Source organism: Clostridium sp. AM43-3BH (genome assembly GCF_003479985.1).
In the GTDB taxonomy this organism is placed as follows: Bacteria; Bacillota; Clostridia; order Lachnospirales; family Lachnospiraceae; genus Otoolea; species Otoolea fessa.
Window position 1 is genome coordinate 1 of the sequence record NZ_QUIH01000011.1, and the last position, 57,671, is coordinate 57,671.

At 47.6% G+C, this 57,671-nt stretch carries 60 protein-coding genes, 2 tRNA genes and 2 pseudogenes (1 of these 64 running past the window's edge); 51 read left to right on the top strand and 13 right to left on the bottom strand.

Annotated elements, in window-relative coordinates:
* Positions 1-252: hypothetical protein (locus DW931_RS16120; RefSeq protein WP_118627004.1), on the top strand; the 252-nt coding region annotated here is incomplete at its 5' end.
* On the opposite strand, the gene DW931_RS14705 is transcribed toward DW931_RS16120, so the two are convergent.
* Positions 234-321 (bottom strand) — tRNA-Ser (locus tag DW931_RS14705). The genes DW931_RS16120 and DW931_RS14705 overlap by 19 nt on opposite strands.
* Positions 322-579: 258 nt before the next feature.
* Between DW931_RS14705 and DW931_RS14710 the strand changes: the two genes are divergently transcribed.
* Positions 580-1,512 (top strand): 2-dehydropantoate 2-reductase, encoded by a 933-nt coding sequence (locus DW931_RS14710; protein ID WP_118482407.1) that lies wholly within the window; start codon positions 580-582, stop codon positions 1,510-1,512.
* Complete coding sequence (locus tag DW931_RS14715; RefSeq protein WP_118482406.1) at positions 1,494-2,417, top strand: AEC family transporter; 924 nt, start codon at positions 1,494-1,496, stop codon at positions 2,415-2,417. The genes DW931_RS14710 and DW931_RS14715 overlap by 19 nt, the downstream gene beginning before the upstream one ends.
* A gap of 128 nt (positions 2,418-2,545) precedes the next feature.
* Here the strand turns inward: DW931_RS14715 and DW931_RS14720 are convergent, their stop codons facing one another.
* The 4 genes from DW931_RS14720 to DW931_RS14735 all read right to left on the bottom strand — a co-directional run bounded on the left by DW931_RS14720 (position 2,546) and on the right by DW931_RS14735 (position 7,961).
* On the bottom strand, positions 2,546-3,112 hold the full coding sequence (locus DW931_RS14720) for a Fe-S-containing hydro-lyase (RefSeq protein WP_329750711.1): 567 nt from the start codon (positions 3,110-3,112) through the stop codon (positions 2,546-2,548).
* 150 nt (positions 3,113-3,262) lie between these two features.
* Entirely contained in the window at positions 3,263-4,105 is an 843-nt protein-coding gene (locus tag DW931_RS14725) for a fumarate hydratase (protein ID WP_118482404.1), read from the bottom strand.
* Between the two features lie 351 nt (positions 4,106-4,456).
* A complete protein-coding gene (locus tag DW931_RS14730; protein WP_118493323.1) occupies positions 4,457-6,274 on the bottom strand; it encodes an aminopeptidase P family N-terminal domain-containing protein in 1,818 nt (605 codons plus the stop codon).
* Positions 6,275-6,401: 127 nt separating this feature from the next.
* The gene (locus DW931_RS14735; RefSeq protein ID WP_118482403.1) at positions 6,402-7,961 is read right to left on the bottom strand and encodes an AbgT family transporter; all 1,560 of its coding nucleotides are present in this window, start codon (positions 7,959-7,961) and stop codon (positions 6,402-6,404) included.
* Positions 7,962-8,145: 184 nt separating this feature from the next.
* On the opposite strand from DW931_RS14735, the gene DW931_RS14740 reads away from it, so the two are divergent.
* Complete coding sequence (locus tag DW931_RS14740) at positions 8,146-9,159, top strand: LacI family DNA-binding transcriptional regulator (protein ID WP_118482402.1); 1,014 nt, start codon at positions 8,146-8,148, stop codon at positions 9,157-9,159.
* A 295-nt stretch (positions 9,160-9,454) separates the two neighbouring features.
* Here DW931_RS14740 and gyrA read toward each other — a convergent pair whose 3' ends face one another.
* From gyrA to dnaA, 6 genes are all read right to left on the bottom strand, one after another.
* Complete coding sequence (gene gyrA / locus DW931_RS14745; RefSeq protein WP_117796769.1) at positions 9,455-11,980, bottom strand: DNA gyrase subunit A; 2,526 nt, start codon at positions 11,978-11,980, stop codon at positions 9,455-9,457.
* A gap of 46 nt (positions 11,981-12,026) precedes the next feature.
* Positions 12,027-13,940, bottom strand: a complete 1,914-nt coding sequence (gyrB, locus tag DW931_RS14750; RefSeq protein WP_107000962.1) for a DNA topoisomerase (ATP-hydrolyzing) subunit B — start codon at positions 13,938-13,940, stop codon at positions 12,027-12,029.
* Between the two features lie 22 nt (positions 13,941-13,962).
* Entirely contained in the window at positions 13,963-15,072 is a 1,110-nt protein-coding gene (gene recF, locus DW931_RS14755) for a DNA replication/repair protein RecF (RefSeq protein ID WP_117796771.1), read from the bottom strand.
* Positions 15,073-15,083: 11 nt separating this feature from the next.
* Positions 15,084-15,290 carry an RNA-binding S4 domain-containing protein gene (locus DW931_RS14760; RefSeq protein ID WP_107000960.1) on the bottom strand — a complete coding sequence of 69 codons (207 nt, stop codon included), beginning with the start codon at positions 15,288-15,290 and terminating at the stop codon, positions 15,084-15,086.
* Positions 15,291-15,350: 60 nt separating this feature from the next.
* The gene (gene dnaN, locus DW931_RS14765) at positions 15,351-16,469 is read right to left on the bottom strand and encodes a DNA polymerase III subunit beta (protein WP_022358494.1); all 1,119 of its coding nucleotides are present in this window, start codon (positions 16,467-16,469) and stop codon (positions 15,351-15,353) included.
* 285 nt (positions 16,470-16,754) lie between these two features.
* Entirely contained in the window at positions 16,755-18,125 is a 1,371-nt protein-coding gene (gene dnaA, locus DW931_RS14775; RefSeq protein WP_022358493.1) for a chromosomal replication initiator protein DnaA, read from the bottom strand.
* A gap of 599 nt (positions 18,126-18,724) precedes the next feature.
* Here dnaA and rpmH point away from each other — a divergent pair.
* The 9 genes from rpmH to DW931_RS16430 all read left to right on the top strand — a co-directional run bounded on the left by rpmH (position 18,725) and on the right by DW931_RS16430 (position 26,576).
* Positions 18,725-18,859: a 50S ribosomal protein L34 gene (gene rpmH, locus DW931_RS14780; RefSeq protein WP_087225913.1), complete on the top strand. Its 135-nt coding sequence runs from the start codon at positions 18,725-18,727 to the stop codon at positions 18,857-18,859.
* Between the two features lie 120 nt (positions 18,860-18,979).
* Positions 18,980-19,339 (top strand): ribonuclease P protein component, encoded by a 360-nt coding sequence (gene rnpA, locus DW931_RS14785; protein ID WP_107000958.1) that lies wholly within the window; start codon positions 18,980-18,982, stop codon positions 19,337-19,339.
* A complete protein-coding gene (yidD, locus tag DW931_RS14790; RefSeq protein WP_333489800.1) occupies positions 19,335-19,544 on the top strand; it encodes a membrane protein insertion efficiency factor YidD in 210 nt (69 codons plus the stop codon). The genes rnpA and yidD overlap by 5 nt, the downstream gene beginning before the upstream one ends.
* Before the next feature lie 19 nt (positions 19,545-19,563).
* A complete protein-coding gene (locus tag DW931_RS14795) occupies positions 19,564-20,817 on the top strand; it encodes a YidC/Oxa1 family membrane protein insertase (protein WP_338126582.1) in 1,254 nt (417 codons plus the stop codon).
* Positions 20,818-20,831: 14 nt separating this feature from the next.
* Positions 20,832-21,500, top strand: coding sequence for an RNA-binding cell elongation regulator Jag/EloR (gene jag, locus DW931_RS14800; protein WP_107000956.1), 669 nt, complete (start codon positions 20,832-20,834; stop codon positions 21,498-21,500).
* A gap of 189 nt (positions 21,501-21,689) precedes the next feature.
* Entirely contained in the window at positions 21,690-23,069 is a 1,380-nt protein-coding gene (gene mnmE, locus DW931_RS14805; RefSeq protein WP_117796775.1) for a tRNA uridine-5-carboxymethylaminomethyl(34) synthesis GTPase MnmE, read from the top strand.
* A gap of 348 nt (positions 23,070-23,417) precedes the next feature.
* Positions 23,418-25,325 carry a tRNA uridine-5-carboxymethylaminomethyl(34) synthesis enzyme MnmG gene (gene mnmG / locus DW931_RS14810; RefSeq protein ID WP_118469368.1) on the top strand — a complete coding sequence of 636 codons (1,908 nt, stop codon included), beginning with the start codon at positions 23,418-23,420 and terminating at the stop codon, positions 25,323-25,325.
* Between the two features lie 260 nt (positions 25,326-25,585).
* Complete coding sequence (gene rsmG, locus DW931_RS14815) at positions 25,586-26,353, top strand: 16S rRNA (guanine(527)-N(7))-methyltransferase RsmG (protein WP_118469367.1); 768 nt, start codon at positions 25,586-25,588, stop codon at positions 26,351-26,353.
* 94 nt (positions 26,354-26,447) lie between these two features.
* Entirely contained in the window at positions 26,448-26,576 is a 129-nt protein-coding gene (locus DW931_RS16430; RefSeq protein WP_265104104.1) for a hypothetical protein, read from the top strand.
* 459 nt (positions 26,577-27,035) lie between these two features.
* Here the strand turns inward: DW931_RS16430 and DW931_RS14820 are convergent, their stop codons facing one another.
* The gene (locus DW931_RS14820; RefSeq protein ID WP_022358786.1) at positions 27,036-27,986 is read right to left on the bottom strand and encodes an alpha/beta hydrolase; all 951 of its coding nucleotides are present in this window, start codon (positions 27,984-27,986) and stop codon (positions 27,036-27,038) included.
* Positions 27,987-28,483: 497 nt separating this feature from the next.
* Here DW931_RS14820 and DW931_RS14825 point away from each other — a divergent pair, with 497 nt between their 5' ends.
* The 33 genes and pseudogenes from DW931_RS14825 (at position 28,484) to DW931_RS14985 (ending at position 52,873) form a co-directional block, all read left to right on the top strand.
* Positions 28,484-28,984, top strand: coding sequence for an HD domain-containing protein (locus DW931_RS14825; protein WP_118469376.1), 501 nt, complete (start codon positions 28,484-28,486; stop codon positions 28,982-28,984).
* A gap of 158 nt (positions 28,985-29,142) precedes the next feature.
* Positions 29,143-29,913, top strand: a complete 771-nt coding sequence (locus DW931_RS14830) for an AAA family ATPase (RefSeq protein ID WP_107000951.1) — start codon at positions 29,143-29,145, stop codon at positions 29,911-29,913.
* A gap of 76 nt (positions 29,914-29,989) precedes the next feature.
* Positions 29,990-31,165 carry a ParB/RepB/Spo0J family partition protein gene (locus DW931_RS14835; protein WP_227589454.1) on the top strand — a complete coding sequence of 392 codons (1,176 nt, stop codon included), beginning with the start codon at positions 29,990-29,992 and terminating at the stop codon, positions 31,163-31,165.
* 51 nt (positions 31,166-31,216) lie between these two features.
* Entirely contained in the window at positions 31,217-31,720 is a 504-nt protein-coding gene (locus DW931_RS14840; RefSeq protein WP_107000950.1) for a DUF4446 family protein, read from the top strand.
* A 74-nt stretch (positions 31,721-31,794) separates the two neighbouring features.
* Complete coding sequence (locus tag DW931_RS14845; RefSeq protein WP_118469366.1) at positions 31,795-32,673, top strand: DUF3881 family protein; 879 nt, start codon at positions 31,795-31,797, stop codon at positions 32,671-32,673.
* A gap of 509 nt (positions 32,674-33,182) precedes the next feature.
* Positions 33,183-33,259 (top strand) — tRNA-Arg (locus tag DW931_RS14850).
* A 557-nt stretch (positions 33,260-33,816) separates the two neighbouring features.
* Positions 33,817-34,032: a hypothetical protein gene (locus DW931_RS14860; RefSeq protein ID WP_009146480.1), complete on the top strand. Its 216-nt coding sequence runs from the start codon at positions 33,817-33,819 to the stop codon at positions 34,030-34,032.
* Positions 34,029-34,958 (top strand): DUF6017 domain-containing protein, encoded by a 930-nt coding sequence (locus tag DW931_RS14865; RefSeq protein WP_002304312.1) that lies wholly within the window; start codon positions 34,029-34,031, stop codon positions 34,956-34,958. The genes DW931_RS14860 and DW931_RS14865 overlap by 4 nt, the downstream gene beginning before the upstream one ends.
* Positions 34,959-34,964: 6 nt before the next feature.
* Positions 34,965-35,792: a ParA family protein gene (locus DW931_RS14870; protein WP_002304313.1), complete on the top strand. Its 828-nt coding sequence runs from the start codon at positions 34,965-34,967 to the stop codon at positions 35,790-35,792.
* Positions 35,749-36,675 (top strand): ParB/RepB/Spo0J family partition protein, encoded by a 927-nt coding sequence (locus tag DW931_RS14875; RefSeq protein ID WP_002304314.1) that lies wholly within the window; start codon positions 35,749-35,751, stop codon positions 36,673-36,675. The genes DW931_RS14870 and DW931_RS14875 overlap by 44 nt, the downstream gene beginning before the upstream one ends.
* Positions 36,676-36,683: 8 nt before the next feature.
* On the top strand, positions 36,684-37,211 hold the full coding sequence (locus DW931_RS14880) for a hypothetical protein (protein ID WP_002304315.1): 528 nt from the start codon (positions 36,684-36,686) through the stop codon (positions 37,209-37,211).
* Positions 37,212-37,265: 54 nt separating this feature from the next.
* A complete protein-coding gene (locus DW931_RS14885; protein WP_002588969.1) occupies positions 37,266-37,907 on the top strand; it encodes a DUF3846 domain-containing protein in 642 nt (213 codons plus the stop codon).
* 10 nt (positions 37,908-37,917) lie between these two features.
* Entirely contained in the window at positions 37,918-38,229 is a 312-nt protein-coding gene (locus tag DW931_RS14890) for a DUF5720 family protein (RefSeq protein WP_002304317.1), read from the top strand.
* Between the two features lie 36 nt (positions 38,230-38,265).
* On the top strand, positions 38,266-38,748 hold the full coding sequence (locus tag DW931_RS14895) for a PcfB family protein (RefSeq protein WP_002304320.1): 483 nt from the start codon (positions 38,266-38,268) through the stop codon (positions 38,746-38,748).
* Positions 38,748-41,666, top strand: coding sequence for a DUF4368 domain-containing protein (locus DW931_RS14900; RefSeq protein ID WP_118482401.1), 2,919 nt, complete (start codon positions 38,748-38,750; stop codon positions 41,664-41,666). Before DW931_RS14895 ends, DW931_RS14900 begins: the two co-directional genes overlap by 1 nt.
* A gap of 4 nt (positions 41,667-41,670) precedes the next feature.
* A complete protein-coding gene (locus DW931_RS14905; RefSeq protein WP_009259855.1) occupies positions 41,671-42,048 on the top strand; it encodes a TnpV protein in 378 nt (125 codons plus the stop codon).
* Positions 42,049-42,061: 13 nt separating this feature from the next.
* Positions 42,062-42,346, top strand: coding sequence for a DUF6809 family protein (locus tag DW931_RS14910; RefSeq protein ID WP_005944778.1), 285 nt, complete (start codon positions 42,062-42,064; stop codon positions 42,344-42,346).
* 131 nt (positions 42,347-42,477) lie between these two features.
* Positions 42,478-44,010, top strand: a complete 1,533-nt coding sequence (locus DW931_RS14915; protein WP_015573038.1) for a hypothetical protein — start codon at positions 42,478-42,480, stop codon at positions 44,008-44,010.
* A 266-nt stretch (positions 44,011-44,276) separates the two neighbouring features.
* Positions 44,277-44,444 carry a hypothetical protein gene (locus tag DW931_RS16005; RefSeq protein ID WP_009259853.1) on the top strand — a complete coding sequence of 56 codons (168 nt, stop codon included), beginning with the start codon at positions 44,277-44,279 and terminating at the stop codon, positions 44,442-44,444.
* Between the two features lie 117 nt (positions 44,445-44,561).
* Entirely contained in the window at positions 44,562-44,930 is a 369-nt protein-coding gene (locus DW931_RS14920) for a DUF3847 domain-containing protein (RefSeq protein WP_009259852.1), read from the top strand.
* On the top strand, positions 44,887-46,383 hold the full coding sequence (mobQ, locus tag DW931_RS14925) for a MobQ family relaxase (RefSeq protein ID WP_009259851.1): 1,497 nt from the start codon (positions 44,887-44,889) through the stop codon (positions 46,381-46,383). The genes DW931_RS14920 and mobQ overlap by 44 nt, the downstream gene beginning before the upstream one ends.
* Positions 46,380-48,251 carry an AAA family ATPase gene (locus tag DW931_RS14930; protein ID WP_118482400.1) on the top strand — a complete coding sequence of 624 codons (1,872 nt, stop codon included), beginning with the start codon at positions 46,380-46,382 and terminating at the stop codon, positions 48,249-48,251. The genes mobQ and DW931_RS14930 overlap by 4 nt, the downstream gene beginning before the upstream one ends.
* A gap of 141 nt (positions 48,252-48,392) precedes the next feature.
* A complete protein-coding gene (locus DW931_RS14935) occupies positions 48,393-48,551 on the top strand; it encodes a transposon-encoded TnpW family protein (protein ID WP_003500132.1) in 159 nt (52 codons plus the stop codon).
* A 41-nt stretch (positions 48,552-48,592) separates the two neighbouring features.
* Positions 48,593-49,396, top strand: a pseudogene (locus DW931_RS14940) (TraG/TraD/VirD4 family protein); the annotation flags it as partial.
* Positions 49,397-49,408: 12 nt separating this feature from the next.
* Positions 49,409-49,729 carry a hypothetical protein gene (locus tag DW931_RS14945; RefSeq protein ID WP_002304332.1) on the top strand — a complete coding sequence of 107 codons (321 nt, stop codon included), beginning with the start codon at positions 49,409-49,411 and terminating at the stop codon, positions 49,727-49,729.
* Between the two features lie 5 nt (positions 49,730-49,734).
* The gene (locus DW931_RS14950; protein ID WP_002304334.1) at positions 49,735-50,127 is read left to right on the top strand and encodes a helix-turn-helix transcriptional regulator; all 393 of its coding nucleotides are present in this window, start codon (positions 49,735-49,737) and stop codon (positions 50,125-50,127) included.
* Positions 50,128-50,210: 83 nt separating this feature from the next.
* Positions 50,211-50,339: pseudogene (locus tag DW931_RS14955) on the top strand (Maff2 family protein); the annotation flags it as partial.
* 178 nt (positions 50,340-50,517) lie between these two features.
* Complete coding sequence (locus tag DW931_RS14960; RefSeq protein WP_118482399.1) at positions 50,518-50,877, top strand: PadR family transcriptional regulator; 360 nt, start codon at positions 50,518-50,520, stop codon at positions 50,875-50,877.
* Positions 50,874-51,332 (top strand): DUF1700 domain-containing protein, encoded by a 459-nt coding sequence (locus DW931_RS14965; protein ID WP_117530251.1) that lies wholly within the window; start codon positions 50,874-50,876, stop codon positions 51,330-51,332. Before DW931_RS14960 ends, DW931_RS14965 begins: the two co-directional genes overlap by 4 nt.
* A 3-nt stretch (positions 51,333-51,335) precedes the next feature.
* A complete protein-coding gene (locus tag DW931_RS14970) occupies positions 51,336-51,779 on the top strand; it encodes a hypothetical protein (protein ID WP_117530250.1) in 444 nt (147 codons plus the stop codon).
* A 165-nt stretch (positions 51,780-51,944) separates the two neighbouring features.
* A complete protein-coding gene (locus DW931_RS14975; RefSeq protein WP_117530249.1) occupies positions 51,945-52,367 on the top strand; it encodes a sigma-70 family RNA polymerase sigma factor in 423 nt (140 codons plus the stop codon).
* On the top strand, positions 52,360-52,557 hold the full coding sequence (locus tag DW931_RS14980) for a helix-turn-helix domain-containing protein (protein WP_117530248.1): 198 nt from the start codon (positions 52,360-52,362) through the stop codon (positions 52,555-52,557). Before DW931_RS14975 ends, DW931_RS14980 begins: the two co-directional genes overlap by 8 nt.
* Before the next feature lie 31 nt (positions 52,558-52,588).
* Positions 52,589-52,873 carry a hypothetical protein gene (locus tag DW931_RS14985; protein ID WP_117530247.1) on the top strand — a complete coding sequence of 95 codons (285 nt, stop codon included), beginning with the start codon at positions 52,589-52,591 and terminating at the stop codon, positions 52,871-52,873.
* A 27-nt stretch (positions 52,874-52,900) separates the two neighbouring features.
* On the opposite strand, the gene DW931_RS16125 is transcribed toward DW931_RS14985, so the two are convergent.
* Positions 52,901-53,143, bottom strand: coding sequence for a hypothetical protein (locus DW931_RS16125; RefSeq protein ID WP_242996736.1), 243 nt, complete (start codon positions 53,141-53,143; stop codon positions 52,901-52,903).
* Between the two features lie 460 nt (positions 53,144-53,603).
* Between DW931_RS16125 and mobC the strand changes: the two genes are divergently transcribed.
* The 5 genes from mobC to DW931_RS15015 form a co-directional block, all read left to right on the top strand.
* Complete coding sequence (mobC, locus tag DW931_RS14995) at positions 53,604-54,002, top strand: plasmid mobilization relaxosome protein MobC (RefSeq protein WP_118482398.1); 399 nt, start codon at positions 53,604-53,606, stop codon at positions 54,000-54,002.
* Positions 53,974-55,599, top strand: coding sequence for a relaxase/mobilization nuclease domain-containing protein (locus DW931_RS15000; RefSeq protein ID WP_118482397.1), 1,626 nt, complete (start codon positions 53,974-53,976; stop codon positions 55,597-55,599). The genes mobC and DW931_RS15000 overlap by 29 nt, the downstream gene beginning before the upstream one ends.
* Complete coding sequence (locus DW931_RS15005; RefSeq protein ID WP_118482396.1) at positions 55,589-55,975, top strand: cysteine-rich VLP domain-containing protein; 387 nt, start codon at positions 55,589-55,591, stop codon at positions 55,973-55,975. Before DW931_RS15000 ends, DW931_RS15005 begins: the two co-directional genes overlap by 11 nt.
* Before the next feature lie 136 nt (positions 55,976-56,111).
* A complete protein-coding gene (locus tag DW931_RS15010) occupies positions 56,112-56,843 on the top strand; it encodes a replication initiator protein A (protein ID WP_243015353.1) in 732 nt (243 codons plus the stop codon).
* On the top strand, positions 56,840-57,671 hold the 5' portion of the coding sequence (locus DW931_RS15015; protein ID WP_118482395.1) for an ATP-binding protein. The gene runs 11 nt beyond the window's last position; 832 of the gene's 843 nt are visible here — the first part of the coding sequence; its start codon is at positions 56,840-56,842; its stop codon lies beyond the right edge, outside the window. Before DW931_RS15010 ends, DW931_RS15015 begins: the two co-directional genes overlap by 4 nt.

Below are 57,671 nucleotides of genomic sequence, written 5' to 3' on the forward strand. Positions count from 1 at the left end.
ATTTTCAGGGTTTTACATACTGTTCAGTTTTCAAGGTTCTTTGTTGTCTCAGCGACAGCTCATATATTCTATCATAAGCATTCTTGCTTGTCAACAACTTTTTTATTTTATTTTTTGTTTTTCTTTTTCAAAAGCGCCGTTTCTTCAACAGCTCAGCTAGTTTATCACGAAAACTCATCAGTGTCAAGCACTTTTTTGTTTTTATTTTTTCTAGCTTTTTTTAAAAAAAGAAACGGAGAAAGAGGGATTTGAACCCTCGCGCCGGTTGCCCGACCTACACCCTTAGCAGGGGCGCCTCTTCGGCCTCTTGAGTATTTCTCCGCAGTAATAAAAAAAATATTCAATTGCATCTTAACGCATTTCTTTGTCAGACGCGTATCTCATTGTATCAAAGAAAATTTAAAATGTCAAGCAAATTTATCCAAGTTTTTTCTTTTTTTTTATTTCCTTTAAACCACCATTTTTCAATATATTCTATGATATGATACTATAAGCACTTAGCGAGATGTTTTGGCGGATTGCAGGACTGCATCGCATCGCACGCAGCAATCCAGATTAGGATTCAGAAAGGAGTTTTTTATGAATTTAAAATATATGATTCTGGGAGCCGGCGGTACCGGAGGAATTCTTGGAGCTGCTCTCACAAAAGCCGGAAAAGATGTTACATTCATTGCCCGTAGTTCCAACCTTGATGCTATGCGTAATAACGGTCTCATCATTCGTCATCTCTGGGATCAGACGGAAGAACATCTTGAGGTTCGTGCATTATCCATGGAAGAATCCTGTGCTCTTTCCCTGGCTCCGGAGGTTATCTTTATATGTGTAAAAGAATATTCCCTTGATTCCGTCCTTCCTTTTATCCGACAGACCGCTGGTCCCCGCACAATTATTATTCCCATCTTAAATATATATGGAACCGGTGCCAGGGTGCAGAAAGAATTACCGGATTGTACCGTTCTGGATGGATGCATCTATGTTTCTGCATCCTTAGAACATCCCGGTGTTCTGGTTCAGCACGGTCCTATCTTAAGAGTTGTCTTCGGTCCCAGGGATCCTTCCTATATTTCTCCGATTTTATCAGCCATTCAATCGGATCTTTGCGAAAGCGGTATCGATGGAGTTTTATCCACCCATATCCAAAGGGATGCTTTGGAGAAATTTTCCTATGTCTCCCCTATCGGAGCTGCCGGAGTCTACCTTCATGCCGTGGCCGGAGATTTTCAAAAGGAAGGACCTGCCCGTGAATTATTTAAATCCATGATTCGTGAAATCAGCGCTCTGGCTGCTGCCATGGGATATCCCTTTGAAAAAGACTATGTAAAAATAAATCTGGAGATTCTTTCCAACTTATCTGCCGATGCCACCACTTCCATGCAGCGTGACATAATGGAAGGAAAACCATCGGAACTGGACGGACTTGTCATGGAGCCCCTCCGACTTGCAAAAAAATATTCTGTCTCTATGCCCTGTTATGAGGAGGTAGCAAACGTATTATGTCCATTGGAATTTTAGTTGGTAAAATTGCGGCATTATTTATCATCATGTTTTTAGGCTTTGTTTTGGTAAAGACTGGCATTTGCCGCTCAGATGACAGCCGCATTCTTTCACGCCTGTCTGTCTATATCGTAGTCCCCTGTTCGATTTTATCTGCTTTTCAGGTCAGCTGCAGCCCTTCCATCCTAAATGGGCTTCTTTTGGCGGTGGCTGCTGCTGTATTGATCCATCTCATCCTGATTGTCCTTTTTTACTTTATAGGACCTCTTCTTCATCTTAACGGAGTCGAAAAAGCCTCTATCATCTACTCTAATGCAGGAAATCTTGTTATACCGCTTGTTTCCTCTATTCTAGGACCAGACTGGGTTATTTATTCCAGCGCCTACGTCTCTGTACAGCTTTTTCTTCTCTGGAGTCATGGCAAAATGATGATCTGTGAAGAAAAGAAGCCTGATTTTAAAAAAATCATAACAAATACAAATATGATTGCCATTTTATTCTGTATTTTTCTATTCTTGGCACAGATTTCACTTCCCGGTCCAGTGGACAGCGCTGTCCGCTCCCTGGGAAGCATGATTGGTCCTTTGGCCATGCTGATCTCAGGAATGCTGATTGCCGGAACCACGCCCCAGGAAATTCTGGCTTTTCCCCATATTGGACTTGTCACGATTCTGCGGCTCATCGGTGTACCGCTTTTGACAATTTTACTTCTTAAATTCAGCGGCCTTGCTTCTTTTACTGAGAATGGTTCACAAATTCTGCTTGTCACCCTGTTAGCCACAATCACCCCATCCGCCGCCACAATCACGCAGATGGCCCAGGTATATGGAAAAGATGCCCGCTATGCTGGTGCCATTAACGTAATTACCACTCTATTCTGTATGATAACCATGCCAATCATGGTTTATCTCTATCAATTATAACTTTATTCTTCACGACAAAAGAGAGGTTATTTGCAAAACAGCCAATAACCTCTCTTCATAAAACTCAAAAATGCATCTGCATTCTTGCTGCGGGATGGGAGTCATCCCACATCTGATATCTTATTATCCTATCTCTGATATTCCTTTACCGCGGTCTCGTAAAGATTGTTTCCTTCGGAATCAATTACCACAATCATAGGCATATTTTCTACCGTCAATTTTCGGATCGCCTCTGTTCCCAGATCATCGTATGCAATCACTTCCGATTCCTTAATGCACTTTGAAAGAATTGCTCCGGCTCCGCCCACTGCCGCAAAATAAACGGCACCATTGCGAACGATGGCATCGATGACTGCCTGGCTTCTCTTTCCTTTTCCGATCATGGCTCCCATGCCGAGATCCAGAAGTCTTGGAGTATATTTATCCATACGGCTGGCTGTGGTCGGACCTGCAGAACCAATCGGACGGCCCTCTCTGGCCGGTGACGGTCCCATATAATAAATTACATTATCTTTCAGATCAAGGGGAAGTTCTCTTCCTTCATCCAGCGTCTCTATCATGCGCTTATGAGCTGCATCACGTGCCGTATAGATGGTTCCGCTTATATATACATAATCACCTGCATGCAGGCTTTTTAATGTCTCCCTGTCAATTGGAGCTGTGATTGTTTTATCCATATTTTCCTCCAAATCTATCTTATGTGCTCTCGGTATCCTTTTGTGCAGGAAAGACTCCGAGAGTACATTCTTTATACTATCAAACGATGTTTGGGTCACAAGAGATTTTTCCCCTTTTGATACCGGATTGCTATGTGCTTCGCACTTCCGCAATCCTAAAAATATTCATCAAATCACTCTGTGCGCATGACGGTTTACATGACAGCAGATATTGATGCCTACCGGCAGCCCTGCAATATGGGTCGGATAGGTTTCAATATTGACAGCCAGTGCGGTTGTCCGTCCGCCTAAACCTCCAGGACCGATTCCAAGGTTATTGATCGTTTCAAGCATTTCTTTTTCCAGATCACGCACATACTCAACCGGTGATTCCTCTTCCAGATTTCTGGTCAGCGCGTGCTTCGCCATCTCTGCACACTTTTCAAAGGTTCCGCCGATTCCGACACCTACTACCATCGGAGGACAGGCATTCGGTCCTGCATCCCGCACCGCTGTCAGAATAGCATCCTTGACTCCTTCGATTCCATCTGCCGGTTTCAGCATGAATATACGGCTCATATTTTCACTTCCGAACCCCTTCGGAGCCACCGTGATCTCTACCTGCTCACCCTCTACGATCTCATAATGAATGATAGCCGGTGTATTATCCTTCGTATTCTCACGGTAAATCGGATCCTTAACCACGGATTTACGGAGATATCCGTCTACATATCCCTGGCGCACGCCCTCATTGATAGCATCGGTCAGAGAACCGCCGATCAGATGTACATCCTGTCCCACCTTGATAAACACGACTGCCATTCCGGTATCCTGGCAGATCGGAATCATCTCCTCACCGGCGATACATAAGTTTTCTTCCAGCTGACCTAAAATCTGACGTCCCAATGGAGATTCTTCACTCGCTGCCGCCTCATCAAACACCTTTTTCATATCCGGTGACAGAAAATGGTTGGCCTCAATGCACATTTCTTTGATATTCTGTGTAATGGTTTCAACATTGATTCTTCTCATTTGAAAACTACCCTTCTTCCATGAAATTTTTATCTGCCCCTGCTGACAGAACCGCATCTCTTAATCATTAATGACTCTTATATCATCATAATAGAAATTAAATAATCTTGCAATCATTTCTGAATAGATGTAATAAAAATACCCCCTGAATAGATTTTGATCTCATGCGCAGTGATTCTGATAGGAATATGCCAGCTTTGCTGACCAGAATCACGCGCCAAGTCTCACGGACGTTCGACTTGAATTTATCTCTATCTATTCAGGAGGTATTATATTGTTACAGTTCAGCCATGACATCTTCTTGTTTCCATATTTATTCAAACCAGCGCATGGCTGAACTGTAACATCATATTATCTTGAAATTTCTCTTGTCACGTGTTTTAACCACTCTTTTTCTTCGTCATTCATGTACGGAGAAATGGTTTCGTATACGTCTTTATGGTATGTATTTAAGCGCTCAATATCCGCGTCATCCATGAAACGTGTATCCAGTGCCTCTAAGTCAATCGGCGCCTTGGTCAGGAATTCGAACTTCAGGAACTGTCCGTACTCATTCTTCTCATCCTCGACACATAAGATCAGGTTCTCTGTTCTGGTTCCGAAATCGCCTGCAAAGTACAGACCCGGCTCATCGGAGCAGATCATGCCCGGCTCGATCACAGCGCTGTCCTGACGCTCCGGAACAACCTTCCAGCGCAGTCCGTTCGGTCTCTCATGTACGTTAGAAAGATATCCAACACCATGTCCGGTACCATGTGCAAAATCAAGACCACGTTTCCAGAATGCTTCACGGATGGTGTAGTCTAAGTTGATTCCCCGGCAGCCGTGAAGGAACTTCATGGTTGATACCTTCAGCATAGCGGCTGCTACGATTGTGTAGTACTCTTTTTCCTTCTCGGTCAGAGGTCCTAACGCATAGGTTCTTGTGATATCAGTAGTTCCCTCTAAATACTGTCCTCCGGAATCTACCAGCAGAAGACCTTCCGGTTTTAATTTCTTGCATACCTCATCGCTTGGATGATAATGGCACATTGCTGCATTTTCCTTGTAAGCTGCAATGGTTACGAAACTTGGCTCGATATAATTGCCCTGCTCTGCTCGCAGTTCTTCAATTTTATGAGCCGCTGTCATCTCTGTCATATCGCAGGTTCCGATGGTATGCTTCAGCCAGTACATAAACTTGGTAACAGCTATACCATCTTTTAAATGGGCCTTACGCATATTTTCGATCTCGGTCGCATTCTTAACAGCCTTCATGGTCGCACAAGGATTCATCTCATCTATGATACGGCAGGAAGCATCAAGGCTCTCGCATACAGCAAAGCTTGCTTTCTTGCGTTCCAGAAGAACCTTCTCATTCTTCAGGGCTGCCACATCCTGTAAGAATTCCGCATACTCTTTTACCTGAACCTTTGCCTCAGCTAAAGCCGCACAAACCTCTTTTCCCATCTTAGTATCTTCTTTGATAGCTTCTTTCTGTACGTATAAATAGGCTTCATCCTGTGTAATAAGTGCATAGGACAGAAATACCGGGTTATTTACAATATCGTTTCCACGGAGATTGAATAACCATGCGATTTCATCCAGGGCCGTCATCAGATGAATCTGTGCTTTATTTTTCTTCATGGCATCACGAAGATCAGAAAGTTTCTCTACGGTACTCTTTCCGGCATATTTTACATCCAAGCTCCAGATAGGCTCGCAGGACATAGCCGGACGGGAAGTCCAGATCTCACCTACCAGATCCTTGCTGCAGTTGATTGTTACATTTTTTTCCTGCAGTAAGTTCTGAAGACCATACCCCAGCTCAGAGTTTACAACACGGCCGTCAAATCCAAGGCATCCATCAACCGGAAGCTCCTCCTCTAAAAACTCGTCCAGAGTCGGGAATTCAGGTTCACCCATGCGGTATAATTTGATCTCACTGCCTGAAAGCTGCTCTTCTGCCTGTACAAAGTATCTTCCGTCTGTCCAGAGTCCGGCTTTGTCCATAGTGATAACAGCCGTTCCAGCGGTTCCGTTGAAACCGGTCAGGAAGTGACGGCATTTAAAGAATTCGCCTACATACTCAGATTCATGAAAATCCGCAGTCGGAACCAGGTATGCATCGATTCCCAGTTCTTTCATGCGATCTCTTAATTGTCCAATTTTTATATTTGTCTGGTTCATTATTTCCTCCTTCATACGATTTTTTTGAAAAAATATGTACTCCTGGAATGTCTATGCATTCCGCATAAAACATTCCCAGAGTACATCTTATTCTAGTTATTTAAATTATCGTAACAATTCAGCCCCATTAGCCAAGAAACATTCCAACACCCGGTCCTAACGGAAGGTTAAGTACGATCCATAATACTAACAGGATACTCCATCCAATCAGGAAGCAGATACTGTACGGAAGCATGGTGGAAACCAGAGTTCCGATACCAGCCTCTTTATCATATTTCTTCATGAATACGATAATCATTGCGAAATAGGACATCATCGGAGTGATAACGTTTGTACAGGAGTCACCGATACGGTAAGCAACCTGAGCGAACTCCGGTGTGTAACCTAACAGCATGAACATCGGTACGAATACCGGCGCGATCAGAGCCCATTTTGCAGATGCAGAACCCATGAACAGGTTGATGAATGCTGCAAAAAGAACGAATAAGATCATGGTCGGGATAGTTCCAATACCAGAGTTTCTAAAGAACTCAGCTCCCTTTAATGCAAGGATCGTTCCTAATTTGGTATAACCAAAGAAGTTAATAAACTGTGCTGCCACAAAGGTCAGAGCGATGTAGGAGCTCATGGTTCCCATGGCACGTCCCATAGCGTTGCAGACATCCTTCTCTCCGTGGTATACACCAGTCATATGACCATATACAACAGACGGTACGAAGAAAAGTACAGTGATAATCGGGATGATGCCCTCCATAAACGGAGAGTTTCCTAACAGTGTTCCATCCTCAGCTCTCATAACAGAGTTAGCCGGGAGACAGAAAGCTACCATAACCAGTAAGGTTAAACCAGCTACTTTCAGAGCTTTTCTTTCCTGGTCGTTTAATTTATATTCAGAGCTTGTTTCATTCTCTTCCCCATTGCCGTGATACTCACCAAAACGCGGTGCAACGACTTTCTCAGTGATGATAGTACCTAAAATTGTGATCAGGAAGGTAGACACCATCATGAAGTACCAGTTTCCGGTCGGCTCAACTACATAAGTCGGGTCTACCATCTTTACAGCCTCGTTGGTAATACCGCAAAGAAGCGGATCCAGAGTACCGATTAATAAGTTTGCAGAGAAACCACCGGATACACCTGCAAATGCTGCAGCCATACCAACTACCGGATGACGATTGTATGCCATGAACATCAGTGCTGCGATCGGAATCAGAACGATGTATCCAACTGCATCGGCCAGGTTGGACATAACGCCTAAGAATACGATCATCGGAGTAATTAACTTAGCCGGAGTAACCTCTACAGCAGACTTTAATGCGCCTCCGATTAAACCACTGTCCTCCAGAAGTCCGATACCAAACATAGCTACCAGGACAACTCCCAAAGGAGCGAATCCTGTAAAGTTAGTGATTGCATGTGTCAGCATATACACAAGCCCCTCACCATTCAAAAGGCTGACAGCCTGAACCGTCTGAGTCTCTACGACTCCCTTAGAACGGTTAACCAGTTCACCTGTTGCCGAAACTCCAGCCATCTCACAGACAGCAGAAAGAACGATAACAAAGAGAACTAAAATTGCAAAAATAGAAATCGGATGCGGAAGTTTATTTCCGACTTTCTCAATTCCGTTCAGCCAGCGGTTTAATAACGAAGGCTTATCTTTTGCTTGTTCGTTTGCTTTTCCCATTTTTTCCTCCATTCCTAACTTATACGTATAAGTAAATTTTGTATTGTTAGAATATCACAAAAGGATCGGCATTTCAATTGTTTTTTTAGTAATATTAAATTATTGTGTATTTTAGTGAATTTCTATAGACATTTTTAGAGAAATTTAATAAACTGTAAAAGTGTTATAAGGAGTCTACAAAATTATGAAAAAAAATGTTACTGCAAAAGACATCGCAAAACTCTGCGGAGTCTCTCAGGCGACTGTATCTTATGTGATCAATAATCGCCAGAATCAGAAGATCAGTGAGGAAACCAGACGCAAGGTTTTAGATGCCGTTGAAGCACTTCACTACTATCCCAATGCTTCCGCCAAAAGCATGCGGACCAAAAACTGTACATCCATCGGAATTGTATGTGCAAAGGATTACAGCCGCCAGGCTTTCTTAAATGCTTTTACCGGAATCAGCCAGTACCTGTCCCAGATCGACTATACCATCACGATTTTCAATGAAATGGATGATATAGATTCTTCTCCGGATTATGTCAAAAGCTATTATTCCAACGTGATCGATGGACTCATTTTTATTTCCAACGATGATCACGCTGCTTTTACAAAACCGGCCGATGAAAATCATATTCCTTATGTGGTTATCTGTATGGACGGGGTTTTCTCAAAAAAAACGCCGTTCCCCCATGCATTTGAATATGCCCTGCAGGAATGTGCCTCCTTCTGTCTGGAAAAGGGAATCCGCGAAGTGCGGTATTTTTCCATCAGCAATGACGGTCTTTTAGTCAATAATAAATATCCGCTTTTTGAATCCCTGCTTCGCCGGACGGCACCGAACTGCCATCTGGAGCACGTGATCTGTCCTATCAAGGATCGTGATCTGATTCATTTGCAGCAATTTTTAGCTAAATACATGGAAAACCGCAGTTTTGATCTTGCCATTTCTCAAAACTACGACATTGGACTGCTGCTGCAGCGTGAAATATTAAAAACAGGCTTTTCCATCCCTCAGAGAATTCGCCATATCTTCCTGAACGAGGTGAATTTCTATGAAATGGACTATCCTTCTATCAGCGGCATTGATATTCCCTACGATCAAATGGGCGAGTATGCTGCCAAACTTCTTCTTGCTATGATCGAAAACCGTGAATCTGAATTTACCTACCAGGAATTCAAGTGCCGACTCATTCAGAGAGAAACGACGCTGTGACGCTGTTAAAATACTGCGCCTTATAAAGATCAAAAAGAGAACACCCGCTAATTCCAGTTTATGAATTGCCGGATGTTCTCTTTTTTATGATTTTCTTTTCAAAGATCAAGGATATCTGATCTTTTTTACTTTTTATTCGTTACAGTTCAGCCATGACATCTTCTTGTTTCCATATTCATGAAAACAAGAAGCATGGTGGGTCCACCATATGCTGATTTGGATGAAAAAGTGCTTATGCAAGCAAGCTTGCAACACACTTTCTCATTCAAACCAGCGCATGGCTGAACTGTAACTTTTATTCTTCCGTATTCTCAGATTCGGTTTCTTCTCCGTCCTGTTCCTCCAGAAATTCGTCTTCTTCATCCTCATCCTTGTCGCTCTCCCGCACCTTGGCGATGCTTGCAACTGCTATGCCGGATTCAGCATCAATACTCATCAGCTTCACACCGGAGGTATTGCGTCCGATAATCGAGATGTCGCTGACTGCCATCTTGATGATAATGCCTTCATTGGTAATCAGCATGATCTTGCGCTCATTATCTACCAGCTTTGCACCCACCAAATCACCGGTTTTGTCGATGATCTTATAGCAGCGCACGCCCTTGCCGCCACGGTTCTGGGCTGTAAATTCATCAATCGGAGTGCGTTTTCCATAACCATTTTCCGATACTACCAGCAGGCATTCTCCCTGGCTGGCCATCTGCATACCGATGACTTCATCGCCTTCATCAAACTTCATGCCGATAACCCCCATGGAAACACGGCCTGTCACGCGGACATCGGTCTCATGGAATCGGATACACATACCTTTCTTTGTGATCAGGAAAATATCTTCGGTATTATCGGTAGCCTTAACTTCGATCAATTCATCGTCATCACGAAGTACAATCGCCTGAAGACCGTTCTTGCGGACATTGCTGTATTCCTTCATCGGAGTCTTCTTAACCATACCATTGCGGGTTGCCATGAAGAGATATTTCTCATCATCGATCTCCTTCATAGGAACGATGGATGTGATCTTCTCGCCTGGCATCAGCGGAAGCAGATTCACGATGGCAGTACCTCTGGCAGTGCGTCCTGCCTCCGGAATCTCGTATCCCTTCAGACGGTATACGCGTCCCTTGTTGGTAAAGAACATCACATAATGATGGGTTGTGGTCATCAGCAGATCTTCGATATAATCTTCCTCAATAGTCTGCATGCCCTTGATTCCCTTGCCTCCGCGGTTCTGGCTCTTGAAATTATCGCTGGACATTCTCTTAATATAGCCAAAATTGGTCATGGTCACAACGATATCGTCATCCGGGATCAAATCCTCCGCAGACATATCGTATTCATCATATCCGATGGCGGTACGGCGGTCATCTCCGTATTTATCAGCGATGAGGGAGATCTCCTCCTTGATAACACACAGAAGTTTCTTCTCATCTGCCAGAATCGCTTTCAACTCTGCAATCTTTGCCTCCAGCTCTTTGTATTCATTTTCCAGTTTCTCACGTTCCAGACCGGTCAGAGCACGCAGACGCATATCTACGATGGCCTGTGCCTGTGCATCCGAAAGATCAAAACGCTCCATTAACTGAGCTTTCGCCGCCTGAACATTGGCAGAACCGCGGATGATCTTAATAACCTCATCGATATGATCCAGTGCCTTTAAAAGACCTTCCAAAATATGGGCTCTCTCTTCTGCCTTGTTCAGATCATATTTGGTTCTTCTGGTTACCACATCCTCCTGGTGCTTTAAGTAATATTCCAGGATCTGCTGCAGATTTAAGATACGCGGCTCATTATTAACCAGCGCCAGCATAATCACACCAAAGGTGTCCTGCAGCTGTGTATGCTTCAGCAGACGGTTCATGATGACATTGGCATTCACATCACGGCGCAGTTCAATGCAGATCCGAAGTCCCTCACGGTTGGATTCATCACGCAGATCCGTGATTCCATCAAGCTTTTTATCCTTTACAAGCTCTGCGATCTTTTCGATCAAACGAGCCTTATTCACTGCATAAGGAAGCTCTGTCACGATGATACGGCTCTTGCCATTTGCCATGGCCTCGATATTGTATACAGCCCGTACACGGATCTTGCCGCGTCCGGTTCTGTACGCTTCTTCGATGCCTGCTTTTCCAAGGATGGTTGCTCCTGTCGGGAAATCAGGTCCCTTTACGATCTCCATCAGTTCTTCGATGGTAGTCGGGCGGTCTTCCTCCACCCGGTTGTCTATGATCTTGACAACGGCAGCAATCACCTCACGCAGGTTGTGAGGCGGAATATTCGTTGCCATACCAACGGCGATACCGGTGCCGCCATTTACCAGAATATTGGGAAAACGAGCCGGAAGAACCGTCGGTTCTTTCTCAGTCTCATCAAAGTTTGGCATAAAATCAACGGTATTCTTGCCGATATCTGCCAGCATCTCCATGGAAATACGGCTCAGTCTCGCCTCGGTATATCGCATCGCTGCGGCACCATCACCGTCCATGGAACCGAAGTTTCCATGTCCATCTACAAGCGGGTAACGGGTCGCCCATTTCTGAGCCATATTTACCAACGCACCATAGATTGAACTGTCACCATGCGGGTGGTATTTACCCATTGTATCACCGACGATACGGGCTGACTTACGGTGGGGCTTATCCGGCCCGTTATTCAGCTCGACCATGGAATACAGAACACGTCTCTGTACCGGCTTTAAGCCATCCCGAACATCCGGAAGTGCACGGGCAGCAATAACGCTCATCGCATAATCGATGTAAGACGTTTCCATTGTCTTTTTCAGATCAATGTCATGAATTTTGTCAAATATATTTGGTTCCATCTATACTCCTTTCGTCCTCAAAAGGATTTAAGTGACTTAAATTTAATTAAATATCCAGGTTCTTTACGTACTTCGCATTTGCCTCGATAAACTCACGGCGCGGCTCAACCTGATCCCCCATCAGGGTAGCAAATGTCAGATCAACCTCCGAAGCAGTCTCACTGTCGATCTGGACACGGAGAAGAATTCGGCGCTCCGGATCCATAGTCGTCTCCCAAAGCTGTTCCGCGTCCATCTCACCCAGACCTTTATAACGCTGGATCTTATTGTTGTTGTCACGGCCAATCTCAGTCAGAATCGAATTCAGCTCATCATCGCTGTATGCATACCAGACACGCTTATTCTTCTCGATCTTATAAAGCGGCGGCTGTGCCAGATATACATGTCCTTCCCGGATCAAATCCGGCATAAAACGATACAGGAACGTCAGAAGCAGGGTACTGATATGTGCACCATCCACATCGGCATCGGTCATGATAATGATCTTGTTGTAACGAAGTTTTGAAATATCAAAATCTTCATGAATACCGGTACCAAATGCCGTGATCATCGCACGGATCTCCGCATTGCCGTAAATTCGATCCAGTCTTGCTTTTTCTACGTTTAAGATCTTGCCTCGAAGAGGCAGAATAGCCTGATTGGATTTATTTCTAGCCTCTTTCGCAGAACCACCCGCGGAATCTCCCTCTACGATGTAGATCTCGCAGTTTTCCGGATTCTTGTCGGAACAATCGGCTAATTTTCCTGGAAGCGCCATGCCGTCAAGCGCTGATTTACGTCTCGTCATCTCGCGGGCCTTGCGGGCTGCGTCGCGGGCTCTCTTGGCAAGAATTGATTTCTCACAGATGATCTTGGCAACCGTTGGATTCTGCTCCAGGAAATATGTCAGCTGCTCGCTCACGATCGCATCGACCGCCGCGCGGGCCTCGCTGTTGCCGAGTTTCTGCTTCGTCTGTCCCTCAAACTGCGGCTCCTCGATCTTAACGCTGATGATCGCTGTAAGGCCCTCGCGGATATCCTCACCGCTGAGTGCCGGCTCATTTTCCTTCAGAAGCTTATTTTTCTTCGCATAGTCATTAAAAGTCTTCGTCAGAGCACTCTTAAAGCCGGCCAGATGGGTACCGCCCTCCGGTGTGTTAATATTATTGACGAAGGTGTAGATATTTTCCGTGTAGGAATCGTTATGCTGCATCGCCACCTCGACAAATACCTTGTCCTTGATGCCCTCGCAGTAGATAACCGGTTCATAGAGCTTCTCATTGCTCCGGTTCAAGTAGGTGACAAATTCCTTGATACCGCCCTCATAGTGAAAGGTCTTCTCATGCTTCACTTCTCTGTCATCCCGCAGGGTGATCTTTAAGTTTTTCGTCAGGAATGCCGTCTCACGCAGGCGTACTTTTAACGTATCATAGTCGTAGACCGTTTCCTCGAAAATCTCCTTATCCGGCAGGAATACGACCCGTGTGCCGTGCTTATCCGGAGCACACTCACCGACTACTTTCAGCGGATACATCGTTTTGCCGCGCTCATAGCGCTGTTTATATACCTTTCCATCGCGGCAGATCTCAACCTCCAGCCACTCGGAAAGAGCATTTACAACCGATGCGCCTACGCCGTGCAGACCGCCGGATACCTTGTATCCGCCGCCGCCGAACTTGCCGCCCGCATGCAGGATCGTAAATACGACCTCAACCGCCGGAAGTCCGGCTTTTTTCTGAGTATCAACCGGGATACCACGACCGTCATCCTGTACCGTGATGGAATTGTCCGCATTGATCTGCACCTCGATGTGACTGCAGAATCCGGCTAACGCCTCATCCACGGAGTTGTCAACTATCTCATACACCAGGTGATGGAGGCCTCTTACAGATGTGCTGCCTATATACATACCAGGACGCTTTCTGACCGCCTCCAATCCCTCCAATATCTGTATTTGATCTGCACTGTATTCTGAACCCATAGTTCCTCCTTCACTTGCTGTTTTATGTCTGACTAGTTGTCTTGTTTGGACGTTCACAGGTGACCGTCCCGCTCACGACCCGAAAGGTCTTATCTATCTGGAAGCTGTGGCTGATAAAATCATCCAAGCCCGTACAGGTAATGATCGTCTGTATGTGGCGGATGCTGGCGAGCAGATGATCCTGCCGTTTTCCATCTAACTCCGACAAAACATCGTCGAGAAGCAGGATCGGATACTCCTTTTTGATCTTTTTAACCAGCTCAATCTCCGCCAGTTTGAGCGATAATGCCGCCGTTCTCTGCTGTCCCTGTGAACCGAAGCGCCGGATGTCAATTCCGTTGACATAGAAACTTAAGTCATCCCGGTGTGGTCCGACCAGCGTTGTCTTCTGCTTCCGGTCCGCCTCGCGGCTCTTTTTGACTGCCGCTTCCAACTGATCTGCCTCCGTGTTCGGCTCATACTGGATGACGAGTTCTTCCTTTCCACCCGACAATTTCTGATGGATCGGACGGATCAATTCGTTTAATTCACCGATAAATTCCCGCCGGTACTGGCTCACCTCCCGCCCGTAGGAAGCAAGCTGCATATCCCATATATCCAGCATCTCCTCGTACTCGGGATGGAAAAACAGCTCCTTTAAGAGCTTATTTCTCTGTATCACCACCCGGTTGTACTGCACCAGCGAATGGACGTAGAGCCGGTTTAACTGGCATAATTCCAGATCAATAAAACGGCGCCGATCCGCCGGCCCGTTCTTAATGAGATTCAGATCTTCCGGCGAAAAAAACACCACGTTAACAATGCCGAAAAGCTCGCTCGCCCGCCGGATCGGGATCCCGTTGACCGCCACGCCCTTCGTCTTATTTTTCTTTAGATGCATGTCAATCCGGTACGGCACATCGTCCTTGCGAAGCTGCATCTTGATGTGGGACTCGTCCTCTCCGAATTCGATGATCTCCCTGTCCTTGCTGCCGCGGTGGGACTTGGTCGTCGCACACACGTAGACCGCTTCAAGAATATTGGTTTTACCCTGCGCGTTGTCCCCGTAGAGAACATTCGTCCCCGGATCAAAATCCATATGTAATTCCCCGTAATTGCGGTAATTTTTGAGTTCGATCGATTCGATAAACATGAAACCATCCTTTATTTGGTGATTGTTACGGTCTCTCCGTCATACTCGACTTTGTCCCCGTCGTAAAGCTTCTTGCCGCGCTGCATCTCCACCGCGCCATTGACCTTCACAAGCCCGTCCTGAATCGCAAATTTAGCATCCACGCCAGACTCTACCAGACCAGCTGCCTTAAGCGCCTGACCCAGTTTTATAAATTCATCTCTCAGTTTTATCTCCATCTTATTTCAGATCCTTTCTGTCACTGTCTGCCTGCACCTGCCATGTCTAAAAATGGCAGGTTAGATCGCTGCCGCATTGAAATTGACCGGCAGGATCAGATAGATGTAAGTCTCCTCCTCGTCCCGGATAAAGCACGGGGATTTCGGATTCATCATGTACAGAGTCACTTCCTCATCATCGATGATTCGCAGCGCATCACCCAAAAACTTCGGGTTGAAGCCGATCATCAGGTCTTTTCCAAACTTGGTAATCGCCAGACGGGCATCCATCGTACCGAAGGCGGAATGCATCTTTAACTCCATTTCTTCATCGGTAAAGTTTAAGATCAAAGGTTTCTTATCATTTTCACGGACGAGAATGCTCGCACGGTCGATCGCATCCATGAAATCACGGCGGTTCAAGGTAACTTTCGTCTCATAATCGGAGGAAAGCATCTGATTGATCCGGAAATACTCGCCCTCAATCAGGCGGGATAACACGATCGTGTCGTCAAATTCAAACATGATGTGGTTGGTGCTGAAGAAAATCTGTACCTCAGAGTCGTTGTCACCGTTTAAGATCTTGCTGATCTCACCTAAAGTCTTGCCAGGAACGATGACTTTTATATCACTGTACTGTTCTTTTAATGCAACTTTGCGGATCGACATGCGGTGTCCGTCGAGGGAAACGAGCTTAAGTTCATTGCCGGTGACCTCCATCAGCTCACCGGTCATCATCTTGTTGCTGTCGTTCGGCGAGATCGAGAAGATCGTCTGGCGGATGATCTCTTTTAAGGTAAACTGGGAAAGTGTGATGAATTTATCCCGCTCAATGTGGGGAATATAGGAAAATTCATCGCCGTCCTTGCCCTGAATCTGGAAAATAGCCTTGTCACAGGTGATCGTCGTGTTGTATTTTTCATCCGATTCGATCGTGATCGTAGAATTTTCGCCGGAGAGCTTGCGGATAATATCGGAAAAAAGCTTGGCATCAAGAGCGATTTTTCCACGTTCCAGGATCGTTCCTTCGACCTTCGTCTCAATTCCCAGCTCCATATCGTTGCCGGTCAGTTTGATCTCATCCGAAACAGCATCGATCAGGATGCATTCGAGAATCGGCATGGTGGTTTTGGAAGGAACGGCCTTCAGAACAATGTTGATGCCGTTCATTAAATGATCTTTTTCAAATGAAAGCTTCATGTTTGTTGATAACTCCTTTGCTAAAAATAACGTGGAACGGAAAGAAAAGATATATATATATTCCGTCGCAATCGTAGTAGGGGCTGTGAATATGTGGAATTCTCCGGACAGCCCCGAAAATACAGGGGTTCAGACTCCTTTTGAATGGTTAAAAAGGCTGTGTAAAACTGTCCGGAACCGGCTGGATAACTTTTGAATTATCCACAGCCCTGAAATGGAGCAAAATGTGGGAAAAGTTATCCACAGGTTTTCAACCACTTTTCCACGCGAAATTGTGGAAGAAACCTACTGTGGGCTGATCTTTTTCATTAAGATTTCCACTGTATTGCGAAGCGATTCGTTTTTCTCCATATCGGCAGCGATCTTGTCGTGACCGTGGATGATCGTCGTGTGATCCCGACCGCCTAAATATTTGCCGATATTCTGCAGGGAAGTTCCGAGCATCGAACGGCAGATATACATCACGATCTGGCGCGGGAATACGATCTCCTTGTTGCGCTTCTGGGAGGAGATGTCAAGCGGAGTGATACCGAAATGATCGGCAACGACCTGGATGATCAGCTCCGGGGTCACTTCTTTCTCCGCGTTCGGGGAAATGAGATCCTTGAGCGCTTCCTCCGCCAGCTCCGTCGTGATCTCCTTGTTATTTAACTTGGAAAGGGCGACGATCTTGGTGAGGGCGCCCTCGAGCTCACGGATGTTGGACTTGACGTTGGTGGCGATGTACTTGATCACTTCATTATCTATATTGTAGCCCTCGAGTTCCTCTTTTTTGCGGAGGATCGCCATACGGGTTTCATAATCCGGCGACTGGATATCGACGGTCAAGCCCCATTCGAAACGGGAACGAAGCCGTTCTTCCAGCGTCTCGATCTCTTTCGGCGGCTTATCTGAGGAGATAATGATCTGTTTTTTCGCTTCATAGAGTGCGTTGAAGGTATGGAAAAATTCTTCCTGTGTCGATTCCTTACCGATAATAAACTGGATATCATCGATGAGGAGGACGTCGTTGTTTCTGTATTTTTCACGGAACTCCGTGGTGGAAATATTGTTTTTGTTCCGGATCGCATCGATCAGTTCGTTCGTAAACTTCTCACTTGTAACGTAGAGAACCTTCGCTTTTGGATTGTTTTTTAAGATAAAATGTCCGATCGAGTGCATAAGATGCGTTTTTCCCAGACCTACACCCCCGTAAATGAAGAGAGGGTTGTAGATTTCACCCGGAGATTCTGCCACGGCGAGGGAAGCGGCGTGCGCTAAGTTATTGTTCGCGCCGACGACGAAGGTGTCGAATGTGTAGCGCGGATTTAAGTTCGCATCCTGGATGAGCTGGCGGCTGACCTCGGACGGGCGGTTGATCAGATGGCTTTTGTCCGTCTCTTTTTGCGGCTCATCGACCTGTTCGATGGTGACAAAATCGACCTCACACTCGATTCCGGTTAGTTCTTCGATGGTAATCTGGATCAAAAGTCCGTATTTTTTTTTGATATAGCCGAGAAACTGCACATCCGGAACCAGGATCTGAAGGGTGCCGTCTTTCATGGAATAAGGCTGCGTCGGAAGCAGCCATGTTTTGAAAGAAACGTCCGTCAGTTCGTGTTCTTCTTTAATATGGAGGAGAATTTCATCCCATTTTTCCTTAATTTTCTCTATCATACTGTGTCTCCTAAACGTAAAAAGCAGCCAAAACTGCAAAATAACCCAATCTAAGTTCTATTCTACATGATTTGTCCACATTTTTCAATAAAAACCCGCAATGTGAATAAGTGAAATTCAGTTATCCACGTGGAAAAAACGCCGAAAAATAAGGCTTTTTGGTGAATGGGTGTGAACAATCAGAAGCTTATCCAGATCGTATTCCACGGCTTTTCCACAAGTTATCCCCAAAATGTGGATAAGTGGAGGATAAGCTGTGAATAGGTGGTGGGAATGCTGATAAAATAAGGATTTTTTTATCCACAAAATGGAAATGCTCCAACGTGTATACTGTATACAATAAAGCGCTGCGACAGCAATCGACGATCGATCTGTGAGGACGCAGGATCGAAATGGTGGAAAAACCGCAGAAAATCTTTGATCTATGGGGATTAAAAAGATCAAAATAGTGGTTGACGAATGCGGAATTCTTCTATATAATGGAGAAGATGTTTAATTACAATAGTCTAACTATGTTGAGATGAATGCGGATTTCGGCGCGAACCGGAGGAAGCGTGGATTTCTCTTACTATATTATGGATGAGGAGGTGTATGCAGACATGAAGATGACATTTCAGCCGAAGAAAAGACAGAGAGCAAAAGTTCATGGATTCCGTGCGAGAATGAGCAGCGCAGGTGGAAGAAAAGTTCTGGCTGCCAGAAGAGCAAAAGGTAGAGCAAAATTATCTGCTTAATGAACGAGGCCGCAATCGAGTTATAGATTGTGGCCTTTCTTAATATTCATAGAAAAAGTTCTAAGAATATTAAGAAAAGCTCTGCGATGTACACTCGGTGCAGGGGAATTGGTGATTTTAATGAAGCGTTTTAATTCAATTAAGAAGAACAGCGAATTTCAAAAGGTTTACAAGACAGGGAAATCCTATGCCAATAAGCTTCTGGTTATGTACGTGAAGCGGGTGGATGACGGGAAGGAGCCTAGGATCGGTATCTCCGTCAGCAAAAAGGTTGGAAACAGCGTGGTCCGCCATCACGTGACAAGGTTGGTACGGGAGAGCTATCGGTTAAATAAGGACAGAGTCAGACTCGGATTAGACATCGTAGTCGTTGCCAGACCGGCAGCGAAAGAAGCAGACTTCAAAAAAATTGAGAGTGCATACCTGCACTTATGCGGACTGCATAACATTCTGGAGAATCGAAGTGAGAATATTGATTAAGAAGATCTTGATAAAGATGATTCGGGGATATCAGCTCTATATTTCCCCTATGACAGGACCTCACTGCAAGTACACGCCGACGTGCTCGGAGTACGCCATCCAGGCACTTAAAAAGTACGGCGCTGTAAAAGGTATGATTTTGGCATGTAAGCGGATTCTTCGCTGTAATCCATTTGCAGAAGGCGGTTATGATCCAGTTCCGTAAAGGATGAGGAGGTAGTTCATTGGACGTTAGCGTTTTAGTTGCGACAAAAGCAGGTTCGATCATGGGACCGATCGCCAGCGTGTTTGGTTATATCATGGACTTTTTATTCCGGATTACCAGCAGCATGGGGATCATGAATATCGGTCTGTGTATCATCCTGTTTACCATTATCACAAAGTTACTGTTATTTCCTCTGACGATCAAACAGCAGGAATCGTCAAAACTTATGTCGCTTATGAACCCTGAAATCAAGGCGGTTCAGAATAAGTATAAGGGAAAAACCGATCAGGCATCGATGGCTAAACAACAGGTCGAGATGCAGGCAGTCTATGAGAAATATGGCTCGAATCCGATGGCAGGATGTCTGCCGATGGCGATTCAGCTTCCGATTATCTTCGCTTTGTACCGGGTTATCTACAACATTCCGGCATACGTACCGTCAGTACGCGTCTTTTTTGACAACGTAGCGAACCCGCTGATGGAGCAGCCGGATTACATCAACAAGATTTCCGAGCTGGCAAGCGGCGTCGGCATGGCGGTGGACAAGGTAGACTACACCGTGGCAAACAAAGTCGTAGATATGTTATATAAGTTGACACCGGCTGGATGGGATACGCTGGAAGGTCTATTTCCGCAGATTTCTTCCACCATCGCGGAGAATGCGGACAAGATTGAGAGCATGAATTATTTCTTCGGCATCAATCTGGCAACTCCTCCGTTTACCGGTTTTAACCACATCACGATCGCATGGATCATCCCGATCCTCGCAGGTCTGACCCAGTGGCTCTCCACCAAGCTGATTTCCAATTTACAGCAGGTGGATCAGGACGCACCGGGCGCGAGCATGATGAACAGCATGATGATCACGATGCCGCTGATGTCCGTATTCTTCTGTTTCTCCCTGCCGTCCGCGATCGGTATCTACTGGGTCGTTCAGGGTGCATTCCAGCTCGTTCAGCAGCTGATCGTAAATGCACATATGAACAAGATCGATGTCGATGATCTGATCCGCCGCAACGTGGAGAAGATGAACAAGAAGAGAGCGAGAAAAGGTCTGCCGCCGGCCAATGTCAGCGAGAAGGCAAGCGTGAATTTAAAGGCGCTGCAGGCACGCGAGGATGCGGAAAGCAAGGCGAAAGAGGACAAGATCTCCCGCAATAAAAAGCAGATGGAGGCGTCTGAAGCATTTTACAATTCCGATCCGAAGCCGGGCAGTCTGGCTTCCAAGGCAAAGATGGTGCAGAAGTACAACGATAAGCACGCGAAAAAATAGAAGGAGGGCGCAGGATGGATATGATTACGGTTACCGCTAAGACAGTCGATGAGGCAGTAACAAAGGCACTGATTGAACTGGAAACCACCAGTGATAAATTAGAGTACGAAGTGGTCGAAAAAGGAAGCGCCGGATTTCTGGGGATCGGCGCGAAACCGGCGATCATCCGTGCTAAGAAAAAAGAGACGCTCGAGGATCGTGCGATCGACTTTTTAAGCCAGGTATTTGATGCGATGAACTTAGATGTGAAGATCGCAGCGGCTTTCAATGAGGAAGAGTGCGAGATGAACATCGATCTCTCCGGCGAGGATATGGGTATTTTGATCGGTAAGAGAGGTCAGACCCTGGATTCTCTCCAGTATCTGGTCAGCCTGGTTGTCAACAAGAAGAGCGAGAATTACGTCCGCGTGAAGCTCGATACCGAGAATTACCGCGAGAGACGGAAAGAGACGCTTGAGACACTGGCAAAGAACATTGCTTACAAGGTAAAGAGAACGAAACGTTCTGTATCTTTGGAGCCGATGAACCCGTATGAGAGACGGATCATTCATGCAGCGCTGCAGAATGACAAGTATGTCACCACCCGCAGCGAGGGCGAGGATCCGTTCCGGCATGTGATTATTTCGCTGAAGCGTGAGGGCAGACGCGAGAGAAGTGACGGGTATGGGAGATATGAGAAGTAAATAAGTGTGACGAAGAAGGTCTGGAGGTATCTAGACCTTCTTTTTTGTGGGGGATCGAGCGCGAGAGGTTTATCGTTAAAACATGAAAAAAGAAATAAATATTAGACTAGATTTGTAAATAAAGATGGGAAAATGCTTCCATATGGTATAGAATAAGAAGATAAAAAGCAAGGAAGGATTTATATATATATGGTATATACAGATACAATCGCCGCGATCGCGACGGCGCTTTCGAGTTCGGGGATTGGGATTATCCGGATTAGCGGTTCGGACGCTGTTGCGGTGGCGGAGCGGATGTTTGAACCGGCGGTGGCGGGGAAGAGGCTTTCAGAGCAGAAAACGTATACGATTCATTATGGATATATTCGGGATGGAGAGGAACGGATCGATGAAGTGCTGCTTCTTTTGATGCGCGGTCCGCACAGTTATACGGCGGAGGATACGGTAGAGATTGACTGTCACGGAGGCGTGCTGGTGATGAAGCGGATTCTGGAGCTGGCGGTAAAATGTGGGGCACGGCTGGCGGAACCAGGCGAATTTACGAAGCGGGCGTTTTTAAATGGCAGAATTGATCTTTCGCAGGCGGAAGCCGTGATCGATGTGATCCAGTCGAAAAATGAGTATGCGCTGCAGTCTTCGGTCAGCCAGTTGAGCGGTTCAATGTCGCGGAAAGTGCGGGAACTCCGCGAAAAACTAATCTATGAGATTGCCTTTATTGAGTCCGCACTTGATGATCCGGAGCATATTTCTCTGGACGGATACCCGGAGCGCCTTCGGGAGACGCTGCAGCCGATTGAGATGGAGCTGGAGGCGTCGATCGGGACGTTTGACAACGGGCGTATCATGACGGAGGGGATCAAAACCGTGATCTTAGGTAAGCCGAATGCAGGAAAATCGTCCCTGATGAATGTACTGCTGGGAGAGGAGCGCGCGATTGTGACAGAGATCGCCGGTACGACACGCGATACGCTGGAGGAAAATATCCGTCTGCGCGGGCTTAGTTTAAATTTGATCGATACGGCGGGCATCCGGGAAACGGAGGATATCGTTGAAAAGATTGGCGTGGAACGGGCGAGAAAAATTGCGGATGAGGCAGATTTGATCTTGTATGTGGTCGATGGATCAAGGAAGCTGGATGAAAATGACCGTCAGATCCTCGATTTGATCCGGGGACGGAAGGTGATCGTCCTCTTAAATAAGACAGATCTGGAACCGGTTCTCACAGAAGAAGCGCTTCGCGAAGCGTGCGGGCAGGAAGTGATCCCGGTATCGGCGAAGGAACAGCAGGGAATTGATCGATTGGAGGAAAAAATTCAGACGATGTTCTTGCAGGGAAACCTGAATTTCAACGATCAGGTCATGCTGACAAACGTCCGTCACAAGACGGCGATGGAGCAGGCGCTGAAAAGCCTGCGTCTGGTCGAGACAAGCATCGACAATGCGATGCCGGAGGATTTTTTCTCGATTGATCTGATGGATGCCTATGAACATCTTGGAACGATCCTTGGGGAATCACTGGAAGAGGATCTGGTGAATGAGATTTTCAGCCATTTTTGTATGGGGAAATAGATCAATTTTTTTGCAAGGTTTCTTTCCTTGTGGTATGATAGGGTGGATCTGAAAACAAGAAAGAATATAAGGCGTTTGATCGAATTGAAATGTGCAGCTACAGTAAAATCGGCTGCGAATCATACGGCGCATGAGCCGCAGTGTTTATCTCAGTCGAGAAGACTCCCGTGGTGAGTAATAGCAAATTTGTCTCAGTGGAAGCCTTGTCTCCGACTGAGATAAACGCTCCGCGAGGATGCGCAGTGATTCTGTAAAGAATATGTCAGCTTACGCTGACCAGAATCACGCGCCAAGTCTCACGGACGTTCGACTTGAATAGAACGCAGAGATAGAGAGGAAAGAGGAAACATGCCCTGTTTAACAGAAAATTATGATGTAGCGGTCGTCGGGGCGGGACACGCCGGCTGTGAGGCGGCGCTGGCAAGCGCGAGACTGGGACTCGAGACGATCGTGTTTACCGTCAGCGTGGACAGCATCGCCCTGATGCCGTGCAACCCGAATGTCGGCGGAAGCTCGAAGGGCCACTTGGTGCGCGAGCTGGATGCGCTCGGCGGCGAGATGGGAAAAAATATAGATAAAACCTTTATACAGTCCAAGATGCTCAACCAGTCCAAGGGACCGGCGGTGCATTCGCTCCGCGCGCAGGCGGACAAGCAGGAATACACCCGCCAGATGCGCCGTACCATGGAAAATACCGATCACCTGACGATCCGTCAGGGAGAGGTGGCAGAGCTGATCGTGGAAGAAGGTCAGATCAAAGGACTGAAAACGTACTCCGGCGCGACGTATTACTGCAAGGCGGTGGTGCTGGCAACGGGAACGTACCTGAAAGCGAGATGTATCTATGGTGATGTGAGCAATCCGACCGGACCGAATGGTCTGCAGGCGGCAAACCATCTGACAGATTCCCTGAAAAAGCTGGGAATCGAGATGTTCCGTTTCAAGACGGGCACACCGGCGCGTGTTGATAAGCGCAGCATCGATTTTTCTAAGATGGAAGAGCAGTTCGGCGATGAGAGGGTTGTGCCATTTTCTTTTTCCACCGATCCGGAGTCGGTGCAGAAGGAGCAGGTGTCCTGCTGGTTGACCTATACCAATGAGAAAACACATGAGATCATCCGCAACAACCTGGATCGATCGCCCCTCTTTTCGGGCGCGATCGAGGGAACAGGTCCGCGTTACTGTCCATCGATCGAGGATAAGGTGGTAAAATTTCCAGATAAGAACCGTCATCAGGTTTTTGTCGAGCCGGAGGGAATTTATACGAATGAAATGTATCTGGGCGGTATGTCCAGTTCCCTGCCGGAGGATGTGCAGTACGCGATGTATCGTACCGTGCCGGGACTTGAAAATGTAAAAATTGTTCGAAATGCATATGCAATTGAGTACGATTGTATCAATGCACGCCAGTTGAAGGCATCGCTGGAATTTAAGGCGATCCGGGGATTGTTCAGCGGCGGTCAGTTTAACGGAAGCTCCGGTTATGAGGAAGCGGCGGTACAGGGCTTTATGGCGGGTGTCAATGCGGCGCGCGAAGTGCTGGGAAAAGAACCGATCATCCTCGACCGTTCCCAGGCATATATCGGTGTCTTAATCGACGATCTGGTTACCAAAGAAAACCATGAACCGTACCGGATGATGACGTCGCGTGCGGAATACCGCCTGCTTTTGCGTCAGGACAACGCGGATCTGCGTCTTTCCCCGATCGGGCATGAGATTGGACTGGTCAGTGATGCGATGTATGAGCGTGTTCTCTGGAAAGAAAACATAATCGAGGAAGAGGCAAAGCGTCTGGAGAAGATCAACATTGGCGCTGGAAAAGAAGTGCAGGAATTTTTAGAGCGCCACGGAAGCACCCCGCTCAAGACCGCGGCAACGCTGGCAGAGCTGGTACGCCGTCCGGAGTTAAGCTATGAAGCACTGGCAGAGCTGGATCCGAACCGTCCGGAACTTCCGGAAGATGTGATCGAGCAGATCAACATCAACATCAAGTATGACGGCTATATCCGCCGCCAGCTGCAGCAGGTTGCACAGTTCAAGAAGATGGAGAGCCGGAAGCTGGATGAAAACTTCGACTATTCCACGGTCGGAAGCCTGCGCCGTGAGGCAGTACAGAAGTTAAATCTCTATAAACCGGCAAATATCGGTCAGGCATCCCGAATCGCGGGCGTGTCACCGGCGGATATTTCGGTGCTGCTGGTACACTTAGAGCAGAGCCGCCATGCGGGGCATGGGGAAGAGAAGAAAGAACTGTAAATATAGAAACGAGCGGATTCAGAGTTACTGTACACGGGCAGGCACTTTTGGAACCGAAAGTGTCGTAAGAAAACCTGGTGGCAGGAGGAATTTGCCGTATTTAAATGCGAAGCCACGGCAAATTCCGTTACTGGGCACGTATGCGTGAACAGTAACGAGTCAGAGACTGCATGGAAACAGGTAAACGCATTGCAGCAACTCAAAATGTAAGATAGATAAGAACCTGAGAAAAAATAGAACATATCATAAAGGATATATTTATGGCAGAAGAAAATAAAGTAGAAAGCGGTGTGGTTCTGCCTCCGGCAGACTTTACCGAGCAGTTTCAGAAAGAAGCGCAGGAGATGGGTGTCACGTTAAATGAACACCAGATCAAGCAGTTCTACGATTACTATGAACTGTTGATTCATTGGAATACGATGGTGAATCTGACAGCGATCACGGAACAGAAGGAAGTTGTGACCAAACATTTTTCGGATAGTCTGGCACTTGTGAAAGCGGTGCCGGATCTGGCAGAGAAAGAGTATACGTTGATCGATGTTGGAACGGGAGCTGGATTTCCGGGTATCCCGTTAAAGATTGCATTTCCAAATTTAAAGGTCACGCTTCTCGATTCTTTAAATAAGCGGATCAACTTTCTGAACGAGGTAATTCAGGCATTGGAACTGGAAAAAATTCAGGCGGTTCACGGACGGGCGGAGGATGCAGCACATGATAATGTTTCACGTGAAACATTTGATTTCTGCGTTTCACGCGCGGTGGCAAATCTGTCCACGCTGTCGGAATACTGCCTGCCGTTTGTCAAGGTGGGTGGCTGGTTTGTGCCGTACAAATCGGGCAAACTGGAGGAAGAGATGAAGACGGGAAAAGGTGCGATCCGCAAGCTGGGCGGCGAGCTGGAGGATGTGATTTCCTTCCACCTTGCCAATGAGGATGAGCGTAACCTGGTCCGGATTCATAAGACAGAGAGGACGGGAAAGAAGTATCCGAGAAAAGCGGGAACGCCGTCGCGGGAGCCGCTGAAATAAAGCAATCAAAAGGTAGATAGAGAAAGACTGTATATGGAACACGTAGGGTATGCAGTCTTTCTTTTTCATATAGGCGGGGTTTAAACAAAAATATATGACTGAATATTTGTCCTGGAAGATTGTGTTCCAGAAGCCGTATCAGGCATATGACAGAGGAAATCTGGAGAAGCGGGTAGAGGCGATGGCAGAGCTGGAAATAATAGGGAAAATTTATAAAATTTGAGTTTTCGTTACAGAATATAGTTTTTTGTGCGAAAGCCGAGGAGATCGAGTGGGAATAATGTAGAATAAAGAGGAGCATTCCGGGGGTTTTGTTTGTATATAGATAGTGCGGCGGGACCTGGATGAAACATTAGGACCGTTCCTATCAAGAAGCAACAAACAAGGCGCACGGAAGGATGACGCTGTGAATATGAAAGATACTGGAAAAATGGTATCTGCATCATGGTATGAGTATGAAAAAGGAATTTCATGGAGATGTGGGAAAGAGAGAGTAACTGTTCGCGGGTAGGCACTTTCGGAACCGAAAGTGCCGTAAGAAAACGCGGTGGCAGCAGGAATTTGCCGTATTTAAATGCGAAGCCACGGCAAATCCCGTTATTGGGCACGTATGCGTGAACAGTAATAAGCTTCGTCCTATGACGAAAAAACGCTCCGCGGTATGCATACTCATTATCCTTTTTTAAGAAAAAAACATATGGATCGCATCCATCACGGCATCCGGCTGTTCTAACTGCGGCAGATGTTTGGTCTTCGGAATGATAGAGGACTCGATTGCGGAATTATAAATCTTGTAATCCTGAATCGTCGCCTCGATCATCGGTTCCTCGGAACCGCCGATGATGAAGATGCTGTTGTCGATCTTCCTGAGAGCATTGGAAATATTGCACTTGGTATAGCGGCATTCAATACTGGAGAAGATCGCTTTCGGACATTCACCGAGATGTGCGGCTTCGTGGCTGCGGTCGATCTGAACCGGTTTTACGGTATACGGATTGTAAAAATATTTGGTGCGGAATGCCTCTTCGATCATAGAGCGGCTGCACGCAATGTGGTAAATGAGCGTTCCAGCCAGCGGGAGATCCAGAAGAAGCTTATAAAGCTTGGCATTTTTACCCGGAAGCTGACAACAGTCGGTAAGGCTGCTCGGGTTGATGAGCATGATCTGATCAAACAGTTCTGGAGAGTTGCTGCACGCCATGATAGACAGTGCCGCTGAATCACCGGTGGAGAGAATGTTGGTCCGATGTCCGATCTCAGATTTGATAAAATCACAGATCAGCTGGACAAACAGGTAATTTGTGTAGGTCAGGTTCGGCTTCTCGGAACGTCCGCAGCCGAGAAGGTCGAGCGTGTAGACGGTGTAGGAGCGGCTGAGCTGTTCGCGGATGGATTCCCACTCATAGCCGCTCGATGCAAAGTGCAGATCGTGAATTAACAGAAGCGGTTTGCCGGAACCGCATTTTGTATAGTAGATATTTCCCAGCCGCCATTTGTAGCAGAGAGAATTCTCTTCCCGGGTCAGACCGCGGGAGGTGGCAGAAAATTGAATATATTTATTTAAAAGTGCCAGTGAAACTGCGCCGCCGGCGGACAGCATCAGGCAGGTCATGATCTTGTTTTTTGTGTTCATATAGAAAGCTCCTTTTGAATCGAAAAATTAAACTCGAAAATATCTCATCAAGTAATTCTATTATACCATAAATACTAAATTCAGCTATCGCCTTTGTCTTGGCTTCATTAAGTATTTAGGTATGACTCGCACTAGGATCGAAAACACCTCGCTAAGTGCTCATATTATATCATATTTTCCTGTATTCCAGTTCAGCTATTTCCAGCGTTTTTTCACAGAATATCTGTTCACAGATGTGTGCCCAAGTAACGGGATTTTGCCGATGCTTCGCATTTCAAATCGGAAAAATCTGCAACCAGAACTGTAGCGTTCGGGATTTTCAGTTTGGAAAATTTCTACCTGTGAACAGTTATGAACATGCCATTTTATGTAAACAAAATTTCATTGAAAATCGATATTAAAATCATTATAATGTTCACGTATCAAAAAATCAATCGATGGGGAAAGAAATGCGCGATATGATAAAGAAGGAAAATAAGTTATGCTTTCAGCATCGTATGGAACGGAAGACAGAGAAATCTTTTCAGTTGTCGGCGGGCAGGCAGCGGCTGCTGGCGGAAACGATACGCGAACTGAAGCAGGAAGGGCGCTTAGACGAGGAGAAGCTGGCGATGCAGCATGGTACGACATCCATTTACCGCCACAGCCTCAATGTTGCCTACACAAGCCTTTGGATGATGGAACGGTGGCAGATTCGCTTGGAACCAAAATCACTTGTGAGAGGGGCACTGCTGCACGATTATTTTTTGTATGACTGGCATCAGAAGGATCCCTCGCACCGCCTGCACGGCTTCCGTCACCCGAAAACAGCGCTTGGAAATGCACAGAGAGATTACCATTTAAATTGGAAGGAAAAAAATATCATCGCACGTCATATGTTTCCGCTGATACCGGTGCCGCCTCAGTGCCGCGAGGCATGGATTGTGTGTCTGGCAGATAAATGGTGTGCTCTGGGGGAGACGGTGGAGCCGATGTTTCACGTGAAACATTTTAAATGAAATTTTTCTAAAAAAGTAGGAAATGAGTTTTAAGTGTGTTATACTATTAGGCAAGACAAGAATGGGAAAAAGCTGGAAATCGCTGTGCGGATGCCTGCGGGAAGGCTTTTTCCTGTCTTTCATGTGAGATAAAACCGAGGAAATGGAAGGAATACGGTATGGGACGAACGATTGCGATTGCAAATCAGAAGGGCGGCGTAGGTAAAACGACAACGGCGATCAACCTGTCGGCATGCCTGGCAGAGGCGGGACAGAGGGTTCTGACGATCGATTTTGATCCGCAGGGAAATGCAACCACTGGTTTGGGATTGGAAAAAGAACAGATTGAAGATACAGTCTATGAGCTGCTTTTGGGCGATTGCACACTGGAGGACTGTCTGATGCGCGATGTTCAGGAAAATCTGGATGTTCTTCCTTCGGATTCGAATCTGGCAGGAGCTGAGATTGAACTTCTGGATGTGGAAAATAAAGAGTCGGTGTTAAACGGTTATCTGGAGACAATCCGCGATCAGTATGATTTTATTATCATCGACTGCCCGCCGTCGCTGAGTCTTTTGACGATCAATGCGCTGGTAGCGGCAGATACGGTGCTGGTGCCAATCCAGTGCGAATATTATGCGCTGGAAGGACTGAGCCAGGTACTCCGGACGATCGGTTTGGTCCGGAAAAAGATGAATCCGTCGCTGGAGCTGGAGGGCGTGGTATTTACCATGTATGATGCGAGAACGAATCTCTCCCTGCAGGTCGTAGAGAATGTAAAACAGAACTTAAATGAGCGGATTTACAAGACGATCATACCGAGAAATGTGCGACTGGCGGAGGCGCCGAGCCACGGAATGCCGATCAACCTGTACGACAGCCGTTCGACTGGTGCAGAGAGCTACCGTCTGCTGGCAGCAGAGGTGATCAGCCGGGGAGAAGAGCTGTAGGCAGGAAAATAACGGTGAAGTGAAATTCAGAAAGGATGCCTGCCGGGGCGTCGGGAGGTTCGTGAGGAGGAAGGAAATGTCAAAGAGAACGGGGCTTGGCAGAGGACTGGGAGCTTTTTTTGGAAATGATTACGAGAATGCAGAAGCGGGAAAAAGCAGCGCAAAGCCATCGGATGAAGCCGGAAAAAAGACTTCCGTTCGTGAGACGGAACAGGAGATAGAGAAAAAGAGCCTGGAAGAGCTGGATATGGTGCTTCCGGGATCTAAAAAACAGAAAAAATCGGCGTCTGCCGGAAAGACAGCTGCGAAAACAGTGGGAAAAGGAAGCCGCGTGGGAGTTGCAAAGGCATCCGGAAAGACGACGGCAGAAGGAAAAACCCGCACAGCCGGGGAGACGGCGGCAAAATCGAAGACACAGACGGCAAAAGCGGAGCCGGTCGTAAGGATCGTCGAGGTGGAAAAAGAGAAATTTCTAAATATTTCGGAGATTGAGCCAAATGTCAGCCAGCCGCGTAAGATGTTTGATGAAGAACAGCTCGGAGAGCTGGCAGAATCCATCCGCCGTTACGGCGTGCTGCAGCCGCTTCTGGTTCAGAAAAAGGGCGATCGTTATGAGCTGATTGCCGGAGAGCGCCGGTGGAGAGCTGCCAAACTGGCAGGATTTCGGGAAGTTCCGGTGATCGTGCGCGAGTATACGAGACAGCAGACGATGGAGATCGCCCTGATCGAGAATGTACAGCGTGCAGATTTAAATCCGATTGAGGAGGCGAAAGCCTACCAGATGCTGATTCAGGAGTTTGGGCTGCGTCAGGAGGACGTGGCAGAGCGCGTAGCGAAGAACCGTGCGACGATCACGAACAGCATGCGTCTTTTGAAACTGGATGAGAGAGTGCAGGAGATGCTGATTCAGGACCGGCTTACCGGAGGTCATGCGAGAGCGCTTCTTTCGCTGGAAGATGGTGAAAAACAGTACCAGTTGGCGCTTAAAACAGTAGAAAATCATTTGAGCGTCCGCGAGGTCGAGCGTCTGGTGAAAGAGCTTTTGAAGCCGAAAAAGGCGAAAAAGAAAGCAGAGCCGGAACGCGATATGGAGGTCTTTTTCAAGGATGTGGAAGAGAAGCTGAAAGGAGTTATGGGAACGAAGGTTTCGATCAACCGCAAGGATAAGAATAAAGGCAGAATCGAGATCGAATACTATTCATCAGCGGAACTGGAACGTCTGATTGAGCTTTTGGAGTCATTAAGACAGTAATCACACAAAATTCGTCCCAGGGGACGGATGATGGGAAATGAGGAATGAAAGATGGAGAGCAGTATTTTTAGCGGGATTGGCATCGATCCGGGGGTTATCGTGATCGTTCTGGCGATCCTGACACTCATATCATTTATTGCGTCCGTCATCTGTTTTTCGCAGTATAGGAAGTTGTATCGCAGATATGATATGTTTATGCGGGGAAAAGATGCGGAGACGCTCGAAGACACGATCATGGAACTGGTGGATGAGACCGAGTATCTGCGGGCAAAGGACGGAGATACAAAACGCCTGGTGGATTCGGTTGTCTCCAAGGCGCAGGCTGGATACCAGAAAACCGGTATTGTCAAGTACAATGCGTTTAAGGGCATGGGCGGCAATCTGAGTTTTGTCATTGCCATGCTGGATGATAACAACACGGGATTTGTGCTGAATTCTGTTCACAGCCGTGAAGGCTGTTACCTGTATCTGAAGGATGTCGTAGAGGGCAAGACCGAGGTGCTTTTAGGAAGTGAAGAGAAGGAAGCACTGGAGCGTGCGCTTGGGTATAAGTAAAGAAAATAAAGGATAGAAATGAGGCGGCTGTATGTGTTGGCAGCAGCTGCGGATTGTAGTTAGAAGGAGTCAATATGCATCGTTTTTTGCGAGCTGCCGGATTTAGTATGTATCAGAAGAAGAAGGACATCCGTGCCCTGCTTCGCTGTCTGGCGAGAGAGGCGGGAACCTCCAGCTGTCTTCAGCTTGACAGGGGGACCGAATTATATGAGATCAAGACAGAAGTTGCGCCGGGGATCGGCGTGGCGATGTATGGGGAGCTGAATGAGCAGGATGAGATGGAGATAGAGTATTATTATCCCTATATCCTGAACGAGGAGGTAACCTCGCGGGCAGAATGTTCCATTCAGCGTCATACGGAGAAGGAAACCTATGCGGGGCTTCTGGATGAGTATAAGGTAGGGCTTTCGCTGATCTTTTATCTCTTGAATCCGATCGAATACAGGGAGTGTTACCGGAAAGAGCGCGAGCGCTTACAGGTGAATTCGGTTAGCCTGGCAGGATTTGCCAATCGGGGCAAGGTGCTTCTTCCGATCAAAAAGACGGCGCTGCAGATTGAAAAAGCCAAAGTGGCGGCGAAAAACCGGGATGAACTTTTGGAAGCGGCAAAAAATGGCGACGAGGATGCGATGGAGTCCTTAACAATCGAGGATCTGGATCTCTATTCGATGGCATCGCGCCGGGCGACGAGAGAGGATATTTATTCGATCGTCGATACAACTTTTATGCCAAGCGGGATCGAGTGCGATCAGTATTCGATTTTAGGCGAGATCAAAGAGGTTATATGTAAGAAAAACCGGTTTACCGGCGAGGAAATCTATGATCTCAAGGTGGAATGCAACGATCTGTATTTCCGCGTGGGTATCAATAAGATGGACCTGCTTGGAGAACCGCTTCCGGGACGTCGGTTTAAAGGAAAAATATGGATGATGGGAACGGCTCATTTTGCGTAAAGGTCTATAAAAAATCATCGGTTCCAAAAGTGCCTACCCGTGAACAGCTACACAGAAATTGCATACGGAGCATGTGAGAAGAGAAAATAGTTGCGGAACACATGAAAATGAATTATAATAAAATGCAGTATGAAAATACGATATATGTTTCACGTGAAACATATAAATCTCTGTAGCTCAGTAGGATAGAGTGTTCGCCTCCTAAGGTAGAACCATGGCGGAACCCTTTTGAAGAAAAAGGGTAGCGTTTGAGGATCACTTAAGGAAGCGAAATCTGAAAAATCAGAAGAGATAAGAAAGAGATAATTCATCACGAAAGTGATTGAGTTCATAAAGTTGGTCGCCGTGACCGAAAAGGCTGAAAAAGCCCGAAAATACGGCATTTGTTCCCATAGTTAAATGGATATAACAAGCGCCTCCTAAGGTTGCGTTACAACGGCCACCTCAAAAAAAACTAAATAAGGGATTGCAGTTCGACTTTGATCGGGCTATAATCATATATCAGACACGTCCATATAGCTCAGCTGGATAGAGCACACGCCTCCTAAGCGTGGGGTCGGAGGTTCAAATCCTCTTATGGACGCCAGTGAACAACGCCGAAAGCCTTTGTTTTCAAGGGTTTTCGGCTTTTCTTATATAAAAAGCTACGAAAAAGCTCTTTCACTGTATGAGATAAAATTCTACTCCAAAATTTGATTTTTGACAACCCCTCCAGAATCGAACGGTTGTTATAAGACAAAATCGCCAGCTAATTTTTAGCAGAAAACGGGCTGTTCTTGCTAATGAAAATGCCCTTCCTGCTAATCAGCCCCAAAATCGTGCCAAAAATCCAGCTAATCAAAAAAGGCGGATGTTTTGAATACCATGCAGTTATAGCAGATAAAATTAAATATCGTTATGTACATAGAGCGTCTATTTGCCCCGCATTGGGGATGGATAGGCGCTCTTTTTTTATGCCCAAACCCATGGGCAAATACAAGAGATTGGAGGTGTTTTATTTGAGCAAGCCTGTTTATACCGCAGACAAGCCGAGCGACTGTCATTACTGCTACTTCTGGACGAATGGCAGAAAGGGCTGCCGTCTGGGTAGAAATAATTGCTACTACTTAATCTCTTTGCCGCCGAAACCCAAGTCGGAATGTGATGGCTGTCCCTATGGGCGAGATCACCCGTGCATTGGTTGGTGTACGAAGAAGGTTATGCGTGAAGTGGGGCTTCGTTGATATGGATGTGTATGAACAGGAATACCGCTTCTACTATTTTGCCCGATGTCCTTACGAAAAGACGGATACGACTTTCCGCAGCATTCCGCTGACAACAGAAAGTTTTCCGCAGAAAGAAGGTGGTGAAGCCGTGTGAGTTTTGATTATTTTTACGGTCAGCAATCCGATCTATTCACATTCTATCGAGTTCCGAAGGTGTTGTTCACGAACGAGAGGTTCTGGAATATTTCTGCCGATGCCAAGATGCTGTATGGCATTTTGCTTGACCGCATGAGCCTGTCTGCCAAGAATGGTTGGATAGATAAAAACGGTAGAGTGTATATCATTTTTACAATCGACGAAGCGAAGATGGCTCTGAACTGTGCTGAACAAAAGGCTATCAAGCTGCTCAGTGAACTTGAGAAGAAAGCAGGATTGATTGAACGTAAGCGCCAGGGTTTGGGAAAGCCCAACCTGATCTATGTGAAGAACTTTATCTCTGCTGTGGATTCACAACTCTTGAATTGTGAAAATCACAATTCTGGAACAATGGAAATCACAACTCAAGAACTTCCGAAATCACAATGTAATAATACTGATATTAAAAATACTGAATTTAGTGATACTGATTCTATCTTTCCTTCCGGAAATGGTGGAATGATGGACGAGAATGACCGGTATCAAGAATACTTTGATTATTTCTCGGATCAGCTCAGTATGGATTTGTTGAAGAAGGATTACCCTTACGATTCCGAAATGCTGGATAACATTCTGGAGTTGATCGTTGAAACAGTTTGCACGAAGCGACCGTTGATTCGCATTGGTGCAGAGGAGCGTCCGGCAGAAATTGTCCGCAGTCGGTTTATGAAACTGAATGCCGAACACATTCGATATGTTATGGACTGCTTCAAGGAGAACACCACAAAGATTAGAAATATCCGTCAGTATATGCTGACTACGATATACAATGCGCCGACGACAATAGACACCTACTACGATGCTCTTGTTCGGCACGATATGTCACACGGATATTTGGAAGGAGGATTTAAGAAATTGAAAATGAAGCGAGAGGAAGGAGAGTGACGATAAATGTCGAAAAAAGCAACCATCATTGCGGTGGTCAATCAGAAAGGAGGCACTGGAAAGACCACCACCACCGAGAATCTGGGCGTTGGCTTGGCTCTTGAAGGAAAAAAGGTGCTTCTGGTAGACACCGATCCCCAGGCTTCCCTGACGGTCAGTTTGGGCAATCCCTGCCCGGATGATCTGTCTCCGACACTTTCCGATCTGATGGGAAAGATTATGATGGAAAACCCTATTACTCCCGATGAAGGGATTCTTCATCATCCGGAGGGCGTTGATTTGGTGCCGTCCAACATCGAACTCTCAGGTATGGAGGTAGCACTGGTCAATGCCATGAGCCGGGAAACCATTCTCCGGCAATACCTGGATACAGTCAAACAGAATTATGATTACATTCTTCTTGACTGTATGCCGTCTTTGGGTATGCTGACCGTCAATGCGTTGGCAGCTGCCGACAATGTGCTGATACCGGTTCAGGCAGCATACCTTCCTGCAAAGGGTCTGGAACAGCTGCTTGGAACCATCAACAAGGTCAAGAGGCAAATCAACCCGAAACTGAGGATTGAAGGGATTCTTCTGACGATGGTGGACAGCCGCACCAACTACTCCAAAGACATCAGCAATCTGATTCGGGAGAGCTACGGCGGAAAGCTGAAGGTTTACAAGACCGACATTCCCCGCTCTGTCCGTGCAGAGGAAATCAGCGCAGAGGGAACCAGTATCTTCAAGCATGATCCCAAAGGCAAAGTTGCCGAAGCCTATAAAATTCTGACGAAGGAGGTGTTAAACAATGCAGAAAAAAGGCGCAAACATCAGCTTGAAGGGGTACGATGATATTTTCTCCACCGATCAATCCAGAGCTGAAGCCCAGCAGGAGCGTGTGCAGGAAATTCCGCTTTCTGAGCTACACCCCTTTGAGGGACACCCCTTCCGTGTGGTTGATGATGAAGAAATGATGAAAACGGCAGAGAGCGTCCGAGATTTCGGAGTTCTCACTCCTGCGATTGTCCGTCCTGACCCCGACGGTGGTTATGAAATCGTTTCTGGTCACAGGCGGCACCGGGCATCGGAGCTTGCGGGTAAGGAAACCATGCCTGCGATTGTTCGTGACCTGGACGATGATGCAGCCATTATTTTGATGGTTGATGCGAATTTGCAGAGGGAGAGTATCCTGCCGAGTGAAAGAGCATTTGCTTATAAGATGAAGCTGGATGCGATTAAACATCAAGGTCAACGCACCGATTTAACTTCATCCCAAGTTGGGATGAAGTTGCAGGCAATGGATATAGTCGGTCAGGAGGCAGGAGAAAGCAGAAATCAGGTACACCGTTATATCCGTCTGACCGAACTGATTCCGGAACTGCTGGATATGGTAGATACGGGTCAGATCAAATTCAATCCTGCGGTGGAGCTTTCCTATCTGGCAAGTGAAGAACAGAAGGATTTTCTTTCTGCAATGGATTATGCTCAAGCAGCTCCTTCCCTTTCGCAAGCACAGCGAATTAAAAAGCTCGCACAGGAGGGCGAGTGTACGCTGGATGCGATGTGCGAGATTATGAATGAAATCAAGAAGGGAGAGCTGGACAGAGTAACCTTCAAAACGGATTCGTTGCGAAAATACTTCCCGAAGTCCTATACCAACAAGCAGATGGAGGATAAAATCATTCAGCTTTTGGAGCAATGGCAGAAAAAAAGAGAAAAATCAATGGAAAGGTAAGGTAAAAAATGTTTACACCCAAAAACATTCAGGGCGCTTTGGAAGAACTCTACGACCTTTGCGATCCTGATTATATGGTAGATATGCTCGTAAACTACAGTGAGGAGTTCGATGATATTTCTCCTGCGCTTCTGGCAAAGTCGTTTCAGAAAAATGCCGAGATGATTAGCGAGTATCGAGTATTGTCCTCTGCTGGTGAGGGTATCGACTATCAGGGAAAGGTACTTCTGAACAGCAGAGCCGTGCGGCTTCTGTCCTATGTAGAAGATATGAGCGGCGATGAAAAAGTTCGCACGATTCAGAGCAAGGAGCTGTGGTTAGCAGAAGATATGACATTCTATGTGGTGTCCTGTATGTCTACGATCACGATGGACAAGGAAGAAGCCATTTGTCTTAACGAACACCGCAGCGTGGTTACTACGGTGGAATGCGAGGACGATATTTTCTTCGACATGGGTTCCCTGATTTGCGAACTGGACGATATTTGCTTGTTCGAGCTTTTAGCCGATGTGGATGCGACTATTTATGAACTGTAACAGGTTCATGGATGGTCGCTTTTCTTATTTCCAAAGAAACGGAGGTATCGAAACTTGAAAGAATACGATGTGAAGATCACCGAAACCTTGGAGAAAACGGTTACGGTGCAAGCAGAATCTCACGATGCGGCAGAGGAACAGGTTAGAGCCGCTTATTACAATTCGGAGTACATTCTGGACTCCGAAAACTTTACCGGTGTTGCGTTCGGCACGACCGAGGAACGGGAGGTTCAGAAAGAACAGGCAGATACCATGAATGTGTTGCTGGTAAAGCCGTTCATGTATCCGCAGGCTGTGCAGATCGGCTGTGAGCTGGAGGATTTGCAGAAAGCCGTAGGTGGCGATATTGAGGCAACTTATCCGTTCAATGAGCCGGTTGCACTGGTGATGCACGACGAAGGTAAACTCGTAGGCAAAGAACTGAACCGTGCGCTGCGTGATGATGACGGCGATATTTATGACATTATCGCCGGTGATTTTCTGGTTGTGGGATTGGGCGAGGATGATTTTTGTTCTCTGTCCCCGGAACTGATGAAGCAGTTTGAGGAACACTTTCATCAGCCTGAGACTTTTGTACGCATGGGGCGCAGCATTATGGCGCTTCCCCTGCCGGATGACATGGTGAAGAAAGAAGATGCACCTGTCAAAGCTGATTCGGTTCCCCACAAAAGTAACCCTGACCGAGATGTTCTGTAAGGAGGTTCTTATGCAAAGAAATTCGACGATTGGAGAGCTGATGGAGCGAAAGCGGATTCAGGATGGTGCCAAGGAGTACCAGGGACATACCTATATGGACTTGGCACGATTTGATGACGCCACCAAGCACATGATTATTTTCGATGTGCTGACCGATGAATCGCCTGTCGGTTGGAAAGGCGAAAGAAATCGCCTGTATTTGAGCGATGTGGGTTATCAGAAGGCTCTGGATAACCAGAAAGCTGGCAATATCAAGATTATCAGCCATGCCGCAGTTGCCAAGGGCAATCTGTATTACGACCACAGAGATATGGCACGATAATCTGTTCACTCTACTGCTTGCAGGAGGTGATGAATCATGCAGGAAGAAGTTGAAAACAGAACAGTAAACCTGGCGATCAGCACAACCAAGCTGACGGGGCGCACTATCATTGCCGGTATCCGCAAGTATTTGCAGCACCGGGAAAAAGTGAAGATGAAAAAGGCACGAGACCCTGCCGTTCATGGAAAGCAATCCGTGAAACAGCTTTTGGGACAGAATCAGGGTGCTACGAATGTTGAGATCGACAAAGAGAGTATCCGTGATTTTGAAAAGCTCGCCAAGAAGTATGGCGTGGACTTTGCCGTAAGAAAAGATAAGTCCGTTGATCCTCCCCGGTTTCTTGTTTTTGTCCGTTCTAAAGATGCAGATGCTTTGGATGCAATCTGCAAGGAACATCAGGCAAGGGCATTAACCAAGAATGAAAAGCCGAGCGTTCTGGCGCAGCTGAAGAAGTTCAAGGAAATTGTCGCAGCGATTCCGAAGAAGGTTCGAGAGAAGAAACAGGAGCGTGATCTGTGATGGATAAGAGAAAAATGAAAAAGCTCCTGATTCTGAATTTACCGTATTTTCTGGTAGGGTTGTTCGCTACGAATTTAGGAGAAGCATGGAGATTGGCTGAGGGGGCAGATTCATCTGCGAAAATCCTCAGCTTTTTTCATGCCCTTCCGATAGCCCTGAACAATCCGTTTCCCAGCTTTCACCCGTTGGATTTGCTGATTGGTATTCTCTGCGGCGCAGGACTTCGGCTGGCTGTCTATCTAAAAGGCAAAAACGCAAAGAAGTACCGACACAATGTTGAGTACGGTTCTGCTCGTTGGGGAACGGCAAAAGATATTGAGCCGTTTATTGCACCAAAGTTCGAGGACAATGTGATCCTGACGAAAACGGAGCGGCTGATGATGAGCAATCGCCCGAAGAATCCTGCCAATGCCCGAAATAAGAATGTTCTGATTATCGGCGGTTCGGGTTCCGGTAAAACTCGCTTTTGGTTGAAGCCAAACCTTCTCCAGATGCACAGTTCCTATGTGGTCACTGACCCGAAAGGCAGCATCGTGATTGAGTGCGGCAACGCCCTTTTGAAGCATGGCTACACCATCAAGATTTTCAACACCATCAACTTTCAGAAGTCGATGCACTATAACCCATTTGCCTATATCCATTCAGAAAAAGACATTCTGAAACTGGTGACAACGCTGATTGCCAACACAAAGGGTGATGGAAAAGCCGGTGATGAGTTCTGGACGAAGGCGGAAACGCTGCTCTACTGTGCCTTGATCGGATATATCCACTATGAAGCTCCGGTTGAGGAACAGAATTTCTCCACCCTGATTGAGTTCCTGAACGCAATGGAGGTGCGGGAAGATGATGAGGAGTTCCAGAACCCGGTGGATCTGATGTTTGAAGCCCTGGAAAAGAAAAAGCCGAATCACTTTGCAGTCCGTCAGTATAAAAAATACAAGCTGGCTGCCGGTGTTGTATGCTCTAAAAGACTTCTTAATCAAGCGGTTGGGAAGTCTCTTAGAACACACAACCTAAAACCGAAGAAAGGAGCGCAAGTTATGAGAAAAAATGAGAAAATCACAGCTCTGTACGAACGACTGAGCCGTGATGACTTTGGCAAAGATGATGACCAACAGCGTGAGAGCAATTCCATATCCAATCAAAAGGCAATGTTGGAGGAGTTCGCCGCACGGCAGGGCTTTACAAACATTGTCCATTTCACGGACGATGGCATTAGTGGTACTTGCTTTGACCGTCCCGGATTTTTAGCAATGATGAAAGAAGTGGAAGCCGGGAATGTGGAGTATTTGTGCATCAAGGACATGAGCCGCATGGGTCGTGACTATCTGAAAGTCGGTCAGATTATGGAAATCCTGCGTCAGCGTGGCGTTCGCCTTATCGCCATCAATGACGGCGTGGACAGTGCCAGAGGGGACGATGATTTTACCCCTTTCCGCAACATTATGAACGAATACTACGCCAGAGACACCAGCCGTAAAATCCGTTCCACTTTCCAGTCCAAAGGCAAGTCCGGCAAGCACCTCACAGGCACGGTCATTTACGGCTATCTTTGGAACGAAGCCAGAGACCAATGGTTGGTTGACCCCGAAGCCGCCGAGGTGGTCAAGCGCATCTTTGCCATGACGATTGACGGCTACGGTCCGTATCAGATCGCCAGCAAGCTGAAAGAAGAAAAAGTCCTCATTCCGTCCGCTTACCTTGCCCGGCACGGCGAGGGCGTGAACAAAAATAAGACCTTCAAAGATGTGTACGGCTGGGGTTCTTCCACCATCTGCAACATTCTTGAAAAGCGTGAATATCTGGGACACACCATCAACTTCAAGACCCGAAAGCACTTCAAGGACAAGAAAAGCCATTATGTCCCGGAGGACGAATGGACAATTTTCGAGAATACCCATGAAGCTATCATTGACCAGCAGACCTTTGACCTTGTGCAGAAAATCCGTGGGAATGTCAGACGCTACCCGGACGGCTGGGGCGAAGCAGCTCCCCTCACGGGCTTGCTCTATTGCGCCGATTGCGGTGGCAAGATGTATGTCCACCGCACCAACAACGGCAAGCGTATTTCTCAATATACCTGTTCCCAATACAGCAAAGTCCCAGTTGGAAAGCTCTGCACGACACAGCACCGTATCAATGAAGATGTGGTACTGTCCCTTGTCTCTGAAATGCTGAAAGCCATTGCCGAGTATGCGAAGCATGACCGAGCCGAGTTTGTCCGTGTGGTGCAGGAAGCGCAGTCCAGCCAGCAGACGGCAGAGGTCAAGAAACAGCGGACACGCCTTGCCACCGCAAAGCAGAGAGTTTCCGAGCTGGAAGTCCTGCTCTGCAAAATCTATGAGGACAACATTTTAGGAAAGCTGTCCGACAGCAGATACGCCACTCTGGACGCTCAATACGAAAAGGAACAGTCCGAGCTTACCGTTGAAATCTCCGATCTGGAAAAGGCTATCAAGAGCTACGAGAAGCACGAAAAGGACGCTGACCGTTTTATCGCTCTGATTGACAAGTATGAGAACTTCGACAAGCTGACGATTGCCATGCTCAATGAGTTTATTGAGAAAATCCTTGTGCATGAGCGTGACCGCAAGGGCAGTATTCAGACCACACAGGAGGTCGAGATTTACTTCAATTTCGTGGGTCGTTTCGTTCCCCCTGCGTTTGGCGAAGTGGAGCTTACCCCGGAGGAATTAGAGGAAATCCGCAAGCGTGAGGAACGCAAGGACAGGCTCCACCAGAACTACTTGAAGCGGAAAGCCAATGGTAAACAGAAAGAGTATGAGGAGCGCACGAAAGCCAAGAAAAAAGCGGAGATTGAAGCCAGAAAACAGGCAATCCGCACCGAGGATATTGCCAGAGGGGTATTTATCCCGGTGAGCAGTTTGCCGCAGCTGGGACCGAGAAAGGGAGCGTGATTTTATGAAAGAGTTGAAACCGAGAATCCATGAGAACGGTATGGACTATGTGTTGGTGGGCGACTACTATGTGCCGGACTTGAAGCTGCCGGAGGAACGCCGACCTATTGGGCATTGGGGACGCTTGCGCCAGTCCTATCTGAAATTGCACCGTCCCATGCTTTACAACGAGCTAATTTTGTCCGGCAGGCTCCACACCGTCGTTGCCGATCTGAACGAGCAGGCGGCAGACAGGCTGGACTTGATTATCCGGCAGATGATGAAAGCCGAGGGCGTGACCGAAGCCATGAAAGCGGAAAATCAGATGTTATGGGTGCAGTCAATGAACTCCATCCGCTGCCGGGCAGAGGAAATCATCAAGACGGAACTAATCTACTGTTGAGAGAGGTAAAGCTATGATTTTGGAAGCCATGTATAATGGGGAGTTTTATCCCTGCGAGACAGTTGTACCTACATCACCGGAATACCGAAAGGCAGTCATAGCCTGTGAAAAGCTCATGGAGCAGTTGTCCCAGCGGCTCAGCAAAGAGGACTATGAGCTGGTGCAGGAACTCCGGGCGCAGACAGCAATCGCCCAATGTGAAGAAAGTGAAAGTCACTTCAAGTATGGCTTTTCCGCTGGGCTGATGTTCAGCAGGAAGCCCATGAACAAGTGCAGCAGAAGAAAGAAAAATAGATGAAGAAAGCCGCCTGAGCAGAAAGAAACTGTTCGGGCGGTTTCAGCATTCGCCAGTAGATTTATTCACACTCTTGTGATAAAATTTACTACAATAAAGAGCGTGATAGCACTAATTTTATGGGGGGATGCTTAATGAATAGAATTTTGAAAAAATTTTTACAGCGGGGTGTCGATTTAAGTCCTGTGGGAGTTGAACTCCGTGAGGATAATACAAATTATTTTTGTACCCCAAAAGGGGCATCGGTTTTTGGATGGGCAGGGATAGATGGTATCCACTTCTGTTTCATTCGTGGATTTGGAGAGATGGTTTTCTCTGTCAGCCCCATGAATACTTCTCCTGATTATGTTCATCCAGTAGCTGAAAATTTTACCGACTTTCTGCGGCTTATACTGGCTTGTGGTGATGTGGCGGCAGTGGAACAAGCGTGGATGTGGAACGAAGCACAGTTTGAAGCCTTTCTCAATGAAAACCCTACAACCCAGGAACAACAGCAAACTTTATCGGAAATTTCAGAGAAGATGAATTTGTTGCCTATGGAACAACCGTGGACATATATCAAAAACCTGCAATCTTCCTTTGATTACAGTCAGATTAAATACACAGAAGATTATTACGATAATGATATGACTTCAGAGGCAGAATTGGTTGCCCCTGAATGGAAGGTCTACTTTGATGGAGATTTCTGGGGACATCGAGGTAAAGACCGTGCCGGAAAAGAGATCAAGCTGGATAAACAATTCGATTGGGCTGGATATCATTGGGTAATTCCGGCAGCTTATTCATGTAGCAAAGGACTTGTCGTTGATTTTTGTATGCGAGTTGATTCAGAAAGCATCCGTGACTTCATGAAAAAATGGAATCTGGACTGGGAAAATGACTCATGTGAAAATTTTACCCGTGAGCAACAGATGCAGATGGAATGGGAAAACCCACTTTGTTTTAACTTCAAACCTTGCTTGAAGTTAAACGAGAAAATATTACAGACAACCCATGGCTGCGCTGTGAGCTTTAATCCTTGTCTGCCAGATGGCGTTATCAATGAGTTGGAAGCAAAATGGGCAATCGACCATTATGGGCTGGATAGTACTTATGGCTGGGTCATATGCAGAGACGTATTTCCTTGGGGAACCAAGCATCACCCTGAAATCAATAAACTTTTTCTTACAATGGAGCAGCAACCAGGACAAGTTCCAGGCTCACATTTCAAAGTTCACGCACCCGGAGATTCATTTATGTTTTCCCATCCTGTTAGCGGAATAACCCATACACTGACCGTGCAGGAAATAGAACAGCAGACAGTTCCTCAAAATAGTTTTGGTTCTGATCGCTGGATTTATCCGACACATTATATTGCCATGAGTTATACACTTACCCCTGAACCGATGGAGAACATTTCGGTTTTTGACTGTGATGAAGGCGATAGACCGATAGAAGTTACACCAGACGATCATTCGTTCCGTCCAGTTGGCAGTAGTTCCTGTTTTGTTGTTGGTGTTATTGGTGGTGCAGATGGTCCGACAGCAGTTATATATGGAACAAATTCACAAGAAAAACTTCATGCTGCTTGTTCTGCTCTGCACTTTGAACCGGTTGGTGATGATGTCGAGTGGCGTATCGTGTTCAATGTTACGCAGTTTGACAAAGAAACATTCCCAATTATCTAAAAATACCCTTAGAACTCTAAGGGCGCACTTCTATACTCTCTATCGAGAGTAGTGCGTCCTGCGGAGCTTCATTCTCTGTCAGCAGAAGAAAACTGCTTGCCTGCGAATGTTGCGTCACTTCGTTCCGTCAAGGTGGCTACACCCCCTTGCACCGCTAAAGCGGCTATCCCCTGTGGACTTGCCGTCCGCAAACGGTTTTGACAAACCGTTCGCCGCCAGCAAGTTTGAAAATAGTAAACGATAATTTAACAAAGGAGCGTGAGCGTATGAAAAAGATTATGTTTGGAAACAGTTTAATGCTATTGGGTATTGCTATAATGATACTTGCAGGATTAAAGGTGATATATGTAGGAACACTGTGGGTGTCGTTTCTTTTAATTATCGTGGGTTTTGTTATGGCTACGATTGGTTTTTTCGGTAAGGATAGCAAATAAATTATCTAACTGAATACAACAACCGAATACCGAAAAATAGACCGTTGACTGGTCGCAATGTGCGAAAAGTTGGCGGTCTTTTTTTATACCCATTTTCAAAAAAGGAGGTCAACCAAAATGGCAAAACAGAAAAGCCTTGAACAGCTTCGAGCTGAAAAAGAGCAAGTGGAAAAGCGGCTTGCACAGGAACAGCACAAACTGGAGCGTTTGGAGAACAGAAAGAAATATCTGGAGAAAGGCGAAAGGCAGAAACGTACCCACCGCCTTTGCAATCTGGGCGGCACGATTGAGAGCCTTGCTCCGGAGGTCAAAAATCTCACACGCACCGAAATGACCGAGCTGATGGAACACATCTTCGGTCTGCCGGAGGTACAGCGAGCCGTCCGGCACATGGAGATTACACACATCAACCAAGCAAACAGAGGAAAGGAGCTGAAAGCCAATGGCACTATTCCACTTCACAGTAACCCAAACGAAACGCAGTAAAGGTCAGTCTGCGATTGCTTCTGCCGCCTATCGTTCCGGCGAAAAGCTGTACAGCGAGTATTACGGCGAATACAGCGACTACACCAGAAAGCGTGGTGTTATCTGCTCTGACATTCTCCTGCCGCCCCATGCACCGAAAGAATACGCAGACCGTCAGACCCTATGGAACGCAGTTGAAAAAGCCGAGCGTGGTAAGAACGCCCAGCTTGCATACAGTTTTGAAATTTCCTTGCAGAATGAATTTTCTCTTGAAGAAAACATCGCTCTGGCAAGGGAATTTTTGTTTCGGGAGTTTGTCAGCCGGGGCATGACCGTTGATGTGTCCTTTCACGAAAAGGAGTGTGAGGACGGCGGCACACCCAATCCCCATTTTCACTTTCTCTGCCCTATTCGACCAATGGAGCAGGACGGCACATGGGGCATAAAACAACGGCGAGAATATGTGCTGGACGAGGAGGGCAACCGTATTCGAGACGCAAACGGTAAGTATGTGTTCAATGCCGTTCCCACTACCGACTGGGGCAGTCCCGAAACGCTGGAACATTGGCGTGAAGCATGGGCGGAGATGTGCAACGCCAAGTTTGCGGAGAAAGGTCTGGATGTTCGTATCGACCACCGCAGCTATGAACGGCAGGGCGTGGATTTACTTCCCACCATTCACGAGGGAGCAACCGTCCGAGCAATGGAGAAGAAAGGTATCCGCACCGAAAAGGGCGAGTTCAACCGCTGGATCAAGGCGACCAATGCCGTTATCAAGGACATCAGAAAGAAAATCTCTCTCCTGTTCGACTGGATAACGGAGATAAAAGCTGAGCTTGCCAAGCCGCAGACACCCGACCTTGTTTCTCTGCTGAACGATTATTACACCCAGCGAAAAGCCGGGGCATATTCGCAAAAAGGCAAAATCAGCAATCTGAAAGAGATGAACGAGACCTACAATTATCTCCGGGCAAACGGCATTTACACCCTTGAAGATTTGGAAAGCAGATTGCAGAGCCACCGCACCACCGTTGACGGCTTAAAGACAACGATGGACAGCCAGAACGCCCGAATGAAAGCAATCCGCAGTCTTAATGATTACTCTGCCACCTACAAGAGCTTAAAGCCTGTCTATGACGGCTTGCAGAAAATCAAGTTTGAGAAATCGAGAGCCAAGTACAAGACGGAACACGCTGATAAGCTGAAAATGTTCTACACCGCCAGACGAAAGCTGACCGAGGAGTTCCCGGACGGCAAGGTGGATATGGGAAAGCTATCCAAAGAGTATGACACGCTGGAACAGGAGCATGAGACCACCTATGCCGAGTTTAAGACCGTCAGAGAGGATTTACAGCGGCTTTGGAAAGTAAAGTCAAACATTGATACTGCCGTCCGATTTAATCAGCGTACAGCGGAACAAAAGCTCCAAAATCAACCCCAAATACGACACAAAAAGGAGGATATGACACGATGAATTACACGCAGGCACAGATTGACCGGGCAAATGCCGTCAGTCTGGAAGATTTTCTCCACACACAGGGAGAAACACTTATCAAAAGCGGGCGGGAGTACCGCTGGAAAGAGCATGACAGTTTGACCGTCCGGGGAAACAAATGGTTTCGCCACAGTCAGAGCAAAGGCGGCTATCCCATTGATTTCGTCATGGAGTTTTACGGAAAGTCTTTTCCCGAAGCTGTCCAACTGCTGACAGGTGAAAGCGGCGAGGGACAGACCGAAGCCACCACAGCACCGCCCGCAGAGTTCCACTTGCCCCTACACAACCGCACAGTCGACAGAGCAATTCAATATCTTTGTGAAAGCCGAGGTCTCAACAAATCGCTTGTTGAGACTTTTCTTCTTTCCGGGGATATTTACGAGGACAGCAAACGGCACAATGTTGTGTTTGTCGGCAGAGACCGAAGCGGCACACCGAGATATGCTCATGTGCGAGGAACGCAGGAAAGTTTCAGGCAGGACATTGCCGGCTCTGATAAATCTTATCCGTTCCGCTATGAGGGAAACGGCAGTCAGCTCTTTGTCTTTGAAGCACCCATAGACCTTTTATCCTTTATCTGCCTTTATCCGCAGGACTGGCAGACGAGAAGCTACCTTGCCCTGGGCGGTGTGTCTGGCAAGGCTCTTGACCGTTTTCTCTCTGAACGCAAGGACATCTTGAAAGTGTTCCTCTGCCTTGACAGCGACACCGCAGGAAATGAAGCCTGTACCCGACTGGCACAGACTATTCCCGGCGAGAACGCTGTCATTCGTCTTGTCCCGGCAAGAAAAGACTGGAACGATGTTCTCCGTCAGCAAGGGGATATTCCCAACCGCAAATTCATAGCCGAGACAATCACGCTGCGAGAGCTGCCAACCGCCCAGCCTGTCCCTATGCTCCGCATGGCTGATGTGGAGCTGACGAGCGTGGATTGGCTATGGTTTCCGTATATCCCATTCGGAAAGCTGACCATCATACAGGGCAACCCCGGCGAGGGCAAAACCTACTTTGCCATGCGTCTTGCGGCGGCTTGCACCAATCGAAAGCCTTTGCCCGGTATGGAGACCCTTGAGCCGTTCAACATCATCTATCAGACCGCCGAGGACGGTCTGGGTGATACCGTCAAGCCGAGACTGATAGAAGCGGACGCAGACCTTGAACGAGTGCTTGTCATTGATGACAAGGACATACCGCTGACCCTTGCCGATGAACGCATAGCAAGAGCAATCCGGGAGAACAATGCCAAGCTGGTTATCATAGACCCGGTACAGGCGTTTTTAGGAGCAGATGTGGATATGAACAGAGCAAATGAAGTCCGTCCCATCTTCCGCAGTCTGGGAGATATTGCACAGGCTACCGGGTGTGCTATCGTTCTGATAGGACACCTCAACAAAGCCGTAGGAACGCAAAGCACCTACCGGGGATTGGGCTCTATCGACATTACGGCGGCAGTCCGCAGTCTGCTGTTTATCGGCAAACTGAAAGACAATCCTACAACGAGGGTGCTTATCCATGAGAAAAGCTCTCTTGCACCACCCGGACAGTCCCTTGCTTTTTCTCTGGGAGACGAGAAAGGGTTTGAATGGATAGGTGCTTATGACATTACCGCCGATGAACTGCTTGCCGGAACGGACACAGCCAAGACGGAAAGCAAGACCGCACAGGCAGAAATGCTGATACTGGAACTGCTGGCAAACGGAAAGAAAATGCCAAGTGCAGAGCTGGAAAAAGCGGTCAATGACCGAGGGATTTCCTCACGCACCATGCGAACGGCGAAAAGCCGTATCGGAGACAGGCTCATAACCGAGAAAGACGGCACAGCATGGGTTTGCTATCTCCGAAACTGACACAGGAACAAGGCAAGCGTGGCAAAGACGGCAAGGTGTTTATAGATACCTTAATGTTGCCGCCTTGCCTTGTTCCCTCATACTGACACCGCCCGATGATGAACAGTCACCGGGCATTTTTCATTTACAGGAGGATTTTGAATGAACAATACCGCAACCAACACCGCCACTTGCCCGACTGTCAGAAAGCAGATCGGCAAGACAACCTATATCGTGCGTGTGCATTTCAGCCAGACCGCCAAGGAGACGATGGAGGACAAAATCAAGCGTCTGCTGCGTGAGGAAGTCCGCAGAATGTGACTTCTTTGTGAATTTGATGAAAAAGTCCTTGACTTTTCGTCTCTGGCAAGACCGCTAAGTCGATTTTGATTTCCTGCGGCGCTCGTCTGGCTCCTTTTGATATTCAGGAGGTCAGAGATGTGACTGCCTATGACGAGTTGCAGTTGGATACTCTCGGAGATAAGAAAACGGCGCTCTTTCTGATTATGTCAGATACGGATGCGACGTTTAATTTTTTGATCTCCATGATTTACACACAGCTGTTCAACTTGTTGTGCGAGAAAGCAGATGATGTGTACGGCGGCAGACTGCCGGTTCATGTGCGCTGCTTGATTGATGAGATGGCAAACATCGGTCAGATTCCCAATCTGGAAAAACTGGTAGCGACAATCCGAAGCCGTGAAATATCGGCTTGCCTTGTTCTCCAGGCACAATCACAGCTGAAAGCCATTTATAAAGACAATGCCGATACCATCATCGGCAACATGGATTCCCGAATTTTCCTGGGTGGTTCTGAGCCAACCACGCTCAAAGAACTGAATCAGGCATTGGGAAAAGAAACTATCGACACCTACAACACCTCCAACACCAGAGGTAACAGCCCGTCTTACGGCTTGAATTATCAGAAGTTAGGCAAAGACCTTGCGAGCGTAGATGAGCTTGCGGTTCTGGATGGCAGCAAGTGTATTTTGCAGTTGCGTGGTGTCAGACCGTTTCTTTCTGACAAGTACGATCTGACGCAGCACCCCAATTATAAGTACACATCAGACTTTGATAAGAGAAATGAGTTCAACATTGAGCAGTTTCTGAGTCGAAGGTTGAAGCTCAAGGCAGGTGATGAGTTTGTGGTAGTCGATGCGGATTAAGGAGGTTTCTGTTTGGAAAATCTGAAAACGGTATCTGCCCTGGTTAAGAACATCTTGGAACACGACCACAAGGCAAGAAATACCGACAATCATTTGTACCTGATGGTACTGGAACACTATTCCGGTCTGCGTGGCATCGACATTCATGCCATGACGGTTCCTGTGTTTTTGAAGGAACTGGATAGACGCAGCTTTCCGGGGTTTGAAACTGTCCGCAGAAGCAGACAGAAAGTGCAGGCAACCTACCCTGACCTTGCTCCCAGTGAAGCCGTAGGCAAGCGCAGAGCAAAAAATGAGGTTGTATATCGAGAATTTGCAGAAAGCGAGGTGTAAAAAAAATGACTTGGTGGATCACGGATACCTCTATTGGGCAGCGATTGAAGTTCGTTAGACGATTTCGCCGCCTTACCCAGAAAGAGCTTGGACTCCTGATGGGGTATTCCGAGAAAACAGCGGATGTCCGTATTGCTCAGTATGAGAAAAACGCTCGAACCCCTAATGCAGAAACCACAGCGAAACTCGCAGAGGTTCTGAAGGTTTCACCTGTCGTTTTTTCACCGACAATCTGTGCTTCTCGTGAAGATTTGTTGCAGTCAATGTATTGGCTGTTTCTTATGAAAGGTGGTGGTGATATATATGATTGTGAAACTGAATATGCAAGAAGCAGAATGGAACAGAAACTTGGCGTGATAACCGTCGAGGAGTTCCTTGAAAAGATTCTCGTAAACTAAGCCTTCCGTCCGGTTTTGATGCCGGTAGTACGGAGGGCTTTTTCTATTCTCAAAACAATTTCAAATTTTAGGAGGAAAATATTATGGCATTTTTCAATAGCGCAGTAACCGTTCTTCAGACTCTCGTTATCGCTCTGGGCGCAGGTCTTGGCATCTGGGGTGCAATCAATCTGCTTGAGGGCTACGGCAACGATAACCCCGGCGCAAATGCTCATGTGCCATAAAGTAACATACAAGAATTGATAGACAGCAACCCACTATTCCGTTATTATCTTACGCACACACTTTGTAACTTTTTCGTTAAGCCTATTGACTCTGATACTTCGGAAGAGATATAATATAGTTGCTACTTAGCTAACCTAAATAGCGAAACTAAAGAGAGGCGACGATATGAATAACAAATATGTCCAGCAATTCAAAAAAGGCTCTCTGGAAATGATACTCTTATGCCTAATCGGACGCAAGGAAACTTATGGATATGAAATTATAACCGAATTGAACAATAGTGCGTCTGTTTTGGGATATGCGAAAGAGGGAACCATTTATCCCATTTTGTATCGTTTACAGGAAGCAGAACTAATCAAATGCCGGTTGGCTCCGGCTGCGGCAAATGGCGGCTCAAAAAAGTATTATTCTTTAACGGATAAAGGCAGGAATGTACTTGATGAACTAATCTTATTTTGGTCAAGCTATGAAAACTGCGTAAATGACTTTATAGAAAGTTATCAACAAGCGAGGGTGTCCAAATGAAAGAACAATATATCAAACAGGTTGAAAAGGAACTATCTTTACCACGCAAAATGAAAAAAGAGGTTGTGCGTGACTTAAATGAAGTTTTTGCGTCTGCTATGGAGCATGGAGAAACAGAGCAGCAGATTATCCAGCGTTTGGGGACGCCAAAAGAATTTGCAGACAGCACCGCAGAACAGTTTGGTATTGATAACACCAAATCGAAAAAAAGGAACGGCATCATTTCTACTCTTGCTACGCTTGTTATCGCGGTTGCTGCCTTTTCGGTATATGCTGTTACGCAATCAGGAAAAGTACCAGAAGGAGCAATCGGACAAGCCGACGCGACAACAAATATACAGATTGAGGGCGCGTTTGCCTTTGATATTTCGCAAATCCTTTTGGCTATTGGGTTTGCAGCAACAGCTATTGCTATTTTGTTAATTATCCGAACCATACACAAAAACAGGAGGTAACCAATGAAGAAGTATATTTCTGTATTCACAATCATGGTTATGATTTTTTTGGCTGCGTGTTCTAATCAAAATACATCATCTACACCGACAAGCAATGAGAACAATACGCAATCTAATAGTGTTACAAAATTGGACGAGGGTGTTTGGCCTGCGAATGAGTACACAGAGGGGCTTCCTGTTGCGCCTGGTACGGTTGCATGGGCTACACTTGATACAGAACATGAGAATTGCAATATCAACCTTACCGGCATTAGCGAAAACGACTATAACGAGTATATGGAGCTTTTGAACCAAGACGGCTTTTCCGTAATTGAAAATGTATCAGAGGAAATCGAGGGAGAAAACTATGTTTCTATCGGGACGCTTTTATCAAACGACGAAAAGTGGTTAAGTATCAGCTACATACCCAATAGTCTAACTATCTACATTTCCTTTGACAATAACTGAAAGAGATAACGGAATAGCAAAGCCAGTCGAGCCAGTCAACGGTCAAGATGAACGGCGCATACGCGCCGCCGTTGACAGCCCCGCCCGCCTTTGCAGACAGGCAATCAAGGGGCGACAGCAAAAAGTGCTGCCGCCCCGCACTATTATCAGAGAGGGGGAATTTCCATGACCGAAGATGAAGCCTACAAAGTGTATATCCAGTACACCTTTAACGCCTTTTGCAAGGTTGTCATTCGTCACGCCGCCATAGATATAATTTTGAAGCTGCGCCGGAGGTGGGAACGGGAAGTTTCCCTTGACTATCTGATGAATGAGAAGTTTGTCCAGCTTGCCGAGCCGGAACAGCTTGAAGAATACCTTTTTACCGCCTGCGGCCAGACCGCCGTTCTGTACCATGCGGAACTTGCCGCTGCCCTTGCCCTTTTGCCGGAGCAGGCACAGGAAGAAATTTTCCGCTATTACTTCCTGCGCCAGCCGCAGAGAGTGATCGGCGTACATATCGGCCGGACACGCAGCACAGCGGGGCGGCATATCCAGCTTGCCTTGCAACGGCTTCGGAAGGAAATGGAGGTGAGCCGGTATGAATAAACTTCTCCCCTATGAAACAATCGTCAAGGCGCATGAGGGCGACCCGGACGCAATCGACACCGTTCTTTCCCACTACGCCGGATATATCCGATACTGTTCCAAAGTACACGGGAAAGTCAACGCCGAGGTTGAGGAATATGTGAAGCAGAAGTTAATTGCCGCACTGTTCAAGTTTCGATTTGACCGATAGTAAGCAGAAAATTAAGGAGGCAAGAGGTTTTATGAAAAATCAGCTTTCAACAGTGACGGAAGTTGTAGTTAGAAGCATCTTTTACATCATCACAAACTATGTATTTGTTAGCATGGGACTGTCGTTTCATACTCATTGGATTGCAATTCTATTTTTACTTTCAATGGTATGGGCTACTATTGACTACGGCAAGTCTGTAAACAAAATAACCGGGAAAAAGGTTATTGCTGAAATACTATGTATATGCTGCATTGCGATAAGTATAGCGATTGCATATTTTGTGGGATATATTCAAGGAGCAATCGTTTCCTTTTGAAAACATAACGCAATAACTCTCCGTTTATCATACCAATATGAAATGAGTTTTCAAAACTGAATACCAGCCGCCACCGGCGCGGCCAGCGAAAGCAGTAAGTCTGAAAAAGATTTGCTGCTTTTTTTGTTGCCCGGCTCCGTTCCCGGCCATTTTGCCCTGTTCAGATTGTAGTAGTAAGTGAGGGGGAAATTTTCCTGCCCCGGCGTTTGGCATTTTTGATTTTTGTCCGTAGTAAGAAGCAAAGAGAAAATAAGCCGTTTTGTTTGGCAAATTTCAAAACGCGGTGGTGTAGGGAGTGAAAGGAAAAATTCTCTGCCCCGCCGGTTGCCAAAATCCTGTTGCCCGGATTACAGAAGCGAAAGAAATTTTGAGAAATCCCCGTTCAGCGGGTAGCTGGCGGCCTTTGAAATGTATCTTTAGCGAAAAGGAAAAAAGACCGCCCACAGCGGGCTGAAAGCCCCGCCCTGTTCGCTCTATGTACGGAAAAGCCCGGACAGGGATAGTCTGCGGCAGTTACAGAGCAAGTTTCTACCACGGTGCCAAAATCCGCAATTCTGCGGTTTTGCCCCTCGCGGGAAACTTGTTGGGGAGTGCCTTCCCCAAACCCTGCTATGGCGGCTTACGCCGCAAAAATATTTCCGACCGGCGAAAAGTTTTTCTCACTTTCGCCCCGGAAATGGCTAACAGATAAGAGAATTTTTTGTGATAAGTGAAAGGAGGTTTACAGCCCATGCCGAAGCGATATAACACGCCCCACCGCAGCCGCGTTGTGAAAACCCGGCTGTCCGAAGATGAATACGCCGACTTCACAGCGCGGCTTGCGCCCTATGGTATCAGCCAGTCCGAATTTCTCCGGCAGGCGATACGGCGCACCACCATACGCCCCGTTATCCATGTGTCGGCGGTCAATGATGAACTGCTCTCCGCTGTCGGGAAGTTGGCCGCCGAGTACGGCAGGATCGGCGGCAACCTCAACCAGATAGCCCGGTATCTAAACGAGTACGGCGCACCCTACAATGCGCTGTCCGGCGAGGTACGCGCCGCCATAGCCGACCTTGCCGCCCTCAAGTATGAAGTCTTACAGAAAGTAGGTGACGCGGTTGGCAACACTCAAGCATATCAACTCTAAAAACGCCGACTATGGAGCCGCCGAACAATACCTGCTGTTTGAGCATGACGAGTTTACCATGAAGCCCGTCCTTGATGAAACCGGCAGACTTATCCCCCGCGAGGACTACCGGCTGTCCACGCTGAACTGCGGCGGGGAGGATTTTGCCGTTGCGTGTATGCGGGCAAATCTCCGCTACGGGAAGAACCAGCGGCGGGAAGATGTGAAAAGCCACCACTATATCATCAGCTTTGACCCACGGGACGGGCCGGACAACGGCTTGACCGTAGACCGGGCGCAGGCATTGGGGGAGCAATTCTGTAAAGAGCATTTCCCCGGCCACCAAGCCCTTGTATGCACCCACCCGGACGGCCATAACCACAGCGGCAACATTCATGTGCATATCGTCATTAACAGCCTGCGGATAGAGGAAGTGCCGTTCCTGCCCTACATGGACAGGCCAGCCGATACAAAAGCCGGCTGCAAGCACCGCTGTACCGACGCTGCCTTGCGCTACTTCAAGTCCGAGGTCATGGAGATGTGCCACCGGGAGGGGCTTTACCAAATCGACCTCTTGAACGGCAGCAAGAACCGCGTCACAGACCGGGAGTATTGGGCGCAGAAAAAGGGACAGGCTGCGCTGGACAAGCAGAACGCCCCCATGATTGCAGGCGGTATCACGCCCCGGCAGACCAAGTTTGAAACGAACAAGGAGAAGCTGCGGCAGACCATACGCGCCGCGCTGTCTGCGGCAACCTCATTCGAGGACTTTTCCTCTCTGCTGCTGCGGGAGGGTGTGGCCGTCAAGGAGAGCCGGGGGCGGCTTAGTTACCTCACGCCGGACAGGACAAAGCCCATTACCGCCCGGAAGCTGGGCGACGACTTTGACCGCGCCGCTGTCCTTGCCGTTTTGGAGCAGAACGCCGCCAGAGCCGCAGAAAAGGCCGCAGCCATACCCGAATACCCCCGGCAGGAGAAAACCGGCATACAGCCCACAAAAGCCCCTCAAACCGCCCCGAAACAGGACGGTGTGCAGCGGCTTGTGGACATTGAGCAGAAGAAAGCCGAGGGCAAAGGCCGGGGCTATGAACGCTGGGCGACCATGCACAACCTCAAACAAATGGCCGCGACGCTGAATGTGTATCAGGAATACGGCTTTACTTCCCCGGAGCAGTTAGAAGCCGCCGTTGATACCGCCTATCAGGAAATGCGCCAGACCAGCGGCGAACTGAAAGCACTGGAAACGAAGCTACAAGGGAAAAAGGAGTTGCAGCAACAGGTACTTGCCTACGCCAAGACCAAGCCCGCCCGCGACGGGCTGCGGGTGCAGAAATCCGAGAAAGCCCGCGCCGCCTACCGGCAGGCAAATGAGAGCGATTTTATCATAGCCGACGCAGCCGCCCGGTATTTCAAGGCGCATGGCATTACCAAGCTGCCCGCCCGGAAAGCGTTGCAGGCCGAGATCGAGCAGCTTATCTCCGAGAAAGACGGCCTGTATAACACCTATCACGAACAGAAACAGCGGTTCAAGGAGTTGCAGACCGTCAAGCGGAACATCGACCAGATTTTGCGCCGGGAGGAACCCCACCGCAGAAAGGAGCAGAGCCATGAGCGATAAGTTACCGAGAATGGACTACCGCCAGCACCGGCGGGCGCGGCGGCTGGTACATGAGTGCTGTAACTACGATGAGGGGAATTGCCTGCTGTTAGACGACGGGAAGCCTTGCGTGTGCGTCCAGAGCATTTCCTTTTCCCTCATGTGCCGCTGGTTCCGTGTGGCTGTCCTGCCCCTTGACGGGGAACTGGCCGCAGCCCTCTTGTACCGGGGGAGCCGAAAACGGTGTGCTGTCTGCGGCGCGGCATTTGTCCCCAAATCCAACCGGGGGAAATACTGCCCCGGCTGCGCCGGACGCATGAAGAAGCTCAAAGCCGCCGAGAGAAAGCGGAAACAAAGGCAGAGATGTCACGCTTTAGAACCTTTCAAACCCGCATAAATCAAGGCTTTTTTCGTGGGTGTCAAAGGGTGTGCGATACATTTATCCTTTTCCCCCGGAAACGGCGTCCTAAAGCGTGACAAAACCCAAAAATCAACCCGAAACACAGGGAGGTGATACTATCGCTGATTATATCATGGCAGACACGCCGCTGCCTATCTATCTGCCCTACCCCCGTTTCCTGCTGAAAATGGAGATTTCCCAGACCGCCAAGCTGCTGTATTCGCTGCTGTTAGACCGTTCCACACTTTCCCAGAAGAACAAGTGGCAGGACGACGAGGGCAGGATATATATTATCTATCCAATCGCGGAGATAGCCGAAATACTGGATAAAGGCAGCACCACCATAAAGGGGGCGCTTAATGAACTGGACACGGCGGGGCTGCTGGAACGGGAACGGGGCGGCTTCTCCGCACCGAACCGGCTTTATGTCAAAGTGCCGCGAGTGCCACAAGTACAGTTTTCCGACCAACTGATGGCCGGAAATCCGACCCTCACAGAGCCGGAAAACCGTCCTACTGATGGTCAGAAAACCGACCTTATGATGGTCGGAAAACCGTCCCCTAACCAAACTACTATAAACAACCTTACAGAGAGCCAAACAAAGGGAGTGAGTGGGGAGCCGCCCGCGCCCTATGGCCGATACCAGAATATTTTTCTGTCGCAGACCGAATACGACGAGTTGCAGGCAGAGTACCCCGACAGGCTGGAACGGTTCATCGAGGAAATGAGCCGCTACCTTGCTGCCAACGGGAAAAGCTACCAGAACTATGCCGCCGCCCTGCGGATATGGGCGGGGAACGACAAAAAGAAAGCCCCGAAAAAGGGCATACCAGACTACTCATGCAAGGAGGGCGAGAGTTTATGAAGAACGAAATCAACGCTGTTTTGGAGAATATGACGACTGCCACCCCGGAGCCGGAGGACTACACCGGCGAGGACGGTTTACTGTACTGCGGCAAGTGCCGCAAGCCGAAAGAAGCCTATTTTGCGCCGGATAAGGCCGCTATCTTTGGCCGTGACCGCCACCCGGCAGAGTGCGACTGCCAGAGAGCCGCCCGCGAGGAACGGGAGGCCGCCGAGAAGCGGCGCAGGCACCTTGACACCGTGGAGGAACTGAAACGCCGGGGCTTTACCGACCCCACCATGCGGGACTGGACTTTTGAGAACGACAACGGCAGGAACCCGCAGGCCGGGATTGCCCGCCGGTATGTGGAACACTGGGAGGATATGCGAACCGACAATATCGGCTGCCTGTTCTGGGGCGGCGTGGGAACCGGGAAAAGCTACCTTGCGGGCTGTATCGCAAACGCCCTCATGGAGAAAGAAATCCCCGTTCACATGACGAACTTTGCCCTTATCCTCAACGACCTTGCCGCCAGCTTTGAGAACCGCAACGAGTACATTTCCCGCCTTTGCCGCTATCCGCTGCTTATCCTTGACGACTTCGGCATGGAACGCGGCACCGAATACGGGCTGGAACAGGTTTTCAATGTGATTGACAGCCGTTACCGCAGCGGCAAGCCGCTGATCGTCACGACCAACCTCACGCTGGACGACCTGCACAACCCGGAGGACACCGCCCATTCCCGGATTTATGACCGCCTGCTTTCCATGTGCGTCCCGGTACGATTTACCGGCGACAATTTCCGGCAGGAAGCCGCACAGCGGAAAATGGAGAGCATGAAGAAACTGA

Excerpts from the sequence above, each read along its gene's own strand:
- rnpA (WP_107000958.1), top strand. The coding sequence starts at position 18,980 with ATGAAGCGTTTTAATTCAATTAAGAAGAACAGCGAATTTCAAAAGGTT.
- mobC (WP_118482398.1), top strand. The coding sequence starts at position 53,604 with ATGCCGAAGCGATATAACACGCCCCACCGCAGCCGCGTTGTGAAAACC.
- DW931_RS14890 (WP_002304317.1), top strand. The coding sequence starts at position 37,918 with ATGCAAAGAAATTCGACGATTGGAGAGCTGATGGAGCGAAAGCGGATT.
- DW931_RS14835 (WP_227589454.1), top strand. The coding sequence starts at position 29,990 with ATGTCAAAGAGAACGGGGCTTGGCAGAGGACTGGGAGCTTTTTTTGGA.
- DW931_RS14935 (WP_003500132.1), top strand. The coding sequence starts at position 48,393 with ATGAACAATACCGCAACCAACACCGCCACTTGCCCGACTGTCAGAAAG.
- DW931_RS14820 (WP_022358786.1), bottom strand. The coding sequence starts at position 27,986 with ATGAACACAAAAAACAAGATCATGACCTGCCTGATGCTGTCCGCCGGC.
- DW931_RS14930 (WP_118482400.1), top strand. The coding sequence starts at position 46,380 with ATGAATTACACGCAGGCACAGATTGACCGGGCAAATGCCGTCAGTCTG.
- mnmE (WP_117796775.1), top strand. The coding sequence starts at position 21,690 with ATGGTATATACAGATACAATCGCCGCGATCGCGACGGCGCTTTCGAGT.
- DW931_RS14715 (WP_118482406.1), top strand. The coding sequence starts at position 1,494 with ATGTCCATTGGAATTTTAGTTGGTAAAATTGCGGCATTATTTATCATC.
- DW931_RS14905 (WP_009259855.1), top strand. The coding sequence starts at position 41,671 with ATGAAAGAGTTGAAACCGAGAATCCATGAGAACGGTATGGACTATGTG.
- DW931_RS14895 (WP_002304320.1), top strand. The coding sequence starts at position 38,266 with ATGCAGGAAGAAGTTGAAAACAGAACAGTAAACCTGGCGATCAGCACA.
- DW931_RS14960 (WP_118482399.1), top strand. The coding sequence starts at position 50,518 with ATGAATAACAAATATGTCCAGCAATTCAAAAAAGGCTCTCTGGAAATG.
- DW931_RS14880 (WP_002304315.1), top strand. The coding sequence starts at position 36,684 with ATGTTTACACCCAAAAACATTCAGGGCGCTTTGGAAGAACTCTACGAC.
- DW931_RS14725 (WP_118482404.1), bottom strand. The coding sequence starts at position 4,105 with ATGAGAAGAATCAATGTTGAAACCATTACACAGAATATCAAAGAAATG.
- recF (WP_117796771.1), bottom strand. The coding sequence starts at position 15,072 with ATGTTTATCGAATCGATCGAACTCAAAAATTACCGCAATTACGGGGAA.
- DW931_RS14760 (WP_107000960.1), bottom strand. The coding sequence starts at position 15,290 with ATGGAGATAAAACTGAGAGATGAATTTATAAAACTGGGTCAGGCGCTT.
- gyrA (WP_117796769.1), bottom strand. The coding sequence starts at position 11,980 with ATGGAACCAAATATATTTGACAAAATTCATGACATTGATCTGAAAAAG.
- mnmG (WP_118469368.1), top strand. The coding sequence starts at position 23,418 with ATGCCCTGTTTAACAGAAAATTATGATGTAGCGGTCGTCGGGGCGGGA.
- DW931_RS14920 (WP_009259852.1), top strand. The coding sequence starts at position 44,562 with ATGGCAAAACAGAAAAGCCTTGAACAGCTTCGAGCTGAAAAAGAGCAA.
- DW931_RS14740 (WP_118482402.1), top strand. The coding sequence starts at position 8,146 with ATGAAAAAAAATGTTACTGCAAAAGACATCGCAAAACTCTGCGGAGTC.
- DW931_RS15005 (WP_118482396.1), top strand. The coding sequence starts at position 55,589 with ATGAGCGATAAGTTACCGAGAATGGACTACCGCCAGCACCGGCGGGCG.
- DW931_RS14900 (WP_118482401.1), top strand. The coding sequence starts at position 38,748 with ATGGATAAGAGAAAAATGAAAAAGCTCCTGATTCTGAATTTACCGTAT.
- DW931_RS14910 (WP_005944778.1), top strand. The coding sequence starts at position 42,062 with ATGATTTTGGAAGCCATGTATAATGGGGAGTTTTATCCCTGCGAGACA.
- DW931_RS14875 (WP_002304314.1), top strand. The coding sequence starts at position 35,749 with ATGCAGAAAAAAGGCGCAAACATCAGCTTGAAGGGGTACGATGATATT.
- DW931_RS14965 (WP_117530251.1), top strand. The coding sequence starts at position 50,874 with ATGAAAGAACAATATATCAAACAGGTTGAAAAGGAACTATCTTTACCA.
- DW931_RS14950 (WP_002304334.1), top strand. The coding sequence starts at position 49,735 with ATGACTTGGTGGATCACGGATACCTCTATTGGGCAGCGATTGAAGTTC.
- rsmG (WP_118469367.1), top strand. The coding sequence starts at position 25,586 with ATGGCAGAAGAAAATAAAGTAGAAAGCGGTGTGGTTCTGCCTCCGGCA.
- DW931_RS14830 (WP_107000951.1), top strand. The coding sequence starts at position 29,143 with ATGGGACGAACGATTGCGATTGCAAATCAGAAGGGCGGCGTAGGTAAA.
- gyrB (WP_107000962.1), bottom strand. The coding sequence starts at position 13,940 with ATGGGTTCAGAATACAGTGCAGATCAAATACAGATATTGGAGGGATTG.
- DW931_RS16430 (WP_265104104.1), top strand. The coding sequence starts at position 26,448 with ATGACTGAATATTTGTCCTGGAAGATTGTGTTCCAGAAGCCGTATCAG.
- DW931_RS14985 (WP_117530247.1), top strand. The coding sequence starts at position 52,589 with ATGAAAAATCAGCTTTCAACAGTGACGGAAGTTGTAGTTAGAAGCATC.
- DW931_RS14840 (WP_107000950.1), top strand. The coding sequence starts at position 31,217 with ATGGAGAGCAGTATTTTTAGCGGGATTGGCATCGATCCGGGGGTTATC.
- DW931_RS14970 (WP_117530250.1), top strand. The coding sequence starts at position 51,336 with ATGAAGAAGTATATTTCTGTATTCACAATCATGGTTATGATTTTTTTG.
- DW931_RS14735 (WP_118482403.1), bottom strand. The coding sequence starts at position 7,961 with ATGGGAAAAGCAAACGAACAAGCAAAAGATAAGCCTTCGTTATTAAAC.
- dnaA (WP_022358493.1), bottom strand. The coding sequence starts at position 18,125 with ATGATAGAGAAAATTAAGGAAAAATGGGATGAAATTCTCCTCCATATT.
- rpmH (WP_087225913.1), top strand. The coding sequence starts at position 18,725 with ATGAAGATGACATTTCAGCCGAAGAAAAGACAGAGAGCAAAAGTTCAT.
- mobQ (WP_009259851.1), top strand. The coding sequence starts at position 44,887 with ATGGCACTATTCCACTTCACAGTAACCCAAACGAAACGCAGTAAAGGT.
- DW931_RS14730 (WP_118493323.1), bottom strand. The coding sequence starts at position 6,274 with ATGAACCAGACAAATATAAAAATTGGACAATTAAGAGATCGCATGAAA.
- DW931_RS15010 (WP_243015353.1), top strand. The coding sequence starts at position 56,112 with ATGGCAGACACGCCGCTGCCTATCTATCTGCCCTACCCCCGTTTCCTG.
- DW931_RS14980 (WP_117530248.1), top strand. The coding sequence starts at position 52,360 with ATGAATAAACTTCTCCCCTATGAAACAATCGTCAAGGCGCATGAGGGC.
- dnaN (WP_022358494.1), bottom strand. The coding sequence starts at position 16,469 with ATGAAGCTTTCATTTGAAAAAGATCATTTAATGAACGGCATCAACATT.
- DW931_RS16005 (WP_009259853.1), top strand. The coding sequence starts at position 44,277 with ATGAAAAAGATTATGTTTGGAAACAGTTTAATGCTATTGGGTATTGCT.
- DW931_RS14915 (WP_015573038.1), top strand. The coding sequence starts at position 42,478 with ATGAATAGAATTTTGAAAAAATTTTTACAGCGGGGTGTCGATTTAAGT.
- DW931_RS14845 (WP_118469366.1), top strand. The coding sequence starts at position 31,795 with ATGCATCGTTTTTTGCGAGCTGCCGGATTTAGTATGTATCAGAAGAAG.
- DW931_RS14825 (WP_118469376.1), top strand. The coding sequence starts at position 28,484 with ATGGAACGGAAGACAGAGAAATCTTTTCAGTTGTCGGCGGGCAGGCAG.
- DW931_RS14860 (WP_009146480.1), top strand. The coding sequence starts at position 33,817 with ATGGCTGTCCCTATGGGCGAGATCACCCGTGCATTGGTTGGTGTACGA.
- DW931_RS14870 (WP_002304313.1), top strand. The coding sequence starts at position 34,965 with ATGTCGAAAAAAGCAACCATCATTGCGGTGGTCAATCAGAAAGGAGGC.
- jag (WP_107000956.1), top strand. The coding sequence starts at position 20,832 with ATGGATATGATTACGGTTACCGCTAAGACAGTCGATGAGGCAGTAACA.
- DW931_RS14975 (WP_117530249.1), top strand. The coding sequence starts at position 51,945 with ATGACCGAAGATGAAGCCTACAAAGTGTATATCCAGTACACCTTTAAC.
- DW931_RS14710 (WP_118482407.1), top strand. The coding sequence starts at position 580 with ATGAATTTAAAATATATGATTCTGGGAGCCGGCGGTACCGGAGGAATT.